The following is a 41,405-nucleotide window of genomic DNA, read 5'->3' on the forward strand; positions in this document are numbered from 1 at the left end:
GGACACGCCAAGCAGTTCAAGAAGTTCCGTGCCGCTCGTCACGAGGGTCGCGTCGTAGTCGCGGATCAGCCGATGGCACCCCGCCGAGGCGGAGCTGGTGATGGGGCCGGGCACGGCTCCGAGCGGACGCCCGAGCGCGGCCGCGTGCCCGGCTGTGTTGAGGGAGCCCGACCGTACCCCGGCCTCGGTGACGAGCGTGGCCCGAGCGAGTGCGGCGATGGTTCGATTCCGCTGCAGGAACCGCCATCGGGTGGGGGCGGCTCCCGGTACCATCTCGGAGCAGACGGCCCCCGTCTCGGCGATGCGGGCCAGCAGCGGGCCGTGCGAGCTCGGGTAGACCCGGTCGGCTCCGCCCGCGAGCACCGCGACGGTGGGGGAATCGAGGGCGAGCGCGGTACGGTGCGCGACGGCGTCGATGCCGTAGGCGGCCCCCGAGACGATCGCCGCACCGGCCGCGCACAGGGCCTCGGTGAGCTCGGCGGTGACGCCGGCCCCGTAGCCCGTGCAGGCTCGAGCGCCCACCACCGCGACCGAGAATGCCGAGAGTGCGGCGAGTTCACCCCGCGCCCAGAGCAGCAGCGGGGTGTGCTCGCCGAGGTCGTCGAGCGCGCTCGGCCAGTACGCGGACCCCGGCGCGACGAGCCGCATTCCCGCATCGATGCCGCGCTCGAGATCGCCGAGGCTCGCCGCGCGGTCGAGTCGCAGCCGCCAGCGCGCGAACGCCTTCGACATCGCTGCGGAATCCAGTTCGACCCCGCCGTCCGCGAGCGCCTCCTCGCGGGCGCGCCCGGCCTCGACGCCCCCGAGCAGCAGTCCGAGCGCACGCACTGGGCCGAGCGCCGACACGAGGCCGCCCGCGATGGCGTCGCCGGGCTCCACGAGCCGCGCCCACACCACGCGGGCGAACAGGGCAGCGCCCCCGTCGTCGGCTCCATCCCCGTCGCCGGATCCATCCGGGTCACCTGTGTCACCCGTACCGCCGGGGTCGCGCATCGCGCCATTCGGGGCGGGCTCCAGCCGGGCCAGCCGCTCGCGCACCTCGCCGTCGACCCCGAGCAGCCGACGGGCCTCCGACTCTCCGCCGCTCATCGGGAATCACCGCCCCGCATCGCGAGGGCCTGTGCGATCTCCTCGCGCCCCGGGCGCTGCCGGCCCGCGAGGTCGGCGATGCTCCAGGCCACGCGCAGTACGCGGTCGTAGCCTCGCAGCGTCAGGGCGCCCCGAGCATAGGCGCGATCCAGCACCGCGGTGTCCGCCCGCGGCAACCGCACTGTCGGCCCGCGCAGCCAGCTGCCCGGCACCTCGGCGTTCGTGTGCCACGGCGTGCCGCTCAGACGGGCCGCCGCCGCCTCGCGCGCCCGAGTCACCCGCCGCCGAAGCTCGGCGCTGGAGGGACGAGCGGCTCCGGTGTCGCCGAGCAGCGCGCTCGGCACCCGCTGCACCGTGAGGCGCAGGTCGATGCGGTCGTTGAGTGGCCCCGAGATGCGCTGCAGGTATTTCACGCGCCTGCTGGGGGAGCACCGGCACTCTGCCGCGGTGTCGCGCGAGCCCGCGTTGCCGCAGGGGCAGGGGTTCGCCGCGAGCACCAGCTGGGTGCGCGCGGGCAGTACGGTGTGCACGCGTGCGCGGTGGATCTCGATGCACCCCGACTCGAGCGGCTGGCGCAGCGCGTCGAGCACCGAACTCGGGAACTCGGGAGCCTCATCGAGGAACAGCACGCCGTGGCAGGCCCGCGTGATGGCGCCGGGCCGCACCCCGCCGCTGTCGCCGCCTCCGATCACCGCCACCTTCGACGCCGTGTGGTGCGGGGACTCCATCGGGGGCCGCCGCACGAGCGCGGTGAGCGACACGCCGCCCAATGCGGCGATGCTGCTGGCGGTGAGCGATTCGTCGGCCGTGAGATCGGGCAGGATCGTGGGCAGCCGGGAGGCGAGCAGCGTCTTCCCGGCCCCGGGCGGCCCGAGCAGCGAGAGGTGGTGCCGTCCGGCAGCGGCGACCGTGAGCGCCTCCACAGCCTCGGGCTGCCCGATCACATCGGCGATGTCGAGCATCGGGTCGTCGAAACCCGGCGAGCCGAGCTGATGATCGCGGATGCGCTCACGGCCGCGCTCGCCGCCGTGCCCTGCCGTGATGCGCTCGGCGGCGCGGTCGCCTCGGTACCAGGCCACTGCGGCGGCCAGATCGGGCATGGCGATCACCTCGAGGTCGGGCACGAGCGCGGCTTCGGCACTGCACGCCTCGGGCACCATGACCCTGCGGAAGCCCAGGGAGCGCGCCGCGACGGCCGCGGGGAGGAGCCCGGCGGGTCTGCGCAGCTCACCGTCGAGCCCGAGTTCGCCGAGGTGAGCCACCTGGGGGAGCTCGGCGGCCGGCAGATGCCCGAGCGCTGCCAGCGCGGCGAGGGCGATCGCGAGGTCGAAGCCTGATCCCTGCTTCGGGAGCGAGGCCGGACTCAGGTTCACCGTCACGAAGCGCTCTGAGACGGGCATGCCGAGCTGCGCGGTGGCGGAGCGCACACGCAGCTTCGCCTCGGCGAGCGAGGCATCGGGGAGACCGATGATCGCCATTCCCGGAAGCTGCTGCGAGACGGCGGCCTCGACCATCACCGCCGTGCCCTCGAGTCCCGTGAGCGTGATCGCCGCCGCGCGGCAGACCGCGCGGCTCACAGGATGCCCCGGAGATGGTCGATGCGGGGCGCCTGGGTGTTGCAGAGGGTGATGCCCACGGCGTCGATGCGCAGCTCGGGGGCGCGGGTGCCGTGGGCCCGCGCCCAGTCGAGCAGCAGTCGCCTGAGTCGCCCGGCCTTGCGGGCGGTGATGGCCGAGAGCGGGCTGCCGTAGCCGTCGCCGCTGCGGGTCTTCACCTCCACGGCTACGAGCGCTCGCCCGTCGTAGGCGATCAGGTCGAGCTCGCCGTAGCGGTTGCGCCAGTTGCGGTCGAGGATCACGAAGCCTCGCCCTTCGAGGAACGCCGCCGCGATCGCCTCGCCGCGGGCGCCGAGCGCCTGGTTGTGTGCCGAAGTGTTCATGGGTGCCTCCTGCCCTCAGCCTGCGGCAGAGCGCGGGGCGATTCGGGCGGAATCTGCAGATTGTGGATGGAAGAAAGGAAATCGGCGAAACGGGCGGCCTGTGAGCGAAGTGCGGCGGAGCGCGGATGCTACACTGGACGACGCATCTCGAAAGAGATGACTTCGCGTGCCCGCACAGCGGAGCGATGCCGACGGTCCCCGTTCGTGTGTTCCACACGTCACGGGGCGGCTGAGCCCGGGGCACCAGGATCTGGTCGCATCCGCGACCGATGACAACCGCAAAGCGCGTGCCCGCAGGGCGCGCAGAACAGGAGAACGGCAATGGCCGTCGTCACCATGCGTCAGCTGCTCGACAGCGGTGTCCACTTCGGGCACCAGACCCGCCGCTGGAACCCGAAGATGAAGCGCTTCATCTTCACCGAGCGCTCGGGCATCTACATCATCGACCTGCAGCAGTCGCTCGGCTACATCGATGCAGCCTACGACTTCGTGAAGAACACCGTCGCGCGCGGCGGCAACGTGCTCTTCGTCGGCACCAAGAAGCAGGCCCAGGAGGCCATCGCCGAGCAGGCGACCCGCGTGAACCAGCCCTACGTGAACCAGCGCTGGCTCGGCGGCCTCCTCACCAACTTCCAGACCGTCACCGGTCGCCTCGAGCGCATGAAGGAGCTCGAGCAGCTCGACTTCGAGGGCACCACCAGCGGCTTCACCAAGAAGGAGCTGCTGCTCAAGAAGCGCGAGCTCGAGAAGCTGCAGAAGTCGCTCGGCGGCATCCGCAACATGGGCAAGACCCCGTCCGCCCTCTGGGTGGTCGACACCAAGAAGGAGCACCTCGCCATCGACGAGGCGCAGAAGCTCGGCATCCCGGTCATCGCGATCCTGGACACCAACTGCGATCCCGACGAGGTCACCTACCCGATCCCGGGCAACGACGACGCGATCCGCTCGGTGGCGCTGCTCACCCGAGTGATCGCCGACGCCGTGGCCGAGGGCCTCATGGAGCGCCACCAGAAGCCCGCCGAGGGTGCTGAGGCCGCTGCCGAGCCCCTCGCCGAGTGGGAGGTCGAGCTGCTGAACACCGACGCCGCCGAGACCGCCGAAGCTCCCGCTGAGGAGGCCCCCGCTGCCGAGGCTCCCGCCGAGGAGGCTCCCGCAGCCGAGGCCCCCGCCGCCGAGTAAGCCCACACCACAACGATTTGATGTTCCTGCGCCCCGCGATCACTCGCGGGGCGCAGGACGACACAAGAAGGAGTCACACATGGCTGCAGTGAGCATGGCCGCTGTGAAGGAGCTGCGCGACCGCCTCGGCGCCGGCATGGTCGACAGCAAGAACGCGCTCGTCGAAGCCGATGGCGACATCGAGAAGGCGATCGAGATCCTGCGTCTCAAGGGCCTTAAGGGCGTCGCCAAGCGCGGCGACCGCGAGGCGAGCGAGGGTCTCGTCGCCGCCAAGCAGAGCGACGGCGCCGCCACGATGATCGAACTCGTCTGCGAGACCGACTTCGTCGCGAAGAACGAGAAGTTCCTCGCTCTGGCCGATCGCGTGCTCGACGCCGTGGTCGCCGCCGGTGCGAAGAACGTCGAGGAGGCCCTCGCGGCTCCCGCCGACGGCCGCACGGTCGCCGATGTCATCACCGATGAGGCCGCCGTCATCGGCGAGCGCATCGAGCTGCGCAAGGTCTCGCGCGTCGAGGCCCCCGCGACCTCCATCTACCTCCACCAGACCTCGAAGGATCTGCCCCCGCAGATCGGTGTGGTCGTGGGCTACGAGGGCGACGACGCCGAGACCGCTCTCAGCATCGCGCGTCACATCTCGTTCGCCGACCCCGTGTACCTCAGCCGCGAGGACGTGCCCGAGGCCGACGTCGAGAAGGAGCGCGAGATCGTCACCGAGATCTCGAAGAACGAGGGCAAGCCCGAGGCCGCTCTGCCGAAGATCGTCGAGGGTCGTCTCACCGCGTTCTTCAAGCAGGTCGCGCTCAACGAGCAGGTGCACGCTCTCGACGCCGACAAGCGCGAGGTGAAGAAGGTCGCCGAGGCCGCCGGCATCACCGTCACCGGGTTCGCCCGCAGCAAGGTCGGCGCCTAAGCGTCTGCCGGGGCCCGGGTCGCATTGCGACCCGGGCCCTTCTGCTGCGTACAGCGGCAACCCCATAAGCTACCTACCAGACCACCCGAGCGAAGGAGTACCCCATGACCGAGACCGCACGCAAGCGCCGAGTGCTGCTGAAGCTGTCGGGGGAGGCCTTCGGCGGCGGTACGCTCGGGGTGAACCCCGATGTGGTCAGTCAGATCGCTCGTGAGATCGCTGCGGCGATGGACGACGCCGAGGTGGCCGTGGTGGTCGGAGGCGGCAACTTCTTCCGCGGAGCCGAGCTCTCGCAGCGCGGCATGGACCGGGCTCGGGCCGACTACATGGGCATGCTCGGCACGGTGATGAACGCGCTCGCCCTGCAGGACTTCCTCGAGCAGGCCGGGGTGTCCAGCCGGGTGCAGTCGGCCATCACCATGACCCAGGTCGCCGAGACCTACATCCCGCTGCGCGCGATCCGCCACCTCGAGAAGGGGCGCGTGGTGATCTTCGGAGCGGGAGCCGGCCTGCCGTACTTCTCGACCGACACGGTCGCGGCTCAGCGCGCGCTCGAGATCCACGCCGACGAGGTGCTGGTGGCGAAGAACGGCGTCGACGGCGTCTACACCGCGGATCCGAACAAGGATCCTGACGCGACGCTCATCGAGGAGATCACCTACAACGACGCGCTCGTGCGCGGTCTCAAGGTGGTCGATTCGACGTCGTTCAGCCTGTGCATGGACAACGGCATGCCGATGCGCGTCTTCGGCATGGAGCCGGCGGGCAACGTGACCGAGGCGATCCGCGGCAAGCAGCTCGGCACCCTGGTGCACCGCTAAGCTGGTATCAGAGCGTTTTCAGTAGGTTTCAGAAGGAGAGCACCGTGATCGAAGAGGTCTTCGTCGATGTCAAGGACCGCATGACCCGAGCGGTCGAGGCGGCGAAGGAGGGCTTCGCCACGGTGCGCACCGGCCGCGCCAACCCTTCGCTGCTGCAGAACGTGCAGGTCGACTACTACGGCACCCCCACCCCGCTGTCGCAGCTCGCGTCGGTGCAGAATCAGGACGCCCGCAGCCTGCTCATCACGCCCTACGACAAGGGCGCGATGAAGGACATCGAGCAGGCGATCCGCGACATGCCGAACCTCGGTGCGAACCCGAACAACGACGGCAGCGTGATCCGCGTCTCGCTGCCCGAGCTCACCGAGGAGCGCCGCAAGGAGTTCGTGAAGATCGTCAAGGGGCGCGCCGAGGATGCGCGTGTGGCGATCCGCAATGTGCGCCGCAGCGGCAAGGACGACCTCGACGCGCTCAAGAGCGAGGTCGGCGAGGACGAGGTGGCTCGCGCCGAGAAGGAGCTCGAGTCGGTGACGAAGCAGTTCATCGATCAGGTCGATGACGCGCTCAAGCGCAAAGAAGCCGAACTGCTCGAGGTCTAGTCTTCATGACCGGCTCTGACAGGCGTGACGAGCTGCGCAGCGCGCTCGAGAGCAAGCGCGCGCAGCTCGAGGCGACGAATGCCAGGATCGAGGCGCGGGCCGGCCGCAACCTGTTCTTCGCGGTGCTCTCCGGCCTCGTGTTCGCGGGGGTCTTCCTCGCGAGTCTGCTGCTGGTGAAGCAGGTGTTTGTGCTGCTCGTCGCGGTGATCGTGGCGGTGGCTCTCGTGGAGCTGGCTGCGGCGTTCCGGGTCGCCGGTCGTCGGGTGCCGCGGATCGGCGTGGTGCTCGGCGGCCTCGTCGTGGTAGGCGGTGCCTACTTCTGGGGTGCCGAGGGCATGCTGCTCGGCCTGTTCGCCGGATCTGCCCTGCTCACCGTGTGGCGCCTGATCGAGGGGCTGGTGCCGGCGTGGGAGACACCGCGGCGCACGCTGGTGCGGGATGTCTTCTCGGGGCTCTTCACGCTGGTCTACGTCGGTTTCCTCGCCTCGTTCGCGGTGCTGCTCGTGGCGGCCGACGGGGGCGAGTGGTGGGTGTTCGCGCTCGTGCTCGTCGTCGTCTCGGTCGATGTCGGGGCGTATGCGGCGGGTGTCACGGTCGGCAAGCACAAGATGACGCCGCGGATCAGCCCGAACAAGACCTGGGAGGGTTTCGCCGGCGCCGCGATCGTGGCAGCCGCGGCGGGTGTCGGGGTGTCGGTGCTCGCACTGCAGCAGCCCTGGTGGGTGGGGATCATCCTCGGCGTCGTCGTGCTGCTCACGGCGACGATGGGCGACCTCACGGAATCGCTCATCAAACGCAACCTGGGAGTGAAGGATATGAGCTCGTGGATTCCGGGGCACGGGGGCTTCCTCGACCGTCTCGACTCGCTGCTGCCGTCGGCCGTCGGGGTCTACGGCGTCGCACTGGCGCTGGGAGTGGTGTGATGACAGGGCCTTCACAGCCGTCCGCTCGCACGGTCCGCAAGAATGGTGCGGTGCACTCGTCGTTCCCCACCGCGTCCGGATCCCAGCTCGGCTACCAGCCCGAGCAGGTCGATGCCTTTCTCGACCGAGCCCGCGCGACCTACGAGGGCTCGGGCGAGGCGGCGATGACGGCCGAGGAGGTGCGCCGTACCGCCTTCGCCGTGAAGCGCGGCGGGTACGCCTCGCGCTACGTCGACGCCGCGATGGATCGTCTCGAGGAGGTCTTCTTCGAGCGTGAGCGGCGGGCCCGTGTGCGGGCGGACGGCGAGGAGGCCTGGTGGGATGAGACCCGTCAGCTGCTCTCCGAGGTGCGGGGGCGCATGCAGCGGCCTCGCGGCAAGCGTTTCCGCCGTCGCGGCCTCTTTGCGACCGGGTACCGGCGCTCGCAGGTCGATGCGTTTCTCGACAGGGTCTTCGACATGTTCGAGCGGCGCGAGCTCGGGTTGTCGCCGGCCGAGGTGCGGGATGTCGTCTTCCACTCGCAGTGGCGCGGCTACGATGAGGATCAGGTGGATGCCCTGCTCGATTCGGTGGTCGAGCTGATCCTCGCCACGCGGTGATGCGGCGCGTCTGCATCGTCGAATCCACCATTCTCGTTGAACGACTCGACTGTCTGAGATAGAATCGTTACATTGTGTCTGCCGTGAACTCCGCCTCCGTGTCCCGCTGGTCCCGTTTCAAGGTGCCGGTCGCGGTGCTCGCGGTCGCCGGAATCTTCGGCGGCGCCGTGGTGGCCCCGCTCGCGATGCCGAGCGCACCGGCAGATGCCGAGTCGATGGCGTTCCAGCAGCGGATCCACCAGGAATTCGTGCCGAACGATGCGCCCGAGGCCGATCTGGTCTACGCCGAGGTGCCGGCTGAGATCTCGCAGGACGAGCAGCGGCGCGTCAAGGCCGAGGAGGAGGCCGCAGCTGCGAAGAAGGCTGCCGAGGCCGAGGCATCGCCGAAGGCTGCGGCCGCGCCGCCCAAGTACACCGGCGGCGGCTCGCCGGCCGAGTGGATGGCTGCCGCAGGCATCGCCGAGAGCGATTGGGGCTACGTCGACTACATCGCCTCCAAGGAGAGCGGCTGGAATCCGAACGCGACGAACGCCAGCTCGGGTGCCTGCGGGCTGATCCAGGCCAATCCGTGCAGCAAGGTGCCGGGCAGCGGTTATGACCCCGTCGACAACCTGCGCTGGGCGAACGGCTACGCCGTGGGGCGCTACGGCAGCTGGGCGGGCGCCTACGCCTTCTGGACCTCGAACCACTGGTGGTGAGCGGCCGGTGAACCGGTCGCATCGGGTGGGATCGCGCCGTGGCGCGTAACCGCCGGGTCACCAAGTACCAGCGGGCTGCGGCGACCCCGCCCCGCGATGTGACCCGCCTCGCGTACGGCGGCGCGCGCCGCGAGTCGCGCCGCGGCGAGGAGTGGTTCGTGCGCGAGATCCCGGCGCACCGGGCGGAGAAGAGCTACCGCTGCCCGATCTGCGCGAACGAGGTGCCTCCGGGGCAGGCGCACATCGTCGCCTGGAGCGCCGAGCACTTCTTCGGCGACGAGGCGGCCGTGCGCGACCGGCGCCACTACCACTCGTACTGCTGGCAGTCGGTCTGAGAGCGCGCCCGCGCGCCGCGCTCAGAAGAGCGTCGGGGGAGCGGGCGGTGCCGTCACGTCGACCTGCGGGGTGGGCGCCTCGGCGCCGGCGAGGCCGGGCCCGTGATCGGGTCTGGTGCCCGCCTGGAAGGCGAGTGCCACGGCGCGTGCGCGCTGGTCAGCGGCCTCGTTGAGCGGGTGACCGGCGTGGCCCTTCACCCACTCGAAGCGCACGTCACGACCGGCGAGGGCGGCATCGAGCTGTTCGAGCAGTTCTCGGTTGAGCACCGGCTTGCCGTCCGCCTTGCGCCAGCCGCGACGCTTCCAGCCGGCCATCCATTGCGTCAGCGAGTTGATGACGTACTGACTGTCGCAGAGCACGCGCAGCGGCTCGTCGGCGCGCTCCGCCGTGGCGTGCAGCAGGTCGAGCACGGCCATGAGCTCGCCCTGGTTGTTGGTGGCGCGCGGCCATCCGCCGGCGCGCCACTGCTCGCCGTCGATCACCCACGCCCAGCCGGCGGGGCCGGGGTTGCCGAGGGCGGAGCCGTCGGCCGCAGCGGTGAGCGTCATGCCTGCTCGCCCTCGGCCGTCTGCGCGGGCGCATCGTCGCCTGCGTCCGTGAGCGGTTGCTCGACGACGCGCCCTGCGACGCTGCTCATCTTCTGAGCGTTGGTGAGCACTTCGCCGAGGCTCTCGAAGTAGCGGGCCACCGCGCCGCGCTCGACCTTCAGCTGGACCATGCGGTCCTCGGCCGCGGCGAGCACCTTCGTCGCACGGTCTTCGGCGGCGGCGAAGGTGTTCTGCGCGCGCTGCTCGGCCTCGACCACGATCTCGGCAGCGTGGCGCTCCGCCTCTGCGCGGGTGTTGCGCGCGTCCTGGGCGGCTTCGGAGGTGATGCGCTGGTACTCGGCCCGTCCCGTCTCGAGCTGCTCGCGGAGCGCGGACAGCTCCGCGCGGGTGGCCTCGATCTCCCGGCGCGACGCCTCTGCGGCCTCCTGCTGCCGAGCCGCGAGATCCTGCTCGAGGGCTTCGCGCTGCTGCGTCGAGGAAGTCGTGAACTCGAGGGTGTCGGCGTCGATCTGCTCGCGGAGGGCGCGCACGGCGTCCTCGGTCTCGCTGCGCAGCTGCGCGAGGCGCGCCTCCTCGGTGGCGCGGTGCTCGGCGAGCTCGGCGACAGTGTCGGTGCGCAGCAGATCGGTCTCCTCGGTGACCTCGGCCCGCTTCGCGGCGACCTCGCGTTCGATCGCGGCGGCCTGGGCCTCGCGCTCCCGGCGCAGGTCGTCCTCGTGCTGGGCACGGGCTGCCGCCATGGCTCGATCGTGCTCTTCGCGTTCGCGCGCGATGTCGGCCGCGAGCTTCGCGCGCTCGCGATCCACCTGCAGTTCAAGTTCTTCGCGCTGCAGCCCGAGGCTTTCGGCGGCCTCTTCGCGCTGGATCCGGAGTCGCTCCTCGGCTGCGGTGGCCTCGTCGGCGATGCGCTGCTCGTGCTCGCGCAACTGCGACGCGAGCCGCTCGGCGTGCACGGTGGCCTCGTCCGACAGCTGCGCCCGGTGCTCCTCGTGCTGTCGGGCGAGCTGCTGCTCCTGATGCGCGCGCTCGTCGGCGAGCTCGGCTTCGTGGGCCTGACGCTCGGCGTCGATGCGCCCGCGGTGGTCCTCCCACTCTGCGATCAACCGGTCCTGATGGCCGGCGAGCTCGCTGCCGATGCGGTTCTCGTGGGCTTCCCGCTCACGGGCGATGCGGATCTCGTGCGCCTCGATCTCGGTCGCGAGAAGATTCTGCTGCGAGGTGCGCTGCGCGGCGAGCTCGCGCTCCTGCAGCTCCTGCTCGTCAGCCAGACGGCCCGCGTGGGCCTCCGACTCCCGGGCGATGCGGCTCTCGTGCTCTTCGCGCTCGCGAGCGATGGCGGCGTCGTGCTCCTCGCGCTCCTGCGCGATGCGTGCCTCGTGTTCTTCGCGCTCCTGCGCGATGCGGCTCGCGTGGGCCTCCGATTCGCGGGCGATGCGGCTCTCGTGCTCCTCCCGCTCCCCGGCGAGCGCACGGTCGTGAGTCTCGCGCTCCTCGGCGATGCCCTGCTCGTGCGTCTCGCGCTCCCGCGCCAGACGGGAGACGTGGGCCGACAGCTCGGCGGACAGGCGCTCCTCCTGGGCGTCGCGCTCGTTCTTGAGCCGTGCCTCGTGCGAGACGATCTCGGCGCGCATCGACTCGTCGTGGGCGTCGCGCTCCTCGCGAACGGCCTGCTCGTGGGTCTCGCGCTCGGCGGCGATCCGCGCCTCGTGGGCTTCGAGATCCTGGCGCAGCTGCTGCTCCTGCCGCTCGCTCGCCGCGGCCAGTTCGGCTTCGAGGCGCTGCTGCGCCTCGAAGCGGTCGCGGGCGGCCAGTTCGTCGGCGCGCGACCGCTCCCGAGCTCCCTGTTCGGCGAGCGTGGTGAGTTCGGCCTGCTGCGCTTCGAGGCCGCGCGCGATGTCGGCGTCGTGCTCCGCGCGCTCCTGCGCGATGCGCTCGGCGTGCGTCTGCTGCTCCGAGGCGATGCGGCGCTCGTGCGCCTCGCGTTCGGCGGCGAGGGCTTCGTCGTGCTCCGCGCGCTCCTGCGCGATACGGCCCCGCAGCGTCTCCATCTCGGTGCTCAGGGCGCGTCGCTCGGCGTCGAGGCGGCCTTCCAGTTCGCGCTGGCGCTCGGTGTAGCGCTCCTCGAGTTCGGCTTCCTCGCGCTGGCGCTTGGCCTCGAACTCGGCGCGAGCGCGCTCGGCCTCCTGCACGAGCCTGGCGCGTTCGAGCTCGGCTTCGCGCTCGCTCTCGGCCCGCTGCCTGCTGAAGTTCTCCGCGTGCCGCTCGGTCTCGGCGCGCAGCTCGTTCGCGGCGGTGCGGGCGTCGGCGGTCACGCGCTCGGCCTCTGCGCGGGCGGCGGCGAGCTCTGCCTGGGCGTCGCGGTGGGCGGTCTCGCGCTCCGTCTCGGCTTCGCGGGCGGCGGAGCTGAGGGTGAGTTCGGCGTCGCGGCGGGCCTCGGCCACGAGGCGCTCGCGATCGGCGTTCGCGGCGGCGGTCTGCTCGGCGAGGTCGGTGCGCGCACCGGTGATGATGATCTCAGCCTGTTCGGAGGCCGAGGAGAGCAGTTCGTCGGCCCGGCTCTGCGCTTGGGTGAGCACGCGCTTGGCTTCCTCCTCCGAGGAGCGGCGCAGCTTCTCGGCGTCGAGGTCGGCCTGGGCCATCAGGCGCTGCGCGTGATCCTCGGCGATCTTGAGGCTCTTTTCAACGCGCAGCCCGAGCCCGGAGTAGCCGGTGGCGCCGAGTTCGGCGACCTGATCCTGGAGCTCGGCGATGAGCTGTCGCTGCTCCTGGCCCACATGCGTGGCCTGCTGGTGGGCGGACTGCAAGGATTCGAGGTGCGACTGCAGCGTGGTGATGTGGCCGGTGAGTGAGCCGATGCGCTCGTCCACTTCTTCGCGGTTGTAGCCGCGGAAGGCAGGGGAGAACTGCTGAGCTGATTCGGACACGTGGCCTCCGGGAATCGTACGAGATCGTGCGGGCCAGACGGGGCGGCTGGGCTGGCACGGAGAATGAGGTCCAGATTATCGCACTCGCCCTCGGGGTGAATCGGGATCCGGGAAAAATCACCCGCGGGCGGTCGTGCCGGAGGCCGGCACCGAGGGCGACGTATTCGGAGCGTGAGCGAGTCCGTCACGCACTGCGCAGAGTTGCGACGCTCGGGCGGGAGCGGAGACACCGGAACTTGGGGGTTCCCCGGGCCGCACCCATGCCGCTTCGAGGAAGCTCCGGTAGCGTTGTGGTGAAGAGTCGCGCTCGACCCGTCCGCCGCCGGCTGCGACGGGCGGCCGAGCGCCGTCATCCGTGGATAGGAGCCCCCGTGCGATATGTGCTCGCGATCGCAGCGCTGGTGATCTCCGGTGTTCTGCTACTGCTGGGCATCGGCCAGCGCACTTTCCTCGCAGGCCCCTCCGAGATCAGTTTTCCGGTCGAGACCAACTCCGAGGCCGGTTACGCGCTGGTCGACGGTTCCGAACTCGCGAAGGTGCCGGGTCAGGCCAACGTCGTGGTGCGGGGCGGGCAGGCGTTCGTCGCCACCGGTCAGACGCGCGACGTCGAGGGCTGGCTCGAACCGTACCTGCACGCCGAACTCACCGTCGACAAGAAGCAGCAGCGGCTGCTGAGCGCGCTCATCGCGCCGGCCGTGCTCGAAGCGCCGGAGGCCGGGGGAGAGGCCGAGGAGCCCGAGCCCGTCGATCCCCAAGGCAGTGACCTGTGGCTCGAAGAGCGCTCGGTCGACGACGACCGGCGCGGCGCCGATGCCAGCACGCTGCGGGTGCCAGTCGCGCTCGACGCCGGACAGTCGGTGCTGATCGCCTCGAACGGAGAGGACCCCGTGCCAGCGGACGTCTCGCTCGTGTGGGCCCAGGATCGCAACACGCCCTGGGTCGGTCCGCTGCTCGTGGGCGGTGCGCTGTTCGCGCTCCTCGGCGGCGTGCTCTACCTGCTCGCCGTCGACCACAACCGTCGCGGGCTCGGCCCGCGTCGCGGCCGTCGCGGGCCGCTGCAGGGCATTCGCAACGCCTTCGGCAAGTCCTCTCGCGGCACTGCGGCGCCCGTCGACGGTCGCGATGGCGGCGATGGCGGATCCGCTCCCGCTGATGCGACCCGCCCCGAGGGCGGCACCGCGCCGATGCGCTCCGAGCGTCGTGCGCGCGTGCGCCGGGGCTTCGCGATTCCGGCCCTCGGGCTCGTCGCGGTGGTCGGGCTCACGGGCTGCTCGCCCAGCTACTGGCCGCAGCTCGGCTCGGACACGAAGCAGGAGGAGCCGGTCTCTCCCACGCCGTCGTCCGCGGCGCCCGTGCCCGTCACCGACGGGCAGCTCAGCCGGATCGTGGAGCGCGTGTCTGCGGTGGCGAACGAAGCCGATGACGCCCTCAGCGTCGACCTGCTCCGCGACCGCTTCACCGGGGACGCGCTCACCCAGCGCACGGCGAACTACACGATCAGGGCCGGCATGCCCGATTACAGCGTGGTGCCCCCGCGCATCACCGATGAGGAGCTCGACTACGAGCTCGTGCAGAGCACGGAGTCGTGGCCCCGCACGCTGTTCGTGACGGTCGCCTCCTCGCGCGACAGCGGGAAGGCCGACGACGCCGAGAGCGGTGACAAGGAGACGCCCGCGGCATCGCCCTCGCTCGCCCTCGTGCTCACGCAGGAGACACCGCAGCAGAACTACCAGGTCTCGCGCGTCATCGCGCTGCGCGGCGGGATCTCGATGCCGCAGGCGGCCCCGGCCGAGGAGGGCACCGCGCTGCTCGCGAACGACATCGAGTCGCTCGTGCTGCCTCCCGGAGAGGTGGGTGCGCAGTTCGCGGCGGTGCTGCAGGGCGGCCCGGACGTGCCCGAGGCCGAGGCCTTCGACATCGCCGAGGACACTCTGCTGCAGAACTACGGCAAGACCCTCGCGGAGCAGGCGCAGGCGCAGTCGGATGCGAAGGGCCAGACGATGGCCTACTCGGTCGCGGCACGGCAGGGGGACGAAGACCCGGTCGCGCTGTCGACCGGCGTCGGCGGCGCGCTCGTGGCGACGACCGTGATCGAGGAGCAGATCGTCGACGCGGCCGGCGGCCGCTACAAGCCGCAGGCGAACGGGGCGGTCACCGCCCTGTCCGGAATGTCGGGCGAGCAGGAGCGGCTCGTGCAGGAGGTCGCCCACCAGCTGCTCTTCTTCGTGCCCAGCAAGACCGACGGAAGCAAGATCCAGCTGCTCGGCGTGACGAGCGAACTCGTAGGAGTGAGGAACTAGACATGACCCAGCAGATGCCCGCCCGCATTCCCGGCGGCGGAGTCGACCTGAGCCATCTCGCAGCTCGCGGCCAGGCCGCGCCCGGCGGCCAGCCCGGTGGGGCGCCGGCGGGCCAGTCGCAGGCCGCGGCCCAGACCGTCGACGTGCCCTCGCTCGTGCTCGACGTCACCGACGCCACGTTCGAGCAGATCGCGCAGCTGTCGTCGGTGGTGCCGGTGGTCTTCGACCTCTGGGCCGAGTGGTGCCAGCCCTGCAAGACGCTGAGCCCCGTGATCGAGAAGATCACGCGCGAGTTCGACGGCCGCGTGCTGCTCGCGAAGGTCGATGTCGACGCGAACCCCGGCCTCGCGCAGGCGTTCCAGGCGCAGTCGATCCCCACCGTCGTCGCGCTCGTCGCGGGCCGCCCGGTGCCCCTCTTCCAGGGCGCGGTGCCCGAGGCGCAGGTGCGCGAGTTCTTCACGCAGCTCGTGCAGCTGGCCGAGCAGCACGGGGTCGTCGGCCGGGTGAGTGCTCCGGATCAGGGCGACGCCGAGGGCGAGGACGCGCCCGCCGGCCCCGTCGAACCCGAGATCCCCGAGGCGCACCGGGCCGCGGTGGAGGCGGCCGAGCAGGGCGACTACGCCGCAGCGGTAGCCGAGTGGGAGGCGGTGCTCGCGAAGGCCCCGGCCGACGCGGAAGCCCGCGCCGCGCTCGTCCAGATGCGTTTGCTGCAGCGCCTGCAGGGGCGCACCGTCGATGAGATCCGCAGCGCGGCCGCGGCCGATCCGAGCGATGTCGCCGCGCAGATGGGCGTCGCCGACCTCGACGTCTCGGGCGGCCACGTCGAGGATGCCTTCCTGCGGCTGCTCGAACTCTTCGCCGCGAGCACCGACGCCGATGACCGCGCCGCGATCCGCGAACGCCTGCTCGAACTCTTCGAGGTCGTCGGGATCGCGGATCCGCGAGTCATCGCCGCCCGCGGCCGTCTCGCGAGCCTGCTCTACTGAGCGGGTGCGACCCGGCCTGAGCGACGTGCGAGCCTATCTCGACCACGCGGCGACCTCGCCGATGCCCGACGCGGTGCTCGACGCCTACGCCGAAGCGCTGCGCACGGTGGGGAACCCCGCCTCCACCCACGGGCACGGGCAGCGTGCGAGCGAACGACTCGAGCAGGCGCGCGAGCGCATCGCCCGCGGGCTCGGCTGCGACGCGGCCGAGCTGATCCTCACCGGCGGCGGTACCGAATCGATCAACCTGGCGCTGAAGGGCGTCTACTGGGCACGTCGTGCCGCGCTGGCGCTCGATCCCGTGATCCTCGTCGCCGAGGGTGAGCACCACGCCACCGTCGAAGCCGCCGAGTGGCTGCGCGACGCCCAGGGCGCGCGGTTGCGGTGGCTGCCCGTCGACGCGGAGGGGGTGCTGCACCCCGCCGTGCTCGAGGCCGCGATCGCCGAGGAGGGGGCCGATCGCGTCGCGCTCGTCTCGTTCCTGTGGGCGAACAACGAGGTGGGAACGGTGCAGCCGGTCGCGGAGCTGTGCCGGATCGCGGCGGCGGCGGGCGTTCCCGCCCACGTCGACGCCGTGTCGGCGCTGGGGCAGCTGCCGATCGACTTCGCGGCGTCGGGAGCGGCGGCCGTGTCGGTCTCGGCGCACAAGATCGGCGGGCCGGTCGGCGTAGGGGCCCTCGTGCTCGGGCGGCGCACCGCCGCCGATCCGCTGATGCACGGCGGCACCCAGCAGCGGGCCCGATCCGGCACCCAGGACGTCGCGGGCGCCGTCGCCTTCGCCGCCGCCCTCGACATCGCCCTCGACGCCGACGAGCGCCCCCACCCGGAGCGCACCGCACGCCTGGCAGCGCTGCGCGACCGCCTCGTCGCCGGGGTGCGCGCGATCGACGCCGATGCCGTGCTGCGCGGGCCCGAGCCCGGCGCTGAGGTCGGCGCATTCCGGCTGCCGGGCAATGCGCACTTCACGTTCCCCGGCTGTCAGGGCGACTCGCTCGTGTTCCTGCTCGACGCCGCGGGGGTGTCGGTCTCCGTCGGTTCGGCGTGCCGTGCGGGCGTCGCCGAGATCTCGCACGTGCTGCTCGCGATGGGGCTGCCCGCGGCGGAGGCCGCGGGGGCGCTGCGCTTCACCCTCGGCCCCGACACCCGGGACGACGAGATCGAGGCGCTGCTCGGCGCGCTGCCCGCTGCGCTCGAGCGGGCGCGGGCGGCCGGGCTCTCCTGACCGCGCTTCGCCCGTGGCGGGTGTGCTGAGAAGTGGATCGGGCGCGCGCCGCGCCGAGCGCGTAGAATGGCTCGGATGAAGATCCTGGCGGCGATGAGCGGGGGCGTGGATTCCGCCGTCGCGGCGGCACGCGCCGTTGAAGCGGGTCACGACGTGGTGGGCGTGCACCTCGCGCTCAGTCGCATGCCCGGCACCCTGCGCACCGGCTCCCGCGGCTGCTGCACGATCGAGGATGCGATGGACGCCCGCCGCGCTGCGGGGCTGCTCGGCATCCCCTTCTACGTCTGGGATCTCAGCGAGCGTTTCAAAGAAGACGTCGTCGACGACTTCATCGCGGAGTACGCCGCCGGTCGCACCCCGAACCCGTGCATGCGCTGCAACGAGAAGATCAAGTTCGCGGCGCTGCTCGACAAGGCGATCGCCCTCGGCTTCGACGCCGTGGCGACCGGGCACTACGCGAGCCTCCAGGACGGCCCTCACGGTCGCGAGCTGCACCGCGCGAGCGCCTGGACGAAAGACCAGTCGTACGTGCTCGGCGTGCTCACCGAGCGGCAGCTCGCGCACTGCTACTTCCCGCTCGGCGACACGCCCTCGAAGGAGCTGATCCGGGCGGAGGCCGAGGATCGCGGGCTGCAGGTCGCGCAGAAGCCCGACAGTCACGACATCTGCTTCATCCCCGACGGCGACACGCGCGGGTGGCTCTCGGATCACCTCGCGCGCGAGCCGGGGGAGATCCTCGACGAGTCCGGCGAGGTGGTCGGCCGCCACGACGGCGCCCACGGCTACACGGTGGGGCAGCGGCGCGGCCTGCAGCTCGGGCGGCCCGCGCCCGACGGTCAGCCGCGCTACGTGCTGTCGATCCGCCCGGTCTCGAACCAGGTCGTGGTCGGCCCGAAGCAGAGCCTCGCCATCGGCCGGATCGCGGGCGGACGCTTCAGCTGGGCCGGGGATCCGGGGTTCGACGTGGGCGACAGCTTCGATTGCGAGGTGCAGATCCGGGCGCATGCCGACCCCGTGCCCGCGCGGGCGCGGCTCGAACCGATCCTCGACTCCGAGCGCACCGAGCAGCACCGCACCGGTGCGACGCACGAGATCGTGGTCGACATCGATCTCAACCGGGCGGAGCCGCTGCTGGGCGTCGCACCCGGCCAGACCGCGGTGATCTACATCGGCACGCGGGTGCTCGGCCAGTTCACGATCGACCGGGCGGTGCCCGCCGCAGTTCCCGCTGCCGCTCATTGAGATCGCTCGGGGAGGGTCTGCGCCCCGGCGAAACGTCAGCGCTGGCGACCTCGGATCGCAGGAGACGCGGATGGGCGCGAATGTCTGCGGTCGCTCCTAGACTGAAGACGTGAACGAGAACGCGCCGATCCCCGAAGAGTTCGATGAGGCCCGCGCCGAAGCCGAGCGGCTGACCGTCGAGATCGAGCGCCTGCGCCGCGCCTACTACTCCGAGGCCGCGAGCCTCGTCTCCGATGCGGAGTACGACGAGATGTTCCACCGCCTCGAAGCGCTCGAACGGGCCTTCCCCGAGCTCGCGGGGCAGGACAGCCCCACCCGCGAGGTGGGCGCCGCCGTCGTCTCCGCGGGCTTCCCCGAGCACGAGCACGCCGAACGCATGCTCAGTCTCGACAACGTCTTCTCGCTCGACGAGTTCCGCGAGTGGGCCGAGAAGACGCGAGCCGCGGCCGGCCGCGAGGTGCGCTGGCTCTCCGAGCTGAAGATCGACGGGCTCGCGATCAGCCTCGCATACCGGGGCGGCGTGCTCGAAACCGCGACCACCCGCGGCGACGGGCGGGTCGGCGAAGACATCACCGAGAACGTCGAGCTCATCCCGGCCATCCCGCGCGAGCTGCACGGCGAGGGCATCCCCGAGTTCTTCGAAGCGCGCGGCGAGGTGTTCCTCAGCAGCGAGAACTTCGAAGCCCTCAACCGTCGCCAGCACGAGCTGCAGGCCGAGTCCGCCGCCGAGCAGCGGGCGAAGGGCGTGCCCGAGGAGCGGATCGCGATCCGCTATCCCGAGTTCGCGAACGCGCGCAACACCGCGGCGGGCACCCTGCGCCAGCGCGCCGAGAAGAAGAACGAGACCGATCTGGCGCTCATGCGCGACCGGCTCGGGCGGCTGTCGCTGTACGTGCACGGCATCGGCGCCTGGCAGCAGGCCGGCATCGAGAACCAGTCCGAGGTCTACGGGCTGCTCGCCGAGTGGGGGCTGCCCGTCTCGCCCCACTCACGCGTCTTCGACACAGTCGATGAGGTCGTCGAGTTCATCGCCGACCGCGGCGAGCACCGTCACGACGTCGAGCACGAGATCGACGGCATCGTCGTGAAGGTCGACGAACTCGATCTGCACGCCGAGCTGGGCGAGACGAGCCGGGCGCCGCGCTGGGCCATCGCCTACAAGTACCCGCCCGAAGAGGTGCACACCCGCCTCCTCGACATCCGCGTCGGCGTCGGCCGCACCGGCCGGGCCACGCCCTACGCGGTCATGGAACCCGTGAAGGTTGCCGGATCGACGGTGCGCCAGGCCACCCTGCACAATCAGCAGGTCGTGAAGGCGAAGGGCGTGCTCATCGGCGACACGGTGGTGCTGCGCAAGGCGGGCGATGTCATCCCCGAGGTGCTCGGCGCCGTGCTCGAACTGCGCGACGGCAGCGAGGTCGAGTGGCGCATGCCCGAGCGCTGCCCCGAGTGCGACACGCCCCTGCGCCCCATGAAGGAGGGCGACATCGACCTGCGCTGCCCGAACGCGCGCGCCTGCCCCGCGCAGGTGCGCGGACGCGTCGAGCACATCGGGTCGCGGGGCGCGCTCGACATCGAGGTGCTCGGCGAGATCACGGCGGCCGCTCTCACCCAGCCCGAGGTGCCCGCCGATCCGCCGCTCGAGACCGAGGCCGGGCTCTTCGAGCTGAGCCTCGACGAGCTCGTGCCGATCACGGTCGTCGTGCGCGACAGCGAAACCGGCGAACCGGTGATCGACGAGGAGACGGGGGAGCCGCGGCGACGCTCGCCGTTCCAGCGCGTGGTGCTCGAGTACCCGCCCGCCGCCGCAGGCCTCGACGGCCCGGCTCGGCGCAAGGCCGGGTTCCGCAAAAACCACCGAGTGATCCTGCCCTCGAAGGACGCCGAGACGTTCCTCGCCGAGCTCGAGAAGGCGAAGACCAAGCCGCTGTGGCGGCTGCTCGTGTCCCTCAACATCCGTCACGTCGGGCCGGTGGCCGCGCGAGCGCTCGCGGAGTGGTTCGGCTCGCTCGACGCGATCCGCGACGCGTCTGCAGAGCAGCTGGCGGAGGTCGACGGCGTCGGTATCATCATCGCCGAGTCGCTCAAGGAGTGGTTCGAGGTCGACTGGCACCGCGAGATCGTCGACCGGTGGGCCGCGGCCGGAGTGCAGTGGTCGACGCCGGGGCATCCGGGTCCGGGCGCTGCGGTCGCCGAGGGCGGCGTGCTCGCCGGGCTCACCGTGGTCGCGACAGGCACGCTCGACGGCTTCACGCGCGACGGCGCCAAGGAGGCGATCATCCAGGCCGGCGGCAAGGCAGCGTCGAGCGTCTCGAAGAAGACCGACTATGTGGCCGCCGGCCCCGGGGCCGGCTCGAAGCTCGCGAAGGCCGAGGAGCTCGGCATTCCGGTGCTCGACGCCGCGCAGTTCGCGGTGCTCGTCAGCGAGGGCCCCGCGGCCCTCGCTCAGACCGCCGACGATGCCGGACCGGACGATGCCGGACCGGACGATGCCGGACCGGACGATGCCGGACCGGACGACGCCGGACCGGATGATGCCGGACCGGATGATGCCGGACCGGATGAGGCCGGACCGGATGAGGCCGGATCGGACGAAGCCGCCGACGGAGCCTGAGCCATCGCCGACACGTAGTCATCGATGATCTCGTGCAGCCGGTCGCGGCCGAACGCAGCCCCGTGCCCGGGGAGCACGCGCTCGACGGGCAGCTCGCGGAGACGCTGCAGACTGCGGCAGTACGCCGCCGCGTCGGATTCGGGAAGCGAGTCGAGCAGTTCGTCGTCGTAGACGACGTCGCCTGAGTAGAGCTCCCCGCGATCCCTGTCGAAGAGCGCGAGACTGCCCGGCGTGTGCCCGGGCAGGTGCAGCACCTCGAGCACGGTGCCGCCCAGCTGGATGCGGTCGCCGTCGAGCAGACGGCGGGTGAGTGGTGCGGGCCGCTGGAGGTACGCTCGGGGGTCGTAGCATTGGCCTGGGATCCGTGAGATCAGCCAGTCGCCGGTGGTTCCGAGCTCGCCATCGCGCAGGCCCAGGTCGGCGGCGTGGTCGGCGGTGAGCAGGCTGATGCGGCGCTCGCTGCGCGGCTCGTCGTCGGGGTGGCCCCAGCGCTCCCGGAACTCGTGGGCGGCGCCCGCGTGGTCGAGGTGGCCGTGGCTGAGCACGACCGGGCATTCCGCGCCAGTCAGGCGTTGCACGAGCGGTGCCAGGGGCACGATCCCGAGACCGCAGTCGATGAGGATCGCCCGATCGTCGCCCTGCACGAGCCAGAGGTTCGCCTGGAGGAAATCGTCGACGAAGCGCTCGATGATCAGGGTGAGGCCGGGCCGGTCCGCCGCGACCTCGTACCAGGAGTCGGCATCGGCGACGGGCGGGAGCGCGGGGACGGTCGGGGTGTCGGTCACAGGAGGACTCCTTCTCGGGGAAGCGGCGGGACGGTGAGGCGGGTGGCTAGAGTGGAGGCATGGATTCGCGAGCGCCGCGCCGCCGTCTGAGCGTCGATGAACGCCGGGCCGAGATTCTCAGGTGCGCGGTCGAGGTCACCCGCGAGTGCGGCCTCGCGGGGCTCACGCTCAGCGAGGTGCGCGCGCGTGCGGGGGTGTCGGCGGGGCTGTCGAGTCACTACTTCACTTCGCTCGACGGGCTTCGGGTCGCAGTCTTCGAGGAGCTCTTCGACTCGGTCGCCGTGCCGGATTCCGCGCCGCCCGCGCGTCGGCTGGCGCTCATGATCGGTGACTTCGCTGCGACTGACGCGGACGCCATCGCTAATGCCAGTGCGTGGGTCGATGCGGTGCTGCTCGGCCGCAGCAGCGACGCGCTGCGCCGCGCTGTGGCGAGGCGCATGCGTCTCGACCGTGCAGAGATGACCGAGGCGATCCGGGAGGGCTGCGACGCGGGGGCGTTCCGCAGCGACGATGCCGAGCGCAGTGCGCAGCGGATCCTCGTCGCGCTGGACGGATACCTCATGCAGTTCCTCACCCAGGAGGATGCAGCGGCCCGCGTCGCGCTGCGGCGCGTGGTGTGGGATATCGCCGAACGCGAGCTCGGTGTGGGCGAGGGCGGCCTGCGCGGCCTGGTCGACGGGGCCGAGGCCGACGGGCCGCATTCCTAGAGCCCGAGCGCCTTCGCGAAGGCCGCCGAGAACTCCCGGTTCTCCGAACTGCTGAGCGGGCGGAACTCGTGCAGGCGCGCCGCCGTCTCGTCGCTCGGGAAGATGAGCGGATCATCGACGAGGCCGGGGTCGACGCGCTCCATCGCCTCTCGGGCGCCGGCCACCGGGGTGACGTAGCGCAGTTGTGCGGCCACCTCGGCGGCGATCTCGGGCTGGTAGTAGAAGTCGATCAGCTGTTCGACCTCGGCGATCCGTTCGCTGCCGGTGGGCACCACGAAGCTGTCGGTGAAGTAGGAGGCGCCGGCCTCCGGCACCACGAACTTCCAGATCTCCTCCCCGGCTTCCTCGTTCAGCATCGCGATGTCGCCCGACCAGCACATGCCCGCGAGCAGGTCGCCGGTCTGCAGATCCTGCGTGTACGAGTTGCCCTTCACCTGCGCGATCTGCCCGGAGGCGAGGTGCTGCTCGAGAAAGCCGATCGCGTCGTCGAACTCGTCGGGCCCCCAGTCGGAGGCGATGTCGACGCCCTGGTCGAGCATGATCAGCCCGACGGTGTTCGACATGACGGAGAGCACTCCGACCTTGCCGGCGAGGTCGTCGCGGGTGAGATCCTCGACCGATGCGACGCCGCGCGGGTAGAGCTGGGTGTTGTAGCAGAGGCCGGTCATGCCCGTCTGCCAGGGGATCGAGTGCGCGAGGTCCGGGTCGTACGAGGACTCGCGGAGGTGGGGGAGCAGTTGCGCGAGGTTCGGGATCCGGGAGTGGTCGAAGGGCTGGAGGAGGTTGTTGTCGAGCAGGCGGAGCAGGAGCGTGTCGCCGATGCAGAAGGTGTCGTAGCCGGTGTCCTGCTCGAGTTGGAGCTGATCCTTGATCTTTCCGTAGAAGCTGTCGGTGCTGTCGATGTCCTCCAGGTACTGCACGTCGATTCCGGTGGTCTGCATGAACTCTTCGAGGGTGGGGTAGCGCCCGGTGTCGACGTCGTAGTCGAGGTAGTAGGTCCAGTTGCCCCAGTTGAGGGTGGATCGTGGTGCCCCGCAGCCGCTGACCCCGAGCAGGGTCGCGGCCGCGAGGGTACCGAGCCCGCCCTTGAGGAGCGTGCGTCGGGTGAGGGGTGAGAGCGGGATCGAGGTGCGCATGTGAGCTCCGAGTGCTGAAGACGACGGTGTCCGGGGGCCGAGTGGCCTCGTGCCGCCTATTGAACCACTTTCAATAAAAAGGCGCAAGAGGGATCGAAGCCGGCCGCCCGCAGTGCGCGGCTCACGGCGTCGCCGCCGATTTCGCTACGATGATCGCATCATGCACACCGATGCCGGCACCCCCGCAGATCTCTACGTCTACGACCTCGACGGGGTCATCACGACCCGGGACACCTTCGTCGAACTGCTGCTCGCGCGTCTCCGGGCATCGCGGCTCCGGTATGCGCGCTCCCTGCCGCTCATCGCCGCGTGGGCGGCGAGCCGCACCACGTCGAGCAGATCGGCACTCGCCCAGCGCATCACGACGGTGGCGCTGCGGGGGCTGTCCGAGGAGGCGTACGCGCAGCTCGCCCGGGAGTTCGGCGCCCGCGTCGGCGCGGATCCCTCGTGGATCCGGGAGAGTACGGTGCGGCGCATCAGGCGGCAGGTCGAAACCGGAGCACGCGTCGTCATCGCGACCGCGACGGAACAGCGCCTGGCGGAGACGTTGCTCCAGGCGGCCGGTGTGCCGTACCACCTGCTCTGCGCATCGCTGATCGAGGCGACCCCGAGCGGCGTGCGATTCATGGATCACCGGATGGGTCAGCGGAAGGCGGACGCGCTGACCGAGCTCGGAGTGCCGATGGATACGGCGGAGTTCGCCACGGATTCTGCCGCGGACCTCCCGACCGCCCTGCTCGCGAAGCGCCTCGTGCTCATCGGGGCGTCGGCCCGCACGCGGGCGCGCTTCACGGAGCAGGGTGTGAGCTTCGAACTCGGCCCGGAGGGCTGAGTGGCCGCGATGTCTCAGCCCTGAGCGATGACGCTCCCCAGCACGTAGTGGAGGGCGGCGTGCAGGCGCGGTCCGATCTCCTCCCAGCGGCCGTGGAAGCCGACGAGATCCTTCGTGCCGAAGCCGACGGCGACAAGCGTCCAGGCGACCTCGTCGATGTTGGTGCCGGGGCGAAGCTCTCCGGCTGCGGCGGCTTCTGCGAGCGCACCCGTCAAGAACGCATGCCAGGTCGCGTACGGGTCGATCCGCCGTTCCGGGAACTCCGTGCGCGATTCTGCCGCGAGGCGCATACCGGCGCGCACCAGCACATTGCCGGCCATCAACTCGCCCACCTCATCGAAGACGCAGTAAAGGCGTTCGAGAGGGCTTGAGGCGCGTCGAGCCGCTGCTCCCTGCGCGCTGCGCATCGCGGCTCCCTCAGCGTTGAGCACGGCGACGCCCAGCTCGTGCCTGGTGGGGGGCGGGTCTGCGAGCGCGTCGACATCGCCGGCGAGGATCCAGTCGAGCTGTGCGCTGTGGTAGCCGCGCAGCGCGAACTCTTCCGCCGCCGCCAGCAGCATGGTGTCGTCGATCGTTGTCATGTCAGTTGCCCCTTAATGCTCGGCCGGAGACGGCGTCTGCTCGTCGAAGAAGGCGAGCTTCGCGCTCGCCACGATGCCGTCGCTGGATCGCGATTCCACCTGCAGGTCGTGCACTCTCGTGCCGTCGCGCACCCACGACCGGTCGTGCACGACGCGGGTCTCGGTGCTGATGCGCGACCCGAGGGGTGTGGCGCGGCCGGTGGCGCGAATGCTCATGGTGCGCATCCAGAGGTTGCCCATTCCCGAGCGCGTGATGTCCTTCGCGAGGCAGACTACTGCCTGGCTCATCTGCCCCATGGTGACGAGGTAGTCGATGACCGTGATCAACGGCCATCGCGCGCCTTCGATGCCGCCGTAGCAGCCGGTGGAGAGCTCGTTCTCCGTGAAGTCGTGCTCGGCGCGGATGCTCGAAGTCTCCCGGTCGACGTGGGAGATGAGCGTGCGCGAGCTCACCGCTCGCAGCGCGGTGGGGTACACCGGGGCGGATCCGGGAGGGATTCGGAGGGTCGGGGCGTCTCCGCGCTGCCCGCCCTCTCGGAGACCGATGCGCGTGCGGATGTTGCCGGCCGTCGCCTCGACCACGACGTCCTCGCCGGCGTCGTCCCCGGGCTGCGTCGAGAAGGCGAGCGGCACCCGGGAGAGGTCGAGCCACGGCGTGCGTCCCGATCTGAGCTCGACGCTCGAGATGCGGGCCGTCTCGTTCGCGCCGCCGAACGCGCCCTGGGTCTGCGCCGCCATCAGCGTCAGCACCACGGCGTCCACCGAGCTCAGATGCGTTTCGCGCGGGCGCCCCGCGGCGTCGAGCGACCACGCATCGGGGTATCGGACGACGAAGTTCACCAGACCCGGTCGCGCCTCGCGCATCTCGTAGGCGACGTCTTTGTACCCGGCCCCGAAGTAGCGTTCCCCGGCTAAGCCGAGCCAGTGCTCGAGCGACAGTTCCTGACCATCTGCGGGCACGCGTTCTCCTCAAGGTCTTGCTGCGCTCAACGCCGAGCGGGTGGATCGGGGCGGGGGGGGGGCTAGGAGCGTGGACCGCGGTCTCGCGTGCGCTCAGCTTAACTCGTACGTTCGTCTTGCTTCAAAACAACACGGTCGCCGCTCGTGCCCGCAGGATGCTGGCGGTTACGCGGGCGATCCGGCTCCGTCGCTCGAGTGGAGCACGTCGGCGTAGGCGCTGCGGATCATGGCGACCGCCTGCTCGCGGGAGTCGGCGGGCACGAGCCCGTCCACCGAGCCGAGCCACATCGTTGCGAGCGACTCGCCGAGCCGCCCGATGTCGTGACGCGCCATCGCGAGCGAGATGATCCCCGCGAAGTGCGCGACGAGGTACTCCGCGTGCTGGCTCGGCGTGAGGCGGCTCTGCAGCGCGCCGGACTCGAAGGAGGCGCGCAGATCCTCGGTGACGGCCTGGAGCCAGTCGCCGTAGAACCCCGAGACGTCGCCCGCGAACTCGTCCTTCTCGAAGGAGAGCGCCATCCCGGCGCGCACGATCTGGTCGGACGCGATCTGATCCGCCAGGGCGCGGGAGACGTGCACGAGTCGCTGCAGCGTGCCGTCGAGCGGCTGGGCGATCTCTTCGATGAGCCGCAGCGAGCGATGGTGCTGCTCTTCGGAGATCGCCTTCGCGATACTCTCCTTCGTGCGGAAGTGGAAGTAGATCGCGCCGATGGAGATTCCGGATTCCTCGGCGATGCTGCGAATGCTCACGGTGCCGTACCCGTGCTTCATGAACTCGGAAGCGGCGCCGTCAAGGATGCGGATCTGCGTATCCCGGCCGCGGTCCTGCGCTGCGGTCCTGCGCTGCGTCGCCATGCACCACCCTCTCCCGAACCTGCCGTGTGCGCTCTCCACTTTAGCCGCGTTCCCGCGGGCGGTGACGGGTCCGCGGGAGCTCTCGCGCTGCGCGGCGCGGGGGAGATCACGGTTGGATAACTAATACGATCGTTCCAGTTAGTATCGAGCCGTGGCGCTGATAATCTCCGAAAATACGAGCTGCGAACGACGATCCGGCGGGCGGGCTCGCTGGAACGAGGGGGCGTTCGAGGCCCCTGAAAGGGTGACGTTGCACATCGTGATCTCAACATGCGCGACCGCGGCCCCATCGTCTGAGAGCGGATCGTGAGCCGTCTCAGCCTCGATTCCCCCTGCAGCCTCGAGGCGCTGGCGTCGCGCCTGCTGCCGGGCGCTCCGCTGCGCGTGCAGGAGCGGGAGTTCCGCGTCGCCGGACTGATCTCGTGCCAGGACACCAAAGACGGCTGGCTCGAGGCGTATCTCCAGGGCGGCGAGCCGGCGATGTGGCTCGTGATCGAGCACCGGCGAGGGCGCGCCGCCGTCACCATGTGGCGGAGATCCGCCGTCGCCGAGCTCCCGGCGTCCTTCGTCACCGCTCGGGATCCGCAGCTGCTGGTGGGAACGGCGAACTTCTGGGCGATCGGCTCCTTCGGGGGATTCCGGATCCCCTCCAAGGGGACGCTGCAGTACTTCGAGAGCTTCGACCCGCATCGCACCGCCGAGCGCTTCGGCGGCGGCCAGTGGCTGCTCGGACGGGAGACCGGCCGGGAAACGCCTCTGACGAGCATCAGCGCGCAACTCTTCAGCGGACCGTTCGACTGAACGCGCGCTGCGAGGGCGGCAGGCGAGGCCACGGCGCGAAGGCCCGGGCCGCAGAGCTTCGCTCAACCCCGGCCTCGGTAGGATGGTGTGGTTCACCGAACTCTTTTCACCACGTCACGATGGAGCAGCATGCCTGACACCCCTGCGGCAGAACGCGCCGCGAGCGGCGAGATCACGGCGCAGACCGTGCAGCATCTCGCCGGTCTCGCCCGGATCGCCCTCACCGACGCGGAGATCGACTCGCTCACCACTGAGCTCGACTCGATCCTCGCGAACATCGCCAAGGTCAGCGAGGTCGCACGCGACGACGTGCCGGCCACCAGCCACCCGATCCCGCTGAACAACGTCACCCGGGCCGACGAGGTCGCCGACGTGCTCACGCGCGAGCAGGCGCTGGCGAACGCACCCGAGACGGCCGACGGCATGTTCCGGGTCTCGTCGATCCTCGGTGAAGAGCAGTAGGGGGAACGGCAGTGAGTGAACTGATCAGACTGACTGCGGCGGAGCTCGCCGCGAAGCTCTCCTCGGGCGAGGTCTCCTCCGAAGAGGCGACGCGCGCCCACCTCGACCGCATCGCGGCCGTCGACGGCGCACTGAACGCCTTCCTCGCGACCGATGCCGACGTATCGCTCGCGGCGGCCCGCGAGATCGATGCCCGCCGCGCTGCGGGCGAGGCCCTCGGTGAACTCGCCGGCGTGCCGCTCGCCGTGAAGGATGTGCTCGTCACCACCGACATGCCCTCCACCTCGGGATCGCGGATCCTCGAGGGCTACCGCTCGCCCTACGACGCAACCGCGGTCGCCAAGGCCCGCGCAGCCGGCCTCGTCAGCATCGGCAAGACCAACATGGACGAGTTCGCGATGGGGTCCTCGACCGAGAACTCGGCGTACGGCCCGACCCGCAACCAGTGGGCGGCCGACCGGGTGCCCGGCGGCTCCGGGGGCGGCTCGGCCGTGGCGGTCGGCGCATTCGAGGCCCCGCTCGCGCTCGGCTCGGACACCGGCGGCTCGATCCGCCAGCCCGCCGCGCTCACCGGCACCGTCGGCGTCAAGCCCACCTACGGCGGCGTCAGCCGCTACGGTGCCATCGCGCTCGCCTCCTCGCTCGACCAGATCGGCCCGTGCGCCCGTACCGTGCTCGACACGGCGCTGCTACACGACGTCATCGCGGGCCACGACCGCCACGACTCGACGTCGCTCGACTTCGCCTGGCCCTCGATGGCCGAGGCCGCCCGCGGCGGCGCCGATCCGGCGAGCCTCAAGGGCCTGCGCGTGGGCGTGGTGAAGCAGCTCATGCTCGACGGCCTGCAGCCGGGCGTGCAGGCCCGCTTCGACGAGTCGCTGGCGCTGCTCGAAGCGCAGGGCGCCGAGATCGTCGAGATCGACGCCCCTCACTTCGAGTACGCCGTCGCCGCGTACTACCTGATCCTGCCCGCCGAAGCCTCCAGCAACCTCGCCAAGTACGACTCCGTGCGCTTCGGCCTGCGCGTCACCCCGGACGGCGGCGGCACGGTCGAGAGCGTGATGAGCGAGACCCGCGCCGCCGGCTTCGGCACCGAGGTGAAGCGCCGCATCATCCTCGGCACCTACGCCCTCTCGGCCGGCTACTACGACGCCTACTACGGTAGCGCGCAGAAGGTGCGCACGCTGATCCAGCGCGACTTCGCGAGCGCCTTCGACAGGGTCGACGTGATCGCCTCGCCCACCGCTCCCACCACGGCGTGGCAGCTCGGCGCCCACGGCGGCGACCCGCTGCAGGACTACCTCAACGACGCCACCACGATCCCGGCGAACCTCGCGGGGATCCCCGGGCTCAGCCTGCCCATCGGCACCGCGAGCGAGGACGGCCTGCCGGTCGGCCTGCAGCTCATGGCCCCCGCTTTCGAGGACGCCCGCCTGTACCGCGCGGGATCCGCGATCGAGAGCCTCATCACCGAGCGCGACGGATCGCCGTTCTGGGCGCAGGCGCCCTCCCTTGCAGGTGCTTCGACCGGAGAGGCGGCGAACTGATGGCCAAGACCAAGCTGATGGACTTCGAGCAGGCCCTCGAACTGTTCGAACCGGTGATCGGGCTCGAGGTGCACGTCGAGCTCAACACGAAGACCAAGATGTTCTCGTCGGCGCCCAACGCCTTCGGCTCCGACCCGAACACGAACCTCACCCCGGTGTGCCTCGGCCTGCCCGGCGCGCTGCCCGTGGTCAACGAGCAGGCGGTGCGCGGCTCGATCAGCCTCGGCCTCGCGCTCGGCTGCGAGATCGCCGAGGTCTCCGGCTTCGCGCGCAAGAACTACTTCTACCCCGACATGGCGAAGAACTACCAGATCTCGCAGTACGACGATCCCATCGCGTACGACGGGTCCGTGGAGATCGAGCTCGCCTCGGGACGCGTCGTGCACGTGCCCATCGAGCGCGCTCACATGGAGGAGGACGCCGGCAAGCTCAACCACGTCGGCGGCTCGACCGGTCGCATCCAGGGCGCCGAGTACTCGCTCGTCGACTACAACCGCGCCGGCGTGCCGCTCGTGGAGATCGTCACCCGCCCCGTCTTCGGCGGCGAGGCCGACACCCCCGAGATCGCGGCCGCCTACGTGGCGACGATCCGCGAGATCGTGATCGCGCTCGGCATCTCGGACGCCCGCATGGAGCGCGGCAACCTGCGCTGCGACGCGAACGTCTCGCTGCGCCCCCGCGGCAACGAGGGCGCCGGCATGTCGGTGCTCGGCACCCGCACCGAGACGAAGAACGTGAACTCGCTGCGCTCGATCGAGCGCGCGGTGCGCTTCGAAATCCAGCGCCAGGCGCAGATCCTCTCCGACGGCGGCTCCATCACGCAGGAGACCCGCCACTGGCACGAGGACACGGGGGAGACCTCGCCCGGCCGCCCCAAGAGCGACGCCGACGACTACCGCTACTTCCCGGAGCCCGACCTCGCGCCGCTCACCCCGTCGCGCGAACTGGTCGAGGAGCTGCGTGCCCAGCTGCCCGAGCACCCGACGCTGCGCACCCGCCGCCTCAAACAGGAGTGGCAGTTCAGCGCGCTCGAGTTCCAGGACGTGGTGAACGCGGGCCTGCTGACGAGCATCGAGGCGACCGTGGCGGCCGGCGTGCCGCCGCAGACGGCGCGCAAGTGGTGGACCGGCGAGATCGCGCGCATCGCGAACGAGCGCTCGGCCGCCCCCGCCGATCTCATCACGCCGCAGCAGATCGTCTCGGTCGTCGAGCTCGTCGACGCGGGCACTCTCAACGACAAGCTGGCGCGGCAGGTCATCGCCGGCATCATCGAGGGTGAGGGCACCGCTGCCGAGATTGTCGAGGCGCGCGGGCTCGCGATCGTCTCCGACGACGGCGCGCTCATCGCGGCCGTCGACGCGGCGCTCGCCGAGCAGCCCGACGTGCTCGCGAAGATCCGCGACGGCAAGGTGCAGGCCGCCGGCGCGATCATCGGCGCCGTCATGAAGGCGATGCGCGGGCAGGCCGACGCGGCCCGCGTGCGCGAGCTGGTGCTGGAGCGCGCCGGCCAGGAGTGACGCTCCTGGCCTGCGGCCGACCGTGATGCCCCGGGAGCACCCCTCGCTCCCGGGGCATCGTGCTGCCTGGGGCGTGAGGCGCTCCGGTGTCAGGGCGCTCCGGCGTCGGCTCGCGTTCGGCGGCTGGGAGGCTGCGAAGGATCCCGGCATAGACTCGGCCGCATCCGGTTCTCGCCGGCCGCACCGAGGAGGTCCCGCATGCCGAACGACGCAGCTTCACCCGACCCCGACAGCGCTTCACCCGACGGCGAGCACTCGACGCGGGGCTCGTATGTCACGAGCGGCGCAGAGTTCACGCGCGACACGCACTACATCGAGGATCGCATCGTCGCGGATCCGGCGGCGATCCGGCGGCTGCCCGCGCCGCCGCCGTCGAAGATCGGCTCGCTCGGCTTCGGGCTGAGCGACGGGGCCGAGGCGTGGCCGGTGGAGCCGGGCCGCTACCGCCTCGTCGCGGCGAACGCCTGCCCGTGGGCGAACCGCACGGTCATCGTGCGCCGCCTGCTGGGGCTCGAAGAGGCGATCTCGCTCGCCCGGCCGGGCCCCACGCACGATGCACGATCCTGGACCTTCGACCTCGACCCGGGAGGTCGCGACCCGGTGCTCGGCACCGAGCGGCTGCAGCAGAACTACTTCGCCCGCTTTCCCGGCTATCCGCGGGGGATCACCGTGCCGGCCGTCGTCGACATCCCCTCCGGCGGCGTCGTCACGAACGACTACCCGCAGATCACCCTCGACTTCTCGACCCAGTGGCGCGAGCACCACCGCGAAGGGGCACCGGATCTGCTGCCCGCTTCGCTGTGGGGCGACATGCAGCCCGTCATCGAGCGGGTCTTCACAGAAGTGAACAACGGCGTCTACCGTTGCGGCTTCGCCGGCAGCCAGGCGGCGTATGAGGCGGCCTATGTGCGCCTCTGGGAGGCGCTCGACTGGCTCGAGCAGCGGCTCTCCACGCGCCGCTATCTGATGGGCGGCACGATCACGGAGGCTGATGTTCGCCTCTTCACCACGCTCGCCCGCTTCGACCCGGTCTACCACGGGCACTTCAAGACGAATCGCAGCAAGCTCGCCGAGATGGATCACCTCTGGGGCTACGCCCGGGATCTGTTCCAGACGCCGGGCTTCGGAGACACCGTCGACTTCGTGCAGATCAAGCAGCACTACTACATCACGCACGAGGACGTGAACCCGACGGGGATCGTGCCGGTGGGGCCTGATCTCGCCGGCTGGCTCGAACCGCACGGTCGCGAGCGCCTCGGCGGCGAGCCGTTCGGCGACGGCACCCCTCCCGGCCCGGTGCCGGACGGGGAGCGGATCGCGGACGGCCACAACCCGCTGTACCCGCTCGAAGCGGAGTAACGGCGAGCGGGGTAGTGATCGGCGGAGTACCGATCGGCGGAGTAGCGACGCCGCGCAGCAGCGAGGCCGGGGCGGTGGGATCTCCTCCCGCCGCCCCGGCCTCGCTGCCGGGATGCGCCTACTTCACGTCGTCGTCGACCCAGTCCATCGACTTGGTGACGGCCTTGCGCCAGTTGCGCAGCTGACGGTCGCGCTCGGCCTCGTCCATCTCGGGCTCCCAGCGACGATCCTCCTGCCAGTTGGCCGACAGGTCATCGAGGCCATTCCAGAACCCGACCGCGAGGCCGGCCGCGTACGCGGCGCCGAGCGCGGTGGTCTCTGCGACAACCGGGCGCACGACGGGAACGCCGAGCACGTCGGCCTGGAACTGCATGAGCGCGTTGTTCGCGACCATGCCGCCGTCGACCTTGAGCTCGGTGAGGTCGACGCCCGCGTCGGCGTTGACGGCGTCGAGCACGTCGCGGGTCTGGAAGGCGACCGCTTCGAGCGCGGCCCGGGCGATGTGGCCCTTGTTCGCGTAGCGGGTGAGACCCACGATCGCGCCGCGTGCGTCGGGGCGCCAGTAGGGGGCGAACAGGCCCGAGAAGGCGGGCACGATGTACACGCCGCCGTTGTCGGGCACGCTCGCCGACAGCTCCTCGACCTGCGGCGCCGACTCGATGATGCCAAGCTGGTCGCGCAGCCACTGGATGAGCGAGCCGGTCACCGCGATCGAGCCTTCGAGCGCGTAGTGGGTGGGGGCGTCGCCCAGCTTGTAGCCGACGGTGGTGAGCAGGCCGTTCTTCGAGTGGACGATCTCCTCGCCCGTGTTGAAGATCAGGAAGCAGCCGGTGCCGTAGGTGTTCTTCGACTCGCCGGCCTCGAAGGCGGCCTGGCCGAAGGTGGCGGCCTGCTGGTCGCCCAGGATGCCCGCGATGGGCGTCTCGCGCAGCAGCGACGAGTCCTCGGCGTGGCCGTAGACCTCGGAGGAGGAGCGGATCTCGGGCAGCATCGAGCGGGGCACGCCGAAGACCTCGAGGATGTCGTCGCGCCACTCGAGCGTCTCGAGGTCCATGAAGAGGGTGCGCGAGGCGTTCGTGACATCCGTGGCGTGCACGCCGCCGTCGGCGCCGCCGGTCAGGTTCCAGAGCACCCAGCAGTCGGTCGTGCCGAAGAGCAGGTCGCCGGCGTCGGCGGCCTCGCGGGCGCCCTCGACGTTCTCGAGGATCCATGCGATCTTCGTGCCCGAGAAGTAGGTCGCGAGCGGCAGGCCCACGATCTCTTTGAAGCGGTCGGTGCCGCCGTCGGCGGCGAGGCGATCCACGATGTCCTGGGTGCGCGTGTCCTGCCAGACGATCGCGTTGTAGACGGGTGCGCCGGTCTTCTTGTTCCAGACGACCGCCGTCTCGCGCTGGTTGGTGATGCCGATCGCGGCGATGTCGTGGCGGGTGAGGTCGGCGCGGCCGAGCGCGATGCCGATGACCTCCTGCACGTTCTGCCAGATCTCTGCGGCGTCGTGCTCGACCCAGCCGGCCTGCGGCATGATCTGCTCGTGCTCCTTCTGGCCGACGGAGACGATGGTTCCCGAGCGGTCGAAGATGATGGCGCGGCTCGAGGTCGTGCCCTGGTCGATGGCGATGACGTACTTGGACATGGGATTCCTTTCGATGCGGCGAGGCGGCGGTGCGTCGCCGTGGTGTGGGGAGGGGGCGGCCGGTGGGGCCGGCCCCCTCCGCAGAGGATCGGTGCTGCGGGTGCGTCCCGCGGGACCGGGTTAGGCCAGCGAGAGCAGCGCGGGAGCGGCGAAGGCCGCGATCGCACCGCCGACGAGCGGGCCGAAGACCGGCACCCACGAGTAGCCCCAGTCGCTGCCGCCCTTGCCCTTGATCGGCAGGATGGCGTGCGCGATGCGGGGACCGAGGTCGCGGGCGGGGTTGATGGCGTAGCCCGTGGGGCCACCGAGCGAGGCGCCGATGCCGACGACGAGCAGGGCGACGGGCAGCGCGGTCAGCGGGCCGAGGCCTCCGGGAACGCCGACGTTGACGTCGCCGTAGTCGGCGAAGGCGAGGATGATGAAGACGAGCACAAAGGTCGCGATGACCTCGGTGATGAAGTTGGCGCCGTAGGAGCGGATCGCCGGGCCGGTCGAGAACACGCCGAGCTTGTTGGCGGCCTCGGGCTCGTCGTCGAAGTGCTGCTTGTAGGCGGCCCAGCAGAGGATCGCGCCGATGATCGCACCGACCATCTCGGCGGCGAACGCGACGAAGAACATGGGGGCGGTGATGGTGCCGGCGATGAGCAGGCCGATGCCGACGGCGGGGTTCAGGATCGCGCCGGAGTAGGCGGAGGCGAGGACACCCGCGAAGACCGCGAGACCCCAGCCCCAGTTGACCATCAGGAAGCCGCCGGCGTTGCCCTTCGTCTTCGCGAGGGCCACGTTGGCGACGACGCCGCAACCGAGCAGGACGAGCATTCCGGTGCCGACCATTTCGGAGAGGAAGTACAGTCCGAGATTGATTTCCATAGTTGTCTCCATTGACCTTTCGGGTGACTCCCAGCGCGCCACCGTGGCGCGTCAGGGTTCATGAGAGCGGTGGGTTCGCGAGCCGGATCCGGCTCGAAAGGGGAGCGGATCGCTCACCCTGCGGTGAATGAGCCTCCCTTCGAAGGATCGATGCGGTGCGCCTCGCGCAGCAGTTCGATCGTGCGGTCAACCTCTGCCGTGATCGTACCCTCATCCCAGGCGAGAGCGGGAGCGATCGCCTCGGCGGCGGCGCGCACGCGCTGCTCGGTGAGGCCGCCGACGAAGGCGATCGAGGTGCGGCGCAGCAGCAGGTCGTCGAGGTGGACGACCTGCTCGGTGGCCGCGAGGTGGGCGAGCTCGGCGGCGGTGTAGCCGGGCAGCTCGGGCAGTTCGGGATCCTGCTCGGGCGTGGCGCCGAGCACCTCGGTGGCGCGGGTGCCGTAGCGGTCGAGCAGCACCGAGACGCGGCCGCGGTCGCGTCCGTCGGCGTGGGCCGCGAGCCAGCGCAGGCGCGACGCGGCGTCCACGGGGTAGCCCTCGCCGCCGCCGACGGCGAGCTTCTCGGTGCTCACCCGGCGCTGCTTGCCGAGCTGGCCCATCGCCTCGTCAGCGAGGTGCTCGGCGAGGGCGCGGAAGGTGGTCCACTTGCCGCCGACCAGGCTGAGCACGGGGGTGGAGCGGTGCTCGGTGGCGACGATGCGGTAGTCGCGCGAGACGAAGCCGGGCGCGGTGTCGTCGTGTCGGGGGAGCGGCCGGATGCCCGAGAAGGAGTAGACGATGTGCGAGCGGTCGACCGCGATCTTGGGGAAGACGTGGTGCACGAGGTCGAAGAAGTAGTCGACCTCGTCATCGGTGCAGACGACCGGCTTCGCGGGGTCCGCGTCGATGTCGGTGGTGCCGACGAGCACGCGGCCCTTGAGCGGGTAGATGAGCACGATGCGCCCGTCGGAGTGCTCGAAGAAGATCTCGCGGCCGCCGGTCGCGGCGAGCAGCTCGGGGTGGTCGAGCACGACGTGCGAGCCCTTGGTGCCGCCCATGTAGCGGGTCGTGTCGCCGAGCGCCTCATTGGTGATGTCGGTCCACGGGCCGCTCGTGTTGAGGATGAGGCGGGCCGAGAAGTCGAACTCCTCGCCGGTGACCTCGTCGCGCAGGCGCACGCCCTGCTCGGAGCTGCCCACGGCGGGGAGGTAGTTCGCGGCGCGGGCGCGGTCGCCCCCGGCGAGCAGGCCGTCGTTGAGCACGTCGAGCGCGAGGCGCTCGGGGTCGTGCATGGAGGCGTCGAAGTAGGTGGCGGTGTACTTGAGGTTCGGGTTGAGCTGCGGCAGCTCCTTGAGCGACTGCGCCCTGCCGAGGAAGCGGTGGCGGGGCACCTGGCCGCCCGCGCGCGAGAAGGTGTCGTAGATCATCAGGCCGATCTTGATGAGCGCTGCGCCGCGCTCGTTCGGCTTGCCCCGGCCGTGGGTGACGAGCAGCCGGAAGGGGGCCGAGAGGATACCCGAGAATGTGGAGTAGATCGGGATGGTGGTCTTCAGCGGGCGCACGTAGTGCGGTGCGTTGCGCACGAGACGGTTGCGCTCGGTGACCGACTCCTTCACGAGTCTGAACTCGCCGTTCTCGAGGTAGCGGATGCCGCCGTGCACCATGTGGCTCGACGCCGAGGAGGCGCCGGAGACGAAGTCGGCTCGCTCGACGAGGGCGACGTCGATGCCCTGCAGCGCGAGATCGCGGAAGGTGGCGATGCCGTTGATGCCGCCGCCGATGATGAGCACGTCCGCGTGGGGACGTGCTCGAAGCTGCTCGACCGATGGGCGGGATGATGCGGAGCGCTCGTTCATTTCCAGAACCTTTCGAGACTGTTTCGGCCAGAATGCTCCACTCCTGAACCGAATTGCAAAGTAGTTGCACATATGTGCAGAATGGTGGTGGATCGGAGGCGTCACGACATGGCCGAACGGCAGAGTCCTGCGAAAACGCGCGATGCGCTGCGCGCCGCCCAGCTCTACTACCAGCAGAACCTCACGATGGAGGCCATCGCCGAGGATCTGCGGGTCTCCCGATCCTCCGTCTCCCGGCTGCTCACCCACGCGCGCTCCACCGGGCTCGTCGAGATCCGCATCCACTCCCCGCAGGAGGCGCGCTCCCGCATCGAGCAGCGCTTCTCGGAGCGCTTCGGCGTCACCGCGCACGTGGTGCCGGGCTCGGAGCGGCAGTCCGAGAACGAGCGCCTGGAGCGCACGGCCCAAGCCGCGGCGCAGCTCATCGCGAGCGCGGTGGTGCCGCGCACCACGATCGGCGTGGCGTGGGGGTCGACGGTGAGCACCGTCGCCCGCAGCCTCCCGCGCAAGCCCACCGCCGAGACCCGGGTCGTGCAGATGAACGGTGCGGCGAACGGCCGCACGACCGGCGTCTCCTACGCCACGGGGCTGCTCGGCGGCTTCGCCGGCGCGTTCTCCGCCGAGGTGTACGAGTTCCCGGTGCCCGCCATCTTCGACGACCCAGCCACGCGCACCGCGCTCTGGCGCGAGCGCGCCGTGAGCCGGGTGATCGACCTGCAGGCCGCGGTCAACCTCTTCGTCTTCGGCCTCGGATCCCGCATCGGCGACCCCCGCTCCCACATCTACTCGGGCGGGTATCTCGGCAAGGAGGATCTGCGCTCCCTCGTCGAGCAGAGCGTCGTCGGCGACTGCGCCACCGTCTTCTACCAGGCCGACGGCAGCACCGACGGGATCGCGATGAACGAGCGCTCCAGCGGCCCCCGCTTCGACGTGGTGCGGCGCATCCCGCAGCGGCTCTGCGTGGTGTCGGGCGCAGCCAAGCGAGACAGTCTGCGCGGCGCGCTCGCAGCGGGCATCATCACCGACCTCGTCGTCGACGAGAGCCTCGCCCGGCAGGTGCTCGCCGCCGACGGCCCGACCCCGTGAGAGAATGACGGGCATGAGCGAGGGCCCGGGCGAGACCGCTGCGGGGGCGCCCGCCGGAGTCCGCGCCTCGGCCTCGATCCTGCACGTCGACATGGACTCCTTCTTCGTGTCGGTCGAACTGCTCGACAGGCCCGAGCTGCGCGGCCTCCCCGTCGCCGCAGCCCACGACACCGTGCGCTCCGTGGTGTCGAGCGCGAGCTACGAGGCCCGCCGCTTCGGCGTACGATCAGCCATGCCCGTGGCTCGCGCGAAGCAGCTCTGCCCCCAGCTGGTCCTCGTGCCGCCCACCTTCGAGAAGTACCGTCGCGCCTCCCGCGAGGTGATGGCGATCTTCGAGGAGTTCACGCCGCTCGTCGAACCCCTCAGCATCGACGAGGCGTTCCTCGACGTCGCCGGTTCCGTGCGCCTGTTCGGCGAGCCCGCCGAGATCGCCCGCCGACTCCGGGAACGGGTGCGGGACCGCACCGGGCTGCCCGCCTCGGTCGGGCTCGCCGGGACGAAGTTCGTGGCGAAGCTCGCGTCGCAGCGCGCGAAGCCCGATGGCGTGCTCGAGATCCCGCCCGCGCGCACGCTCGAGTTCCTGCACCCGCTGCCGATCGAGGCGATGTGGGGTGTGGGGCGCGCGACCGCCGGCGCGCTCCAGGCGCGCGCGATCCGCACCGTCGCCGACCTCGCCCGCGAGCCGCTGCCCTCGCTCGAACGGATCGTGGGCCCCGCGAATGCGCGCCGACTGCACGAACTCGCGAACGGCCGCGACGCGAGGCGCATCGAGACCTCGCGAGTCGAGAAGAGTATCGGCCACGAGGAGACCTTCGCCACCGACGTGCGCGACGCCCGCGTGCTGCAGCGGGAGCTGCTGCGCCTCGCGACGCGCACGGGGGAGCGGCTGCGGGCCGTCGATGCTGAGGCCCGCACCGTCTCCATCAAGGTGCGCTGGGAGAACTTCGACACCGTCACCCGGTCGCGCACCCTGCCCGAGGCCACGAACTCGTCGCAGCGCATCTACCGCACCACCGTCGAGCTCTTCGACGGTCTCGGCGCCGCCGGGCGGCCGGTGCGGCTCATCGGGGTGCGCGCCGAGCAGCTGCTGGCCGCCGGCAGCGACGCGGCCGCGCTCTGGAGCGACGACGACGACTGGCGCGCCGTCGACCAGGCCGTCGACGAGGTGCGGGGCCGCTTCGGCGCGGCCGGCGTGCGGCCGGCGAGCCTGCTGGAGGAGCGCGACGAGGTTGTCGATCCCCGCTCCCTGCAACCGCCCGTCTAAGCGTCGGAGTCGCCGGGCCCGAACGTGTCGTCGCCGTCGCCGCGATCCGCCGCCATGATCGCGAGCACCGATTCGAGGATCGCGGCGAGCCAGTCGAACACCATCACCGTGCCGCGCGTCTCGTCGTCGTCGAGCAGCGCGGCGTGGTCCTCGGCGGCGTCGAGGCCGATGCGCGCCGCGATCGCGAGCCGCAGCGCCGTCAGCGTGCGTGCCCACGAAGGCAGCTCGCTCGCGACGATGTCGACCTCGACCGTGCGCTCCTCGTCCGGCATCCCGCCGCCCAGGCCGAGCGCCGAGGTGAGCTGCATCGCGTCCTGCATCTTGCGGTTGAGCAGTCCCTGCTCGGTGACGCGGCGGAACTCGCCCGCCTCCTCCTCGCCCTCGTACGCGTTGGGGAAGAGCCTCGCGAGCGCCGGATCGTGCGGGGCCTCGTCGGAGCCGCCGACCTCGAGGCTCGCGAACAGCGGATCGGGATCGAGCGCCGTGCTGCTGTGGCTCTGCAGCAGGTGGATCAGCTGGGTCACCAGCTGATCCAGCATCGCGGCCTCGTCGTGCTCCAGCAGCAGCCGCAGCCCGCCGTTCTGCAGCGGCAGCAGCCTCATGAGTCGCCCGCCTGCCGCACCGTGGCCCACAGGCCGTATCCGTGCATCGCCTCGACGTGCATCTCCATCGCCTCGCGCCCGCCCTCGGCCACGACGGCGCTGCCGCGGTGGTGCACGCGCAGCATCAGCTCCTCGGCGTGATCCCGGTCGAAGCCGAAGTGGGTCTGGAAGACGTAGGCGACGTACGACATGAGGTTCACCGGGTCGTCCCACACGACCGTCTGCCACACGGACTCGACCACCGCTTGCGGCGTCTCGCGCCGCTCGGCGCCGGTTCTCGTCGCGCTCATCGTGATCACCGGATCAGCCCCATCCGAGCTCGTGGATGCGCGCCTCGGAGATGCCGTAGAAGTGCGCGATCTCGTGCACCAGGGTGACGCGGATCTCGTGCACGAGCTCATCGCGGTCGCCGCAGTGCTCGAGCAGGTTCTCGCGGAAGAGGATGATGCGGTCGGGCTCTTCGCCGTAGCCGTACACGTCTCGTTCGGCGAGGGAGAAGCCCTCGTAGACGCCGAGGATGTCGCTGCCGTCGTCGGGGCGATCCTCGACCAGGAAGATCACATTGTCGAGCTGCGCGAGCATGTCGTCGTGCAGCGAATCGAGGCCGTCGGCGACCATCGATTCGAACTCCTCGTGCGACATCTCGAGCATGTTTTCACCCTACACAGAAGCGCCGGGCCGCGCGTGAGAGTTTCGGGCGATCGGGCGATGCTCGGAGCGGATGCGATGCGGTGCGGCTGCGGCGCCCCCGGCGGGTGCGCCGGTTTGGCGAACCGGGGGAGTTGTGGGCTATGATCGTGGGGTTGCCTCGTTCGCCTCGGCGAGCGCGGTCAGCATGGTGGCTATAGCTCAGTTGGTAGAGCACCGGCTTGTGGTGCCGGTGGTCGCGGGTTCAAGTCCCGTTAGCCACCCCAAATGGGAGAGGTTCAAACCTTGAACAAGAGTCTCCACTCTTTGTCCGGGTTGAACCTCTCCCTTCTTTTTCGCTTCAGCCGCCCAGTTCAACGCGTTCATCTGCTCCTCCGTGTCGCAGAGTGACCCGAAGGGCCGCTCGTACTCGACCCGCACATCCCCTTCCTCCTCGATGAAGATCCGGTGAAAGAACGCCTGGTTACACAGCCGCCGGTTTGCGTCATCAGCGCGCTGGTACACGCTCAGGATGTTGGCGAGCAACCCGAGCGAGTCATCGAGGTTCGATCGGGCTGATGCATATTCGTCGTGATGTGCTTCAAGTCGGTGCTGAATGTCACCGATCTGGTTCGCGATGCGATCTTGTTCCTGCTTCAACAGGTCGATCCGGGGTCTGCTGCACGAATAGGTGACAGTTCCTAGTCACGCCGCCAGTGCGACGGTCGTGTTCATGATGGTCTCGAACTCGATGGGCGTCAAGCGCCCCAGATGGGCCTGGCGACGTTGGCGGTGGTAGGTTCGCTCGATCCAGGTGACGATCGCTATGCGCAGTTGCTCGCGGGTGGTCCAGGACCGGCGGTCGAGGACGTTCTTCTGCAGAAGCGCGAAGAAACTCTCCATAGCCGCGTTGTCCCCGCTCGAGCCCACTCTTCCCATGCTCCCAACCACGCGGTGACGGTTCAGCGTGCGCAGGAACTTCCTGCTTCGGAATTGAGATCCCCTGTCGCTATGGAC

Annotated in this window: 38 protein-coding genes, 1 tRNA gene and 1 pseudogene (1 of these 40 cut by a window edge); 23 read left to right on the top strand and 17 right to left on the bottom strand. The window is 70.5% G+C overall.

Translation table 11 applies throughout. The features are described from left to right. The 3 genes in view from dprA to H629_RS0106125 are tightly spaced (each overlapping or abutting the next) and all read right to left on the bottom strand, a layout consistent with a single transcriptional unit that may run on beyond the window. Positions 1-1,089, bottom strand: partial view of a DNA-processing protein DprA gene (gene dprA, locus H629_RS0106115; RefSeq protein ID WP_024356415.1) — the 5' portion only. The gene continues 237 nt to the left of window position 1, outside the view; only the first 1,089 of its 1,326 coding nucleotides appear in the window; it begins with the start codon at positions 1,087-1,089; the stop codon falls past the left edge of the window. Then, entirely contained in the window at positions 1,086-2,666 is a 1,581-nt protein-coding gene (locus H629_RS0106120; RefSeq protein WP_024356416.1) for a YifB family Mg chelatase-like AAA ATPase, read from the bottom strand. The genes dprA and H629_RS0106120 overlap by 4 nt, the downstream gene beginning before the upstream one ends. Then, on the bottom strand, positions 2,663-3,028 hold the full coding sequence (locus tag H629_RS0106125; protein ID WP_024356417.1) for a YraN family protein: 366 nt from the start codon (positions 3,026-3,028) through the stop codon (positions 2,663-2,665). The genes H629_RS0106120 and H629_RS0106125 overlap by 4 nt, the downstream gene beginning before the upstream one ends. A gap of 321 nt (positions 3,029-3,349) precedes the next feature. On the opposite strand from H629_RS0106125, the gene rpsB reads away from it, so the two are divergent. The 8 genes from rpsB (at position 3,350) to H629_RS0106170 (ending at position 9,092) form a co-directional block, all read left to right on the top strand. After that, positions 3,350-4,207 carry a 30S ribosomal protein S2 gene (gene rpsB, locus H629_RS0106135; RefSeq protein ID WP_024356418.1) on the top strand — a complete coding sequence of 286 codons (858 nt, stop codon included), beginning with the start codon at positions 3,350-3,352 and terminating at the stop codon, positions 4,205-4,207. Between the two features lie 79 nt (positions 4,208-4,286). Further along, on the top strand, positions 4,287-5,117 hold the full coding sequence (gene tsf, locus H629_RS0106140) for a translation elongation factor Ts (RefSeq protein WP_024356419.1): 831 nt from the start codon (positions 4,287-4,289) through the stop codon (positions 5,115-5,117). Between the two features lie 104 nt (positions 5,118-5,221). Continuing rightward, on the top strand, positions 5,222-5,938 hold the full coding sequence (gene pyrH / locus H629_RS0106145) for a UMP kinase (protein WP_024356420.1): 717 nt from the start codon (positions 5,222-5,224) through the stop codon (positions 5,936-5,938). Positions 5,939-6,018: 80 nt separating this feature from the next. Beyond that, entirely contained in the window at positions 6,019-6,537 is a 519-nt protein-coding gene (frr, locus tag H629_RS0106150) for a ribosome recycling factor (RefSeq protein ID WP_420835246.1), read from the top strand. Between the two features lie 5 nt (positions 6,538-6,542). Continuing rightward, positions 6,543-7,460 carry a phosphatidate cytidylyltransferase gene (locus H629_RS0106155; RefSeq protein ID WP_024356422.1) on the top strand — a complete coding sequence of 306 codons (918 nt, stop codon included), beginning with the start codon at positions 6,543-6,545 and terminating at the stop codon, positions 7,458-7,460. Between the two features lie 50 nt (positions 7,461-7,510). After that, positions 7,511-8,059 carry a DivIVA domain-containing protein gene (locus H629_RS0106160; protein WP_029746644.1) on the top strand — a complete coding sequence of 183 codons (549 nt, stop codon included), beginning with the start codon at positions 7,511-7,513 and terminating at the stop codon, positions 8,057-8,059. Between the two features lie 74 nt (positions 8,060-8,133). Continuing rightward, positions 8,134-8,757, top strand: coding sequence for an aggregation-promoting factor C-terminal-like domain-containing protein (locus tag H629_RS0106165; RefSeq protein WP_240471058.1), 624 nt, complete (start codon positions 8,134-8,136; stop codon positions 8,755-8,757). Positions 8,758-8,795: 38 nt separating this feature from the next. After that, entirely contained in the window at positions 8,796-9,092 is a 297-nt protein-coding gene (locus tag H629_RS0106170; protein WP_024356425.1) for a hypothetical protein, read from the top strand. 21 nt (positions 9,093-9,113) lie between these two features. On the opposite strand, the gene H629_RS0106175 is transcribed toward H629_RS0106170, so the two are convergent. Both H629_RS0106175 and H629_RS0106180 read right to left on the bottom strand, forming a co-directional pair. Further along, on the bottom strand, positions 9,114-9,641 hold the full coding sequence (locus H629_RS0106175) for a ribonuclease H family protein (protein ID WP_024356426.1): 528 nt from the start codon (positions 9,639-9,641) through the stop codon (positions 9,114-9,116). Then, positions 9,638-12,565: a coiled-coil domain-containing protein gene (locus tag H629_RS0106180; RefSeq protein ID WP_024356427.1), complete on the bottom strand. Its 2,928-nt coding sequence runs from the start codon at positions 12,563-12,565 to the stop codon at positions 9,638-9,640. Before H629_RS0106180 ends, H629_RS0106175 begins: the two co-directional genes overlap by 4 nt. Positions 12,566-12,936: 371 nt before the next feature. On the opposite strand from H629_RS0106180, the gene H629_RS0106185 reads away from it, so the two are divergent. The 5 genes from H629_RS0106185 to ligA all read left to right on the top strand — a co-directional run bounded on the left by H629_RS0106185 (position 12,937) and on the right by ligA (position 20,929). After that, positions 12,937-14,865, top strand: coding sequence for a DUF8094 domain-containing protein (locus tag H629_RS0106185; RefSeq protein WP_024356428.1), 1,929 nt, complete (start codon positions 12,937-12,939; stop codon positions 14,863-14,865). Between the two features lie 2 nt (positions 14,866-14,867). Then, positions 14,868-15,851, top strand: coding sequence for a tetratricopeptide repeat protein (locus H629_RS0106190; protein WP_024356429.1), 984 nt, complete (start codon positions 14,868-14,870; stop codon positions 15,849-15,851). Positions 15,852-15,876: 25 nt separating this feature from the next. Then, positions 15,877-17,073 carry a cysteine desulfurase family protein gene (locus H629_RS0106195; protein WP_024356430.1) on the top strand — a complete coding sequence of 399 codons (1,197 nt, stop codon included), beginning with the start codon at positions 15,877-15,879 and terminating at the stop codon, positions 17,071-17,073. A gap of 75 nt (positions 17,074-17,148) precedes the next feature. Then, the gene (mnmA, locus tag H629_RS0106200; RefSeq protein ID WP_024356431.1) at positions 17,149-18,315 is read left to right on the top strand and encodes a tRNA 2-thiouridine(34) synthase MnmA; all 1,167 of its coding nucleotides are present in this window, start codon (positions 17,149-17,151) and stop codon (positions 18,313-18,315) included. 109 nt (positions 18,316-18,424) lie between these two features. Continuing rightward, positions 18,425-20,929, top strand: coding sequence for an NAD-dependent DNA ligase LigA (ligA, locus tag H629_RS0106205; RefSeq protein ID WP_024356432.1), 2,505 nt, complete (start codon positions 18,425-18,427; stop codon positions 20,927-20,929). A gap of 74 nt (positions 20,930-21,003) precedes the next feature. On the opposite strand, the pseudogene H629_RS15635 reads toward ligA, so the two are convergent. Beyond that, positions 21,004-21,714 (bottom strand): annotated as a pseudogene (locus H629_RS15635) (MBL fold metallo-hydrolase); the annotation flags it as partial. A gap of 59 nt (positions 21,715-21,773) precedes the next feature. On the opposite strand from H629_RS15635, the gene H629_RS0106225 reads away from it, so the two are divergent. Then, positions 21,774-22,421, top strand: a complete 648-nt coding sequence (locus tag H629_RS0106225; RefSeq protein WP_024356434.1) for a TetR family transcriptional regulator C-terminal domain-containing protein — start codon at positions 21,774-21,776, stop codon at positions 22,419-22,421. On the opposite strand, the gene H629_RS0106230 is transcribed toward H629_RS0106225, so the two are convergent. Continuing rightward, positions 22,418-23,557, bottom strand: a complete 1,140-nt coding sequence (locus H629_RS0106230) for an ABC transporter substrate-binding protein (RefSeq protein WP_024356435.1) — start codon at positions 23,555-23,557, stop codon at positions 22,418-22,420. The genes H629_RS0106225 and H629_RS0106230 overlap by 4 nt on opposite strands. 160 nt (positions 23,558-23,717) lie before the next feature. Here H629_RS0106230 and H629_RS0106235 point away from each other — a divergent pair, with 160 nt between their 5' ends. After that, positions 23,718-24,389, top strand: a complete 672-nt coding sequence (locus H629_RS0106235; RefSeq protein WP_024356436.1) for a haloacid dehalogenase-like hydrolase — start codon at positions 23,718-23,720, stop codon at positions 24,387-24,389. A gap of 14 nt (positions 24,390-24,403) precedes the next feature. Here the strand turns inward: H629_RS0106235 and H629_RS0106240 are convergent, their stop codons facing one another. The 3 genes from H629_RS0106240 to H629_RS0106250 all read right to left on the bottom strand — a co-directional run bounded on the left by H629_RS0106240 (position 24,404) and on the right by H629_RS0106250 (position 26,785). After that, positions 24,404-24,970, bottom strand: coding sequence for a hypothetical protein (locus H629_RS0106240; protein ID WP_024356437.1), 567 nt, complete (start codon positions 24,968-24,970; stop codon positions 24,404-24,406). Between the two features lie 12 nt (positions 24,971-24,982). Next, the gene (locus H629_RS0106245) at positions 24,983-25,930 is read right to left on the bottom strand and encodes an AvrD family protein (protein WP_024356438.1); all 948 of its coding nucleotides are present in this window, start codon (positions 25,928-25,930) and stop codon (positions 24,983-24,985) included. Positions 25,931-26,095: 165 nt separating this feature from the next. Continuing rightward, positions 26,096-26,785, bottom strand: a complete 690-nt coding sequence (locus tag H629_RS0106250) for a TetR/AcrR family transcriptional regulator (RefSeq protein WP_024356439.1) — start codon at positions 26,783-26,785, stop codon at positions 26,096-26,098. A gap of 306 nt (positions 26,786-27,091) precedes the next feature. Here H629_RS0106250 and H629_RS0106255 point away from each other — a divergent pair, with 306 nt between their 5' ends. The 5 genes from H629_RS0106255 (at position 27,092) to H629_RS0106275 (ending at position 32,471) form a co-directional block, all read left to right on the top strand. Further along, positions 27,092-27,586: a hypothetical protein gene (locus H629_RS0106255; protein ID WP_024356440.1), complete on the top strand. Its 495-nt coding sequence runs from the start codon at positions 27,092-27,094 to the stop codon at positions 27,584-27,586. Positions 27,587-27,715: 129 nt separating this feature from the next. Next, positions 27,716-28,048 carry an Asp-tRNA(Asn)/Glu-tRNA(Gln) amidotransferase subunit GatC gene (gatC, locus tag H629_RS0106260; protein WP_024356441.1) on the top strand — a complete coding sequence of 111 codons (333 nt, stop codon included), beginning with the start codon at positions 27,716-27,718 and terminating at the stop codon, positions 28,046-28,048. A gap of 11 nt (positions 28,049-28,059) precedes the next feature. Further along, positions 28,060-29,595: an Asp-tRNA(Asn)/Glu-tRNA(Gln) amidotransferase subunit GatA gene (gatA, locus tag H629_RS0106265; RefSeq protein WP_024356442.1), complete on the top strand. Its 1,536-nt coding sequence runs from the start codon at positions 28,060-28,062 to the stop codon at positions 29,593-29,595. Next, entirely contained in the window at positions 29,595-31,112 is a 1,518-nt protein-coding gene (gatB, locus tag H629_RS0106270; protein WP_024356443.1) for an Asp-tRNA(Asn)/Glu-tRNA(Gln) amidotransferase subunit GatB, read from the top strand. Before gatA ends, gatB begins: the two co-directional genes overlap by 1 nt. Positions 31,113-31,310: 198 nt before the next feature. Continuing rightward, positions 31,311-32,471, top strand: coding sequence for a glutathione S-transferase C-terminal domain-containing protein (locus H629_RS0106275; RefSeq protein ID WP_024356444.1), 1,161 nt, complete (start codon positions 31,311-31,313; stop codon positions 32,469-32,471). A gap of 118 nt (positions 32,472-32,589) precedes the next feature. Here the strand turns inward: H629_RS0106275 and glpK are convergent, their stop codons facing one another. The 3 genes from glpK to H629_RS0106290 all read right to left on the bottom strand — a co-directional run bounded on the left by glpK (position 32,590) and on the right by H629_RS0106290 (position 36,809). After that, on the bottom strand, positions 32,590-34,104 hold the full coding sequence (gene glpK, locus H629_RS0106280) for a glycerol kinase GlpK (RefSeq protein ID WP_024356445.1): 1,515 nt from the start codon (positions 34,102-34,104) through the stop codon (positions 32,590-32,592). Between the two features lie 120 nt (positions 34,105-34,224). After that, positions 34,225-34,974, bottom strand: coding sequence for an MIP/aquaporin family protein (locus H629_RS0106285; protein ID WP_024356446.1), 750 nt, complete (start codon positions 34,972-34,974; stop codon positions 34,225-34,227). Between the two features lie 113 nt (positions 34,975-35,087). Next, positions 35,088-36,809 carry a glycerol-3-phosphate dehydrogenase/oxidase gene (locus H629_RS0106290; RefSeq protein WP_024356447.1) on the bottom strand — a complete coding sequence of 574 codons (1,722 nt, stop codon included), beginning with the start codon at positions 36,807-36,809 and terminating at the stop codon, positions 35,088-35,090. A gap of 108 nt (positions 36,810-36,917) precedes the next feature. Between H629_RS0106290 and H629_RS0106295 the strand changes: the two genes are divergently transcribed. Next, positions 36,918-37,895: a sugar-binding transcriptional regulator gene (locus H629_RS0106295; protein WP_024356448.1), complete on the top strand. Its 978-nt coding sequence runs from the start codon at positions 36,918-36,920 to the stop codon at positions 37,893-37,895. A gap of 13 nt (positions 37,896-37,908) precedes the next feature. After that, positions 37,909-39,159 carry a DNA polymerase IV gene (dinB, locus tag H629_RS0106300; RefSeq protein ID WP_024356449.1) on the top strand — a complete coding sequence of 417 codons (1,251 nt, stop codon included), beginning with the start codon at positions 37,909-37,911 and terminating at the stop codon, positions 39,157-39,159. Here the strand turns inward: dinB and H629_RS0106305 are convergent. The 3 genes from H629_RS0106305 to H629_RS0106315 are packed head-to-tail and all read right to left on the bottom strand — an operon-like array spanning position 39,156 to position 40,412. Next, positions 39,156-39,761: a DUF2017 family protein gene (locus tag H629_RS0106305; protein WP_024356450.1), complete on the bottom strand. Its 606-nt coding sequence runs from the start codon at positions 39,759-39,761 to the stop codon at positions 39,156-39,158. The two genes, dinB and H629_RS0106305, sit on opposite strands and share 4 nt — an antisense overlap. After that, the gene (gene clpS / locus H629_RS0106310) at positions 39,758-40,051 is read right to left on the bottom strand and encodes an ATP-dependent Clp protease adapter ClpS (protein ID WP_029746652.1); all 294 of its coding nucleotides are present in this window, start codon (positions 40,049-40,051) and stop codon (positions 39,758-39,760) included. The genes H629_RS0106305 and clpS overlap by 4 nt, the downstream gene beginning before the upstream one ends. 13 nt (positions 40,052-40,064) lie before the next feature. Next, positions 40,065-40,412, bottom strand: a complete 348-nt coding sequence (locus H629_RS0106315; RefSeq protein WP_024356452.1) for a metallopeptidase family protein — start codon at positions 40,410-40,412, stop codon at positions 40,065-40,067. A 187-nt stretch (positions 40,413-40,599) separates the two neighbouring features. On the opposite strand from H629_RS0106315, the gene H629_RS0106320 reads away from it, so the two are divergent. After that, positions 40,600-40,675: transfer RNA gene (locus tag H629_RS0106320), tRNA-His, on the top strand. A 418-nt stretch (positions 40,676-41,093) separates the two neighbouring features. On the opposite strand, the gene H629_RS14030 is transcribed toward H629_RS0106320, so the two are convergent. Continuing rightward, positions 41,094-41,405, bottom strand: a 312-nt coding sequence (locus tag H629_RS14030) for an integrase core domain-containing protein (protein WP_036084581.1), incomplete at its 5' end; no start/stop codon positions are given.

Origin of the sequence: Leucobacter chironomi DSM 19883, assembly GCF_000421845.1 — a bacterium.
Lineage (GTDB): Bacteria > Actinomycetota > Actinomycetes > Actinomycetales > Microbacteriaceae > Leucobacter > Leucobacter chironomi.

Excerpts from the sequence above, each read along its gene's own strand:
- H629_RS0106125 (WP_024356417.1), bottom strand. The coding sequence starts at position 3,028 with ATGAACACTTCGGCACACAACCAGGCGCTCGGCGCCCGCGGCGAGGCG.
- rpsB (WP_024356418.1), top strand. The coding sequence starts at position 3,350 with ATGGCCGTCGTCACCATGCGTCAGCTGCTCGACAGCGGTGTCCACTTC.
- tsf (WP_024356419.1), top strand. The coding sequence starts at position 4,287 with ATGGCTGCAGTGAGCATGGCCGCTGTGAAGGAGCTGCGCGACCGCCTC.
- pyrH (WP_024356420.1), top strand. The coding sequence starts at position 5,222 with ATGACCGAGACCGCACGCAAGCGCCGAGTGCTGCTGAAGCTGTCGGGG.
- frr (WP_420835246.1), top strand. The coding sequence starts at position 6,019 with ATGACCCGAGCGGTCGAGGCGGCGAAGGAGGGCTTCGCCACGGTGCGC.
- H629_RS0106155 (WP_024356422.1), top strand. The coding sequence starts at position 6,543 with ATGACCGGCTCTGACAGGCGTGACGAGCTGCGCAGCGCGCTCGAGAGC.
- H629_RS0106175 (WP_024356426.1), bottom strand. The coding sequence starts at position 9,641 with ATGACGCTCACCGCTGCGGCCGACGGCTCCGCCCTCGGCAACCCCGGC.
- H629_RS0106190 (WP_024356429.1), top strand. The coding sequence starts at position 14,868 with ATGACCCAGCAGATGCCCGCCCGCATTCCCGGCGGCGGAGTCGACCTG.
- mnmA (WP_024356431.1), top strand. The coding sequence starts at position 17,149 with ATGAAGATCCTGGCGGCGATGAGCGGGGGCGTGGATTCCGCCGTCGCG.
- H629_RS0106225 (WP_024356434.1), top strand. The coding sequence starts at position 21,774 with ATGGATTCGCGAGCGCCGCGCCGCCGTCTGAGCGTCGATGAACGCCGG.
- H629_RS0106230 (WP_024356435.1), bottom strand. The coding sequence starts at position 23,557 with ATGCGCACCTCGATCCCGCTCTCACCCCTCACCCGACGCACGCTCCTC.
- H629_RS0106235 (WP_024356436.1), top strand. The coding sequence starts at position 23,718 with ATGCACACCGATGCCGGCACCCCCGCAGATCTCTACGTCTACGACCTC.
- H629_RS0106240 (WP_024356437.1), bottom strand. The coding sequence starts at position 24,970 with ATGACAACGATCGACGACACCATGCTGCTGGCGGCGGCGGAAGAGTTC.
- H629_RS0106250 (WP_024356439.1), bottom strand. The coding sequence starts at position 26,785 with ATGGCGACGCAGCGCAGGACCGCAGCGCAGGACCGCGGCCGGGATACG.
- gatC (WP_024356441.1), top strand. The coding sequence starts at position 27,716 with ATGCCTGACACCCCTGCGGCAGAACGCGCCGCGAGCGGCGAGATCACG.
- gatB (WP_024356443.1), top strand. The coding sequence starts at position 29,595 with ATGGCCAAGACCAAGCTGATGGACTTCGAGCAGGCCCTCGAACTGTTC.
- H629_RS0106275 (WP_024356444.1), top strand. The coding sequence starts at position 31,311 with ATGCCGAACGACGCAGCTTCACCCGACCCCGACAGCGCTTCACCCGAC.
- glpK (WP_024356445.1), bottom strand. The coding sequence starts at position 34,104 with ATGTCCAAGTACGTCATCGCCATCGACCAGGGCACGACCTCGAGCCGC.
- H629_RS0106285 (WP_024356446.1), bottom strand. The coding sequence starts at position 34,974 with ATGGAAATCAATCTCGGACTGTACTTCCTCTCCGAAATGGTCGGCACC.
- H629_RS0106290 (WP_024356447.1), bottom strand. The coding sequence starts at position 36,809 with ATGAACGAGCGCTCCGCATCATCCCGCCCATCGGTCGAGCAGCTTCGA.
- H629_RS0106295 (WP_024356448.1), top strand. The coding sequence starts at position 36,918 with ATGGCCGAACGGCAGAGTCCTGCGAAAACGCGCGATGCGCTGCGCGCC.
- dinB (WP_024356449.1), top strand. The coding sequence starts at position 37,909 with ATGAGCGAGGGCCCGGGCGAGACCGCTGCGGGGGCGCCCGCCGGAGTC.
- H629_RS0106305 (WP_024356450.1), bottom strand. The coding sequence starts at position 39,761 with ATGAGGCTGCTGCCGCTGCAGAACGGCGGGCTGCGGCTGCTGCTGGAG.
- clpS (WP_029746652.1), bottom strand. The coding sequence starts at position 40,051 with ATGAGCGCGACGAGAACCGGCGCCGAGCGGCGCGAGACGCCGCAAGCG.
- H629_RS0106315 (WP_024356452.1), bottom strand. The coding sequence starts at position 40,412 with ATGCTCGAGATGTCGCACGAGGAGTTCGAATCGATGGTCGCCGACGGC.